55 protein-coding genes and 1 other RNA gene (2 of these 56 cut by a window edge) are annotated in these 54,963 nt (G+C 62.0%); 28 read left to right on the top strand and 28 right to left on the bottom strand.

What is annotated here, in order from left to right; genetic code table 11:
- Positions 1 to 53, top strand: partial view of an AlgP family protein gene (locus PSH86_RS29410; protein ID WP_305486728.1) — the 3' end only. Its footprint begins 1,114 nt before the window's first position; only the last 53 of its 1,167 coding nucleotides appear in the window; its start codon lies beyond the left edge, outside the window; its stop codon occupies positions 51 to 53.
- Here the strand turns inward: PSH86_RS29410 and PSH86_RS29405 are convergent.
- Positions 50 to 514, bottom strand: coding sequence for a TIGR02444 family protein (locus PSH86_RS29405; protein WP_109752624.1), 465 nt, complete (start codon positions 512 to 514; stop codon positions 50 to 52). The two genes, PSH86_RS29410 and PSH86_RS29405, sit on opposite strands and share 4 nt — an antisense overlap.
- Positions 515 to 564: 50 nt before the next feature.
- Between PSH86_RS29405 and PSH86_RS29400 the strand changes: the two genes are divergently transcribed.
- The 3 genes from PSH86_RS29400 to rhtB all read left to right on the top strand — a co-directional run bounded on the left by PSH86_RS29400 (position 565) and on the right by rhtB (position 3,792).
- Positions 565 to 2,475 carry an ATP-binding cassette domain-containing protein gene (locus tag PSH86_RS29400; protein ID WP_109752623.1) on the top strand — a complete coding sequence of 637 codons (1,911 nt, stop codon included), beginning with the start codon at positions 565 to 567 and terminating at the stop codon, positions 2,473 to 2,475.
- Positions 2,475 to 3,056 (top strand): mechanosensitive ion channel family protein, encoded by a 582-nt coding sequence (locus tag PSH86_RS29395; RefSeq protein WP_109752622.1) that lies wholly within the window; start codon positions 2,475 to 2,477, stop codon positions 3,054 to 3,056. The genes PSH86_RS29400 and PSH86_RS29395 overlap by 1 nt, the downstream gene beginning before the upstream one ends.
- Before the next feature lie 103 nt (positions 3,057 to 3,159).
- Positions 3,160 to 3,792 carry a homoserine/homoserine lactone efflux protein gene (gene rhtB / locus PSH86_RS29390; protein ID WP_109752621.1) on the top strand — a complete coding sequence of 211 codons (633 nt, stop codon included), beginning with the start codon at positions 3,160 to 3,162 and terminating at the stop codon, positions 3,790 to 3,792.
- Positions 3,793 to 3,851: 59 nt separating this feature from the next.
- Here the strand turns inward: rhtB and PSH86_RS29385 are convergent, their stop codons facing one another.
- From PSH86_RS29385 to PSH86_RS29370, 4 genes are all read right to left on the bottom strand, one after another.
- Complete coding sequence (locus PSH86_RS29385; protein WP_305486722.1) at positions 3,852 to 4,595, bottom strand: penicillin-binding protein activator LpoB; 744 nt, start codon at positions 4,593 to 4,595, stop codon at positions 3,852 to 3,854.
- A gap of 3 nt (positions 4,596 to 4,598) precedes the next feature.
- Positions 4,599 to 5,186 (bottom strand): penicillin-binding protein activator LpoB, encoded by a 588-nt coding sequence (gene lpoB, locus PSH86_RS29380; protein ID WP_109752619.1) that lies wholly within the window; start codon positions 5,184 to 5,186, stop codon positions 4,599 to 4,601.
- Between the two features lie 141 nt (positions 5,187 to 5,327).
- Positions 5,328 to 5,699: a YcfL family protein gene (locus PSH86_RS29375; RefSeq protein WP_109752617.1), complete on the bottom strand. Its 372-nt coding sequence runs from the start codon at positions 5,697 to 5,699 to the stop codon at positions 5,328 to 5,330.
- A gap of 18 nt (positions 5,700 to 5,717) precedes the next feature.
- Positions 5,718 to 7,112, bottom strand: coding sequence for a COG3014 family protein (locus PSH86_RS29370; RefSeq protein WP_109752955.1), 1,395 nt, complete (start codon positions 7,110 to 7,112; stop codon positions 5,718 to 5,720).
- 314 nt (positions 7,113 to 7,426) lie between these two features.
- On the opposite strand from PSH86_RS29370, the gene PSH86_RS29365 reads away from it, so the two are divergent.
- The gene (locus PSH86_RS29365; protein ID WP_176688940.1) at positions 7,427 to 9,325 is read left to right on the top strand and encodes a cytochrome c/FTR1 family iron permease; all 1,899 of its coding nucleotides are present in this window, start codon (positions 7,427 to 7,429) and stop codon (positions 9,323 to 9,325) included.
- A 132-nt stretch (positions 9,326 to 9,457) separates the two neighbouring features.
- On the top strand, positions 9,458 to 9,913 hold the full coding sequence (locus PSH86_RS29360) for a YaiI/YqxD family protein (protein ID WP_109752613.1): 456 nt from the start codon (positions 9,458 to 9,460) through the stop codon (positions 9,911 to 9,913).
- 125 nt (positions 9,914 to 10,038) lie between these two features.
- Here PSH86_RS29360 and elbB read toward each other — a convergent pair whose 3' ends face one another.
- Positions 10,039 to 10,707 carry an isoprenoid biosynthesis glyoxalase ElbB gene (gene elbB / locus PSH86_RS29355; RefSeq protein WP_109752611.1) on the bottom strand — a complete coding sequence of 223 codons (669 nt, stop codon included), beginning with the start codon at positions 10,705 to 10,707 and terminating at the stop codon, positions 10,039 to 10,041.
- 123 nt (positions 10,708 to 10,830) lie between these two features.
- Here elbB and PSH86_RS29350 point away from each other — a divergent pair, with 123 nt between their 5' ends.
- On the top strand, positions 10,831 to 12,066 hold the full coding sequence (locus PSH86_RS29350) for a sterol desaturase family protein (RefSeq protein ID WP_163856214.1): 1,236 nt from the start codon (positions 10,831 to 10,833) through the stop codon (positions 12,064 to 12,066).
- On the opposite strand, the gene PSH86_RS29345 is transcribed toward PSH86_RS29350, so the two are convergent.
- Positions 12,047 to 12,670: a DedA family protein gene (locus PSH86_RS29345; RefSeq protein WP_003206742.1), complete on the bottom strand. Its 624-nt coding sequence runs from the start codon at positions 12,668 to 12,670 to the stop codon at positions 12,047 to 12,049. The genes PSH86_RS29350 and PSH86_RS29345 overlap by 20 nt on opposite strands.
- Positions 12,671 to 12,875: 205 nt before the next feature.
- Between PSH86_RS29345 and hemB the strand changes: the two genes are divergently transcribed.
- Positions 12,876 to 13,889: a porphobilinogen synthase gene (gene hemB / locus PSH86_RS29340; RefSeq protein ID WP_116833721.1), complete on the top strand. Its 1,014-nt coding sequence runs from the start codon at positions 12,876 to 12,878 to the stop codon at positions 13,887 to 13,889.
- Between the two features lie 17 nt (positions 13,890 to 13,906).
- Positions 13,907 to 16,123: a polyphosphate kinase 1 gene (gene ppk1, locus PSH86_RS29335; protein WP_109752606.1), complete on the top strand. Its 2,217-nt coding sequence runs from the start codon at positions 13,907 to 13,909 to the stop codon at positions 16,121 to 16,123.
- 146 nt (positions 16,124 to 16,269) lie between these two features.
- Here the strand turns inward: ppk1 and ppx are convergent, their stop codons facing one another.
- The 5 genes from ppx to PSH86_RS29310 all read right to left on the bottom strand — a co-directional run bounded on the left by ppx (position 16,270) and on the right by PSH86_RS29310 (position 20,892).
- A complete protein-coding gene (ppx, locus tag PSH86_RS29330) occupies positions 16,270 to 17,772 on the bottom strand; it encodes an exopolyphosphatase (RefSeq protein ID WP_109752604.1) in 1,503 nt (500 codons plus the stop codon).
- A 264-nt stretch (positions 17,773 to 18,036) separates the two neighbouring features.
- Positions 18,037 to 18,771: an amino acid ABC transporter ATP-binding protein gene (locus PSH86_RS29325; protein ID WP_109752602.1), complete on the bottom strand. Its 735-nt coding sequence runs from the start codon at positions 18,769 to 18,771 to the stop codon at positions 18,037 to 18,039.
- Positions 18,758 to 19,408 (bottom strand): amino acid ABC transporter permease, encoded by a 651-nt coding sequence (locus tag PSH86_RS29320; protein WP_109752601.1) that lies wholly within the window; start codon positions 19,406 to 19,408, stop codon positions 18,758 to 18,760. The genes PSH86_RS29325 and PSH86_RS29320 overlap by 14 nt, the downstream gene beginning before the upstream one ends.
- Complete coding sequence (locus tag PSH86_RS29315) at positions 19,405 to 20,085, bottom strand: amino acid ABC transporter permease (protein ID WP_305486706.1); 681 nt, start codon at positions 20,083 to 20,085, stop codon at positions 19,405 to 19,407. The genes PSH86_RS29320 and PSH86_RS29315 overlap by 4 nt, the downstream gene beginning before the upstream one ends.
- A gap of 21 nt (positions 20,086 to 20,106) precedes the next feature.
- On the bottom strand, positions 20,107 to 20,892 hold the full coding sequence (locus PSH86_RS29310) for a transporter substrate-binding domain-containing protein (RefSeq protein WP_109752597.1): 786 nt from the start codon (positions 20,890 to 20,892) through the stop codon (positions 20,107 to 20,109).
- Between the two features lie 254 nt (positions 20,893 to 21,146).
- On the opposite strand from PSH86_RS29310, the gene PSH86_RS29305 reads away from it, so the two are divergent.
- The 6 genes from PSH86_RS29305 (at position 21,147) to PSH86_RS29280 (ending at position 27,335) form a co-directional block, all read left to right on the top strand.
- Complete coding sequence (locus PSH86_RS29305) at positions 21,147 to 21,854, top strand: FadR/GntR family transcriptional regulator (protein WP_109752596.1); 708 nt, start codon at positions 21,147 to 21,149, stop codon at positions 21,852 to 21,854.
- Between the two features lie 121 nt (positions 21,855 to 21,975).
- Entirely contained in the window at positions 21,976 to 22,305 is a 330-nt protein-coding gene (gene trxA, locus PSH86_RS29300; RefSeq protein WP_003206727.1) for a thioredoxin TrxA, read from the top strand.
- A 241-nt stretch (positions 22,306 to 22,546) separates the two neighbouring features.
- The gene (gene rho / locus PSH86_RS29295; protein ID WP_003206716.1) at positions 22,547 to 23,806 is read left to right on the top strand and encodes a transcription termination factor Rho; all 1,260 of its coding nucleotides are present in this window, start codon (positions 22,547 to 22,549) and stop codon (positions 23,804 to 23,806) included.
- Between the two features lie 124 nt (positions 23,807 to 23,930).
- Positions 23,931 to 25,397, top strand: coding sequence for a 4-hydroxy-3-polyprenylbenzoate decarboxylase (gene ubiD / locus PSH86_RS29290; RefSeq protein ID WP_014340789.1), 1,467 nt, complete (start codon positions 23,931 to 23,933; stop codon positions 25,395 to 25,397).
- Complete coding sequence (locus tag PSH86_RS29285; protein ID WP_109752594.1) at positions 25,397 to 26,365, top strand: CDP-6-deoxy-delta-3,4-glucoseen reductase; 969 nt, start codon at positions 25,397 to 25,399, stop codon at positions 26,363 to 26,365. Before ubiD ends, PSH86_RS29285 begins: the two co-directional genes overlap by 1 nt.
- A gap of 301 nt (positions 26,366 to 26,666) precedes the next feature.
- Complete coding sequence (locus tag PSH86_RS29280; RefSeq protein ID WP_109752592.1) at positions 26,667 to 27,335, top strand: gamma-glutamylcyclotransferase; 669 nt, start codon at positions 26,667 to 26,669, stop codon at positions 27,333 to 27,335.
- Here PSH86_RS29280 and glpT read toward each other — a convergent pair.
- Together glpT and PSH86_RS29270 are read right to left on the bottom strand one after the other, a co-directional pair.
- Complete coding sequence (gene glpT / locus PSH86_RS29275) at positions 27,311 to 28,660, bottom strand: glycerol-3-phosphate transporter (protein ID WP_060740127.1); 1,350 nt, start codon at positions 28,658 to 28,660, stop codon at positions 27,311 to 27,313. The two genes, PSH86_RS29280 and glpT, sit on opposite strands and share 25 nt — an antisense overlap.
- Before the next feature lie 323 nt (positions 28,661 to 28,983).
- Entirely contained in the window at positions 28,984 to 29,961 is a 978-nt protein-coding gene (locus tag PSH86_RS29270; protein WP_305486698.1) for an NADPH:quinone oxidoreductase family protein, read from the bottom strand.
- Between the two features lie 150 nt (positions 29,962 to 30,111).
- Between PSH86_RS29270 and PSH86_RS29265 the strand changes: the two genes are divergently transcribed.
- Positions 30,112 to 30,528 carry a flagellar basal body-associated protein FliL gene (locus PSH86_RS29265; RefSeq protein WP_134926307.1) on the top strand — a complete coding sequence of 139 codons (417 nt, stop codon included), beginning with the start codon at positions 30,112 to 30,114 and terminating at the stop codon, positions 30,526 to 30,528.
- A gap of 67 nt (positions 30,529 to 30,595) precedes the next feature.
- Here the strand turns inward: PSH86_RS29265 and PSH86_RS29260 are convergent, their stop codons facing one another.
- From PSH86_RS29260 to PSH86_RS29245, 4 genes are all read right to left on the bottom strand, one after another.
- Positions 30,596 to 31,714 carry an ABC transporter permease gene (locus PSH86_RS29260; protein WP_305486691.1) on the bottom strand — a complete coding sequence of 373 codons (1,119 nt, stop codon included), beginning with the start codon at positions 31,712 to 31,714 and terminating at the stop codon, positions 30,596 to 30,598.
- Complete coding sequence (gene rbbA, locus PSH86_RS29255; protein WP_305486689.1) at positions 31,714 to 34,437, bottom strand: ribosome-associated ATPase/putative transporter RbbA; 2,724 nt, start codon at positions 34,435 to 34,437, stop codon at positions 31,714 to 31,716. Before rbbA ends, PSH86_RS29260 begins: the two co-directional genes overlap by 1 nt.
- The gene (locus PSH86_RS29250; protein WP_163856224.1) at positions 34,434 to 35,399 is read right to left on the bottom strand and encodes an HlyD family secretion protein; all 966 of its coding nucleotides are present in this window, start codon (positions 35,397 to 35,399) and stop codon (positions 34,434 to 34,436) included. The genes rbbA and PSH86_RS29250 overlap by 4 nt, the downstream gene beginning before the upstream one ends.
- An 81-nt stretch (positions 35,400 to 35,480) precedes the next feature.
- On the bottom strand, positions 35,481 to 35,930 hold the full coding sequence (locus tag PSH86_RS29245; RefSeq protein ID WP_163856226.1) for an EVE domain-containing protein: 450 nt from the start codon (positions 35,928 to 35,930) through the stop codon (positions 35,481 to 35,483).
- 195 nt (positions 35,931 to 36,125) lie between these two features.
- On the opposite strand from PSH86_RS29245, the gene PSH86_RS29240 reads away from it, so the two are divergent.
- A complete protein-coding gene (locus tag PSH86_RS29240) occupies positions 36,126 to 36,272 on the top strand; it encodes a hypothetical protein (RefSeq protein WP_162893876.1) in 147 nt (48 codons plus the stop codon).
- 35 nt (positions 36,273 to 36,307) lie between these two features.
- Here the strand turns inward: PSH86_RS29240 and PSH86_RS29235 are convergent, their stop codons facing one another.
- From PSH86_RS29235 to PSH86_RS29220, 4 genes are all read right to left on the bottom strand, one after another.
- Entirely contained in the window at positions 36,308 to 36,913 is a 606-nt protein-coding gene (locus PSH86_RS29235; RefSeq protein ID WP_109752579.1) for a 5-formyltetrahydrofolate cyclo-ligase, read from the bottom strand.
- 117 nt (positions 36,914 to 37,030) lie between these two features.
- A non-coding RNA gene (ssrS, locus tag PSH86_RS29230) (6S RNA) lies at positions 37,031 to 37,210 on the bottom strand.
- A 30-nt stretch (positions 37,211 to 37,240) separates the two neighbouring features.
- Complete coding sequence (locus PSH86_RS29225) at positions 37,241 to 37,558, bottom strand: cell division protein ZapA (RefSeq protein ID WP_039590276.1); 318 nt, start codon at positions 37,556 to 37,558, stop codon at positions 37,241 to 37,243.
- Positions 37,555 to 37,764, bottom strand: a complete 210-nt coding sequence (locus tag PSH86_RS29220) for a TIGR02449 family protein (protein WP_003177365.1) — start codon at positions 37,762 to 37,764, stop codon at positions 37,555 to 37,557. Before PSH86_RS29220 ends, PSH86_RS29225 begins: the two co-directional genes overlap by 4 nt.
- Positions 37,765 to 37,894: 130 nt before the next feature.
- Between PSH86_RS29220 and PSH86_RS29215 the strand changes: the two genes are divergently transcribed.
- From PSH86_RS29215 to gcvH, 8 genes are all read left to right on the top strand, one after another.
- A complete protein-coding gene (locus PSH86_RS29215; protein ID WP_163856228.1) occupies positions 37,895 to 38,449 on the top strand; it encodes a YecA family protein in 555 nt (184 codons plus the stop codon).
- A 25-nt stretch (positions 38,450 to 38,474) separates the two neighbouring features.
- Positions 38,475 to 39,809, top strand: coding sequence for a Xaa-Pro aminopeptidase (gene pepP, locus PSH86_RS29210; protein WP_109752578.1), 1,335 nt, complete (start codon positions 38,475 to 38,477; stop codon positions 39,807 to 39,809).
- Positions 39,806 to 40,993, top strand: a complete 1,188-nt coding sequence (gene ubiH / locus PSH86_RS29205; protein WP_109752576.1) for a 2-octaprenyl-6-methoxyphenyl hydroxylase — start codon at positions 39,806 to 39,808, stop codon at positions 40,991 to 40,993. Before pepP ends, ubiH begins: the two co-directional genes overlap by 4 nt.
- Positions 40,994 to 41,060: 67 nt before the next feature.
- Positions 41,061 to 42,278: a 2-octaprenyl-3-methyl-6-methoxy-1,4-benzoquinol hydroxylase gene (locus PSH86_RS29200; protein WP_178082470.1), complete on the top strand. Its 1,218-nt coding sequence runs from the start codon at positions 41,061 to 41,063 to the stop codon at positions 42,276 to 42,278.
- A 225-nt stretch (positions 42,279 to 42,503) separates the two neighbouring features.
- Positions 42,504 to 43,508, top strand: coding sequence for an extracellular solute-binding protein (locus tag PSH86_RS29195; RefSeq protein ID WP_163856235.1), 1,005 nt, complete (start codon positions 42,504 to 42,506; stop codon positions 43,506 to 43,508).
- 174 nt (positions 43,509 to 43,682) lie between these two features.
- Positions 43,683 to 45,299, top strand: a complete 1,617-nt coding sequence (locus tag PSH86_RS29190) for an iron ABC transporter permease (RefSeq protein ID WP_305486678.1) — start codon at positions 43,683 to 43,685, stop codon at positions 45,297 to 45,299.
- A 155-nt stretch (positions 45,300 to 45,454) separates the two neighbouring features.
- Positions 45,455 to 46,537 carry a glycine cleavage system aminomethyltransferase GcvT gene (gcvT, locus tag PSH86_RS29185; protein ID WP_249015695.1) on the top strand — a complete coding sequence of 361 codons (1,083 nt, stop codon included), beginning with the start codon at positions 45,455 to 45,457 and terminating at the stop codon, positions 46,535 to 46,537.
- A 51-nt stretch (positions 46,538 to 46,588) separates the two neighbouring features.
- Positions 46,589 to 46,972 carry a glycine cleavage system protein GcvH gene (gene gcvH, locus PSH86_RS29180; RefSeq protein ID WP_305486672.1) on the top strand — a complete coding sequence of 128 codons (384 nt, stop codon included), beginning with the start codon at positions 46,589 to 46,591 and terminating at the stop codon, positions 46,970 to 46,972.
- Between the two features lie 180 nt (positions 46,973 to 47,152).
- Here the strand turns inward: gcvH and PSH86_RS29175 are convergent, their stop codons facing one another.
- The 5 genes from PSH86_RS29175 to PSH86_RS29155 form a co-directional block, all read right to left on the bottom strand.
- Positions 47,153 to 47,473, bottom strand: coding sequence for a DUF2388 domain-containing protein (locus PSH86_RS29175; protein ID WP_170846005.1), 321 nt, complete (start codon positions 47,471 to 47,473; stop codon positions 47,153 to 47,155).
- Between the two features lie 65 nt (positions 47,474 to 47,538).
- Entirely contained in the window at positions 47,539 to 47,988 is a 450-nt protein-coding gene (locus tag PSH86_RS29170) for an NfeD family protein (RefSeq protein WP_109752565.1), read from the bottom strand.
- A 9-nt stretch (positions 47,989 to 47,997) separates the two neighbouring features.
- Positions 47,998 to 48,918 (bottom strand): SPFH domain-containing protein, encoded by a 921-nt coding sequence (locus PSH86_RS29165; RefSeq protein WP_014340768.1) that lies wholly within the window; start codon positions 48,916 to 48,918, stop codon positions 47,998 to 48,000.
- A 197-nt stretch (positions 48,919 to 49,115) separates the two neighbouring features.
- On the bottom strand, positions 49,116 to 50,900 hold the full coding sequence (locus PSH86_RS29160; RefSeq protein ID WP_109752563.1) for a GspE/PulE family protein: 1,785 nt from the start codon (positions 50,898 to 50,900) through the stop codon (positions 49,116 to 49,118).
- A gap of 144 nt (positions 50,901 to 51,044) precedes the next feature.
- Positions 51,045 to 51,383 (bottom strand): hypothetical protein, encoded by a 339-nt coding sequence (locus PSH86_RS29155; protein ID WP_109752561.1) that lies wholly within the window; start codon positions 51,381 to 51,383, stop codon positions 51,045 to 51,047.
- Between the two features lie 126 nt (positions 51,384 to 51,509).
- Between PSH86_RS29155 and PSH86_RS29150 the strand changes: the two genes are divergently transcribed.
- Entirely contained in the window at positions 51,510 to 51,980 is a 471-nt protein-coding gene (locus PSH86_RS29150; RefSeq protein ID WP_038856038.1) for an Lrp/AsnC family transcriptional regulator, read from the top strand.
- A 110-nt stretch (positions 51,981 to 52,090) separates the two neighbouring features.
- Here the strand turns inward: PSH86_RS29150 and PSH86_RS29145 are convergent, their stop codons facing one another.
- Positions 52,091 to 53,458 carry an inorganic triphosphatase gene (locus PSH86_RS29145; protein WP_109752558.1) on the bottom strand — a complete coding sequence of 456 codons (1,368 nt, stop codon included), beginning with the start codon at positions 53,456 to 53,458 and terminating at the stop codon, positions 52,091 to 52,093.
- Positions 53,459 to 53,616: 158 nt separating this feature from the next.
- On the opposite strand from PSH86_RS29145, the gene argE reads away from it, so the two are divergent.
- Positions 53,617 to 54,774 (top strand): acetylornithine deacetylase, encoded by a 1,158-nt coding sequence (argE, locus tag PSH86_RS29140; RefSeq protein ID WP_305486669.1) that lies wholly within the window; start codon positions 53,617 to 53,619, stop codon positions 54,772 to 54,774.
- A gap of 137 nt (positions 54,775 to 54,911) precedes the next feature.
- Positions 54,912 to 54,963 carry the beginning of an amino-acid N-acetyltransferase gene (gene argA, locus PSH86_RS29135; protein WP_109752554.1) on the top strand. It continues 1,247 nt past the right edge of the window, so only the first 52 of its 1,299 coding nucleotides appear in the window; it begins with the start codon at positions 54,912 to 54,914; its stop codon lies beyond the right edge, outside the window.

Here is a 54,963-nt window from a genome sequence, read left to right as displayed (position 1 = left end):
CATCCGCCGCCGTTGCGCCGAGCACCAGCAGCACCCCAACCAGCGCTTCCTAAGTGCCGGACACCGCGACGCGCAGCTGATGCAGCGCGTCGCGGCTCGCTGGTCCGGCATTCGCCGCCAGCCCTTGCAGCCATTGCGCTGAATCGTTCTGTTGTGCTCCAGGCCAATCCTTGGCCAGCGCTTCCAATCGTTCCAGCAATTGCCGTTCGGCTGCCAACTCCAGTTGCTTGACCTGTTCGCGCAGGTCATTGAGTGCCGTGTCCTGGAGGGCGCCGGTTTTCCATTGGCTGCGAAGCGTGCGCAGGGGCCGCACCACCTCGGCATCCCACGGTTCGGCCAATTGTCGAAGCTGGCGCAGCCTTTGCTCATTGCAGGCCACGCCGCGCTGCGCCAGCCACAGGCCGCAAAGCAGCAGGCAGACGTTGGCGCCGGCGTCCTGCGACGCCAGGCAGGCAGGCTCTACGCCAGGCTTGGCATAGAGGTCGAGGGAAAAACTCCACAGGTCAGGGGACATCGTGCTACTCGCGCCAGTTGCGAGCGAAGCTGGTAGACTCCGCCGCCATTATGATCCGACTTCAGAACCTGACTTTACAGCGTGGCCCGCAACGTCTGCTAGAAGACGCCGAGCTGACCCTGCACGCCGGCCACAAAGCCGGCCTCATCGGCGCCAACGGCGCCGGCAAATCGAGCCTGTTCGCCTTGCTGCGCGGCGAGTTGCACCCAGACTCGGGAGATTGCCTGCTGCCGGCCGATTGGCGTATCGCCCACATGCGCCAGGAGGTCGACACCCTCGAGCGCCTGGCAGTGGACTACGTGCTCGATGGCGACTTGCGCCTGCGCCAGGTGCAACGTGACCTGGCTGCCGCCGAAACGGCCCACGACGGTGCCGCACAGGCCCGCCTGCACGCGGAACTCGACAGTGCCGACGGCTACACCGCCGATGCCCGCGCGCGCAAATTGCTCGCCGGCCTGGGCTTTACCAATGAGCAGATGGATCGCCAGGTCGGGGATTTCTCCGGTGGCTGGCGGATGCGCCTGAACCTGGCGCAGGCCTTGATGTGCCCTTCGGATCTGCTGTTGCTCGATGAGCCGACCAACCACTTGGACCTCGACGCCATCATCTGGCTCGAAGACTGGCTCAAGAGCTACCCTGGCACGCTGCTGCTGATTTCCCACGACCGTGACTTCCTCGACGCCGTGGTCGATCACGTCGCCCATGTCGATCAGCGCAAGCTGACCTTGTACCGCGGTGGCTACAGCGCCTTCGAGCGCGCTCGTGCCGAACGCCTGGCCCAGCAACAGCAGGCCTACGAGAAGCAACAGGCACAGCGTGCGCACATGGAAAGCTACATCGCCCGCTTCAAGGCCCAGGCCACCAAGGCCCGCCAGGCCCAGAGCCGGATCAAGGCGCTGGAGCGGATGGAAGAGCTGTCTGCGGCCCATGTCGATTCGCCGTTCGATTTTGTCTTTCGCGAATCGACCAAGATCTCCAGCCCGTTGATCGACCTGTCCGACGCGCGCCTGGGCTATGGCGACAAGACCGTGCTGGAGAAGGTCAAGCTGCAACTGACCCCGGGTGCGCGGATCGGTCTGCTGGGCCCCAACGGTGCCGGTAAGTCGACCCTGATCAAAAACCTTTCCGGCGAACTCGAGCCGCTGGCCGGGCGCCTGACCCGTGGCGAGAACACTGTGGTCGGCTACTTCGCCCAGCATCAGCTTGACTCCCTGGATTCCAAGGCCAGCCCACTGCTGCACTTACAACGCCTGGCGCCCACCGAGCGTGAGCAGACCCTGCGTGACTTCCTCGGCGGTTTCGACTTCCGCGGCGCACGTATCGACGAGCCGGTGCTGAATTTCTCTGGCGGCGAAAAGGCGCGCCTGGCGCTGGCGTTGATCGCCTGGGGTCGGCCGAACCTGTTGCTGCTCGACGAACCGACCAACCACCTGGACCTGGAGATGCGCCTGGCCCTGACCATGGCCTTGCAGGAGTTCAGTGGGGCGGTGCTGGTGGTGTCCCACGATCGGCATTTGCTCAAGAGCACCACGGATAATTTCTTCCTGGTGGCCGACGGCAAGGTCGAGGAGTTCGACGGCGATCTGGAGGACTACGCCCGTTGGCTGGTGGAGTACCGCCAGCGCAACGCGCCGGTCAGCAGCACACCGGTCAACCCGGACAAGACCGACAAGAAAGCCCAGCGCCAGGCCGCCGCCGCATTGCGCCAGCAACTGGCGCCGCACAAGCGCGAGGCCGACAAGCTCGAAACCGAGTTGGGCAAGCTGCATGAAAAACTGCAAAAGATCGAAACCAGCCTCGGCGATAGCGGTCTTTACGAGGCGGCGCGCAAGGATGAATTGCGTGACCTGCTGGCGGAGCAAGCCAAGCTGAAGGTTCGGGAAGCGGAGCTCGAGGAGGCGTGGATGCAAGCGCTGGAACTGCTGGAAAACCTGCAAGCGGAGCTGGAGGCGTTGTCCTGATGGAAGCGTTGGCGTTGCCTGTACCTGTCATGTGGATCGAGCCGATCTGGCTCGGTGTGCAAATCCTGCTGATTCTGCTGGCCGGTTATGTCGCGCAGCGTGTCGTGGCGCGGGCCCTTACAGGCCTGGGTGAGCGTTACCCATTTCCGCCGCAGTTGGTGATCATCCTGCGAGGTGTGCTGCGCTGGTTGATCATGGGTAGCGCAGTGCTGGTGGTGCTCGAACGCCTGGGCGTCTCGGCGACGGTACTGTGGACTGCATTGTCGGGTTTTGTCGCGGTGGCAGCGGTGGCGTTCTTCGCCATCTGGAGCGTGTTGTCGAACCTGTTCTGCGCCGTGTTGATCTACACCGTCGGACCGTTTCGCCTGGGCGATGTGGTCGAGCTGGTGGACACCACCGACAAACCCGGCATCAAGGGACGCGTGGTGGCGATCAACCTGCTCTACACCACGCTGATCGAAGCCGAGGAGCTCGGCACCGGCAGCGCCATGGTGCAAGTACCCAACAGCTTGTTCTTCCAGCGCTCGGTGCGCCGCTGGCGTGGCAGCGAGGCGTTTCCGGTCGGCGGCTTCGTCGAGTAATCCGGCCTTGGCCCGATGGGTTGTCCTTGCAAAAAAGCGGTAGTCAAGCGCGCGGCGGCGCATTAGCTTAGTCGTTTTCGACGAGTCTGAGCCGAGGTGTGCGATGGTGCTGGAAACATGGCTGGCGTTTTTCGCCGCATGCTGGGTGATCAGTCTTTCCCCGGGCGCCGGTGCCATTGCATCGATGTCCAGTGGCTTGCGCTACGGTTTTTGGCGTGGCTACTGGAATGCCCTGGGCCTGCAACTGGGCCTGGCATTGCAAATCGTGATCGTCGCCGCCGGTGTTGGCGCGATCCTCACTGCGTCCGCCACCGCGTTCTATGCGATCAAGTGGTTCGGCGTGGCCTATCTGGTTTACCTGGGTATCAAGCAGTGGCGCGCCATCCCCGGCGATATCAGCGATGAGGCCGTTGTGCGGCCGATCGGCAATCCTCTGGCGCTGGTGTTTCGAGGCTTCCTGGTCAACATCAGCAACCCCAAGGCCCTGGTGTTCATGCTGGCGGTGCTGCCGCAGTTCATCGATCCCCATGCCCCCTTGCTCAAGCAATACCTGATCCTGGGCGTGACCATGATTTGCGTCGACCTCATCGTCATGGCCGGATACACCGGGCTGGCGTCCAAAGTCCTGCGTCTGTTGCGCACACCCAAGCAGCAACGGCGGATGAACCGCGTCTTCGCTGGCCTGTTCATCGGTGCGGCGGGTTTTTTGGCGACGATTCGCAGGGCTGCGGTTTAACACCGAACGAAACCTGTGGCGAGGGGATAAATCCCCTCACCACAAATCCGCTGAATCCTTCAGCGCAAAATCACCGGCGCGCTATCGCGTGGCAGGTTGTTGCGTTGTGCAGGCTCGCGGGGTTGTTCGTAGCTCGGCCCAGCCAACTGTTCGCTCAACTGCCGTGCCACGTCTTCACCCAAGGCCTTGGACACATCGCGCACCACCCGTGGCCGGTTGAGGCTGATGTGCACGTCCCGGTGGTTCAACAGTTTGGTGTCCTGGCCTTCGCCCATGGCCGTGAAGGCCGAGGTGATTTCGTAGGTCTTGGTGTTGATCAGGCTGAAGTCCGCCACCAGGGTCAGCGCAAGTACGGCCGAGTAGCTGTCGGTATTGGCCAGTTCGTTGATGTCGCGGGTGAAGTCGATGTCCGACACCGTGCCGAACAGCACGTAGTCGGCACCCTTGAAGTTCCCGGCCTTGATGCGCTTGATCACGTCATAGACGTCGCCGTTGGACGCCGCCGTGTGGGGCGTGCCCTGGGTCAGCTGGAACATCCCGCTGCGCAGGATCTCGCCCTTGATGTCGCCAGTGAACTTGCGCAGCTCGCCCTGCTCGATGTAGCTGCTGGTGGCTTCCATCTCGTCGTAGCTCGAGGAAGCGCTGGCGCTGTAAGGGTTCGCCTGGAAGTTGCTCTGCGCTGAAACGGTGTGGATGTATTCCTCCACTCGCTCCTGGTACGCAAGGTCGGTCACCGCGACTTTGGGGGCCGCCTGCGCGCTGAATGCGCAGGCCAGGGCCATGATGCCTATCCATGTGCGCATGGCTTAGCGCTCCGTGGTCTTGCGGATTTCTTTTTCGTCCATCCACTCGGCCAGACCGCTCTCGACGTCGATCAATTGCAGGCTGAATTTGTAGAAGACGTCCTTGTAGTCGCTGCTGCGCTTGACGATCGAGCTGATAGAACCCTCGAGACGGTACTTGGCCGCGATCATGTTGCCGGTCTTGGCCACGGTGCTTTTCTTGTACAGGCCGCTCTGGTTCTGCAGTTTGAGCTGGTCGACCTGGCTGTCCATGGCGGTGTTGTCGCTGGCGAAACGGGCAGCGCCGGTTTTCATCAGCTGGGTCTTGATGCTGGTGGTGATTTCGCGGGTGTCGATGTATTCGCTGGTCTTGTTCTTCACGTCATAGACCTGGACCACCGGACGCCCCTGCAGGATGCCGGACTGGGCCAGGGAGCGGGTCATGGACTCGGCGATCATTTGCAGGTCGGTGGAGCCGAACTCGTTGGTCACGGTTTCCACGGCCTTGGTATCGCCGTAGCTGATGTTCTTGTTGCCCAGGACCGGCGAGTTGTTGGCGCAGCCGCTGACCAGCAGGACGGCGAGGGCGATGGACGAAATGCGTACGAACATGTGGGGTCTCTCGAAAACTGGATAAAAGGTCTGTGGCGAGGGGATTTATCCCCGTTCGAGTGCGCAGCGCTCGCTGAAAATTGGGGCTGCTACGCAGCCCAGCGGGGATGAATCCCCTCGCCACAGGAATGTGCATCTGTCTTATGGGGTATTGATTTCCAAACGGAAATCCACCGCCTTGGGCGTCGGTGCGATGGCCGGCAGGAAGCTGGTCTGTTCGCCGTACAGCGTCAGGCTTTTCCAGGTTTCTTCCTCGGCGATCGGGAAGCCTTCCGGCCCCAGCCAGGCAAAGCGGTAGTACATCGTCTTGTTGTTGTAGCTGGTGTTGCTCAACTGGACATTGACGGTCAGGTAGCCGTTTTCCCGGGCTACGCGCATGGCGCCAACCACGATGTTCTTGGTCTTGCCCATCGCCACGACCTTGCTGGCGGCGCTGCCCGGCTCCGGTGGCGGCGGGGTGGCGCAACCGGCCAGCAAGACCAGGGCGCCGACGGCGATCAGTTTTAAACGCATGTGAACAAGACTCCGTTCTTAAGGTTGCTTGAGGGCAATGGCGGTCGGGTTGGCGCTGGGCATTACCTGGGCAGCCAGGCCACCGGCGAACACCTGGTTCCCCACTGCTCGCAGGCTGATGACCTGGTAGCGCTGGTCGACGGTGACCTTGACCACCGAGCCGCCCACCGAACTTGGCAAGGTGACCTGGTGTTCGCCTTTCTTCAGGCGCAGGCGCACCACCTGGGTGTAGTCGGGCAGGGTGCGCCAGGTCCGGGTGTCAGCGCCTTCGAGTACCGCCGAAGTGAGGCCGACGGCCAGGCCGGCCAGTGGGTTGGTATCGTTGATCTGCTTCTGCGCCACGCCACGGGTGATGGCGCGCACGGTGGTGCGCAGGATGATGCCCGGCATGTCGTCGCGCAGCGCGCGGCGGGACATGGCGGTGGTGCTGTTGAGTTGGGTCAGGTCCAGCTGACGACCGTCGACACCGATCTGGCCGACGGGGGCAGTGGAGGTATCAGGCTTGATCACAGGGAACGACAAAGGCGTGATGACCAGGTTGCCGCTGATCGGCAAGGGCAGGGGAATGCGGATCGAATCCCGGGACGGTGCCAGGCCACTCTGCACCACGATCAGGATGTCGCTGTCATCGTTCTTGGCGGCAGGCTTGTCGAGGTTGAGCAGGGCTTGCTCCAGCAGCGGCGTGTTGGGGCGCAGTTCGGCGGCCTTGCGATAACCCGGCGCGGCCAGGTCTTTTTCACCGAGGGCTTCATAGACGAAGCCGGCCAGGTAATGGCTGAACGCGCTCTGGTAACTGTTTTTCAGGCTGACCACTTCCGGGGCGTCGAGGCTGGCCACCGGATAACCCTTGAGGTCCTTGTATTCGGTCTTGACCCCTTGCTTCTCGGCGTCTTCCTCGCGCTTGAGGTATTCCTTGTCCCGCAGGTCGGCGATCACCGCTTCGCGTTCGTGGGTCTTCTTGATCTGGGTCCGCGCGCCGTCGAAGTCATTCACGGCCAACAGGTTCAGCGCCATCTGCGTGGTCAGCATGACCTTTTCGTAGTCGTAGCCTTCGTAGCGGCGGACTTTATCGTTGACCAGGAAGCTGCCGAACTGGGCCAGGTACTTGGCCGTGTCGAGTTTGACCGCATCCTCCCACTGGCCAACCTGCTGATCGGCGCTGGTCCAGGCCACCTGGCTGCCGGACAAGTCGCCCTTGGCACGCAGCAGCTCGCCCTTCTCGAAGTAATACAGCAGGTCCTTGTCCTGGCTGCTGTTGTTCTTTTCCAGCAGGGTCAATGCCGCGTCGACGTTGCCGGACGCCAGTTGCTGGTTGGTCTGGGCCAATTCGCTGTCGTAGTTGCGAAAGGCCGAGCAGCCGGACAACAAGGTGATCGCACCGAGGGCGACCGAAAAAACGGCACGGGATGCCATGAACATTTCTTCCCTGAGTAACAGCCGTGGTGTGCGGGTCGGGCTGGAGCGATCCCACGGACAAGCGTCGGGACGCTGTCAGTTCCTCATAAAAGGAGGAGCTTTTATGCCGTCGAATAATAAGAAGGCGGGCGATTATAAACATGGCGCTTGGCTATGTAATGGCTTTTCAATCTCTAAATGCTGTTTTTGTGACATCACTTACAAAGCATGAATATCCGATGAAAATGTGCCGCCAAAACACATCAGCTCTTGAGCCAAAGCCATTGGAAGTGAACAATGTGTTACTTCTTATTTCCAACTGAGAGTCATTCATGACTGCGCCGTTCCGTTTCCTGGCCTGGCTTGCACTGCCATTGCTTGCGCTGTGCAGCACTCCGCTGCTGGCCGACACCGTCGAGGGTGCTCCCCAGGCCCTGCATTTACTGGATTACATCGGGGCGGATTACCCGGCGACAGTCGAAGCGGGCAAGGTCATCGAAAACGGGGAATACCGCGAGCAGCTGGAATTCATCCAGGTGCTGGAAGGGTTGATCGCCGGGCTGCCGGCCAAGCCGGAGAAGACTGAGCTGGTCCAAGGCATCGGCGCCTTGCGCGGTGCGATCACCCAGCGCCAGGACGGCGGTGATGTCGCCCGCCTGGCGCGGCAACTGGGTGCCAGGCTGGCGGTGGCGTATGAAGTCAGCCAGGCGCCGGTCATCACCCCGGATCCTTCCCGCGGCGCGCCGCTATACGCGCAGAATTGCTCGGTATGCCACGGTGCCAACGGTGCCGGCGACGGTCCCGCCGGTGTCGGCCTGGAGCCGCCGCCCGCCAACTTGCGCGACGTCCAGCGTCTGGATCGCCTGAGTCTCTATGCGATCTACAACACCCTCGGCATGGGCATCGAAGGCACCGACATGCCGGCCTTCGCCGATCAGCTCGACGACCGTCAGCGCTGGGACCTGGCGACCTACATCGCCAGCTTCAGCGCCGACCCGGCGGCCGCGAAGAGTGAACAGACCTACAATCTTGCTGACCTTGCACGTCAGACCCCGCTGGAAGTCCTGGCTGCGCAAGGTCCGGCGGCAGCGGCCACCTTCCGTGCCCAGCGTGCCCAGCCACCACAGGTGCAGCGCGGCCCGGCGCAGTTGCTCGACTACACCGCCGCCACCCTGGACAAAAGCATCGCGGCGTATCGTGCCGGTGATCACGACCAGGCCTATGACCTGTCGGTAGCGGCTTACCTGGAAGGTTTCGAGCTGGTGGAAAGTTCGCTGGATAACGTCGATGCCAACGTGCGCAAGGACACCGAAAAGTCCCTGATGGCCTACCGACAATCCTTGCAGGACGGTTTGCCGGTGGAAGAGGCCGTACAGCGTCTGGACGCGGCCAAGGCCAAGTTGAAGGCGTCCGCCGACCTGCTGGGCGGCGATGGCTTGAGCTGGTCGCTGAGCTACATCTCCGGGTTGCTGATTCTGTTGCGCGAAGGGCTGGAAGCGATCCTGGTATTGGCGGCGATCCTGGCGTTCCTGCGCAACACCGGCCAGCAGTCGGCCGTGCGCAGCGTCAACATCGGTTGGGGCTTGGCGCTGTTGGCCGGCCTGGCGACCTGGGGGCTGGCGGCGTATGTGATCGACGTCAGCGGTGCCCAGCGTGAATTGCTCGAAGGCGCGACGGCGTTGTTCGCCAGTGTGATGGTGCTGTGGCTAGGGGTGTGGATGCACGACCGGCGCCACGCAGCGGCCTGGCAGGATTACATCAAAAGCAGCCTGGTAGGCGGTGGTGGTCGCTTTGGCTTTGCGATCCTGGCGTTCTTCTCGGTCTATCGTGAACTGTTCGAAGTGATCCTGTTCTACGAAACCCTGTGGTTGCAGGCAGGCCCCGCCGGGCACAACGCGGTGTTGGCCGGTGGCGCGACAGCGCTGGTGTTGCTGGTGGGGCTGGCCTGGGTGATCCTGCGCGGCTCGGCGAAACTGCCACTGGCGCTGTTCTTCAGCATCAACGCGGCACTGTTGTGTGCACTGTCGGTGGTATTCGCCGGGCATGGCGTGAAGGCGTTGCAGGAAGCCGGGATCTTCGGCACCCATCCGGTGGCGTTCTTCGACTTCGACTGGCTGGGCATTCATGCCGATGCCTATTCGCTGACCGCTCAAGTGGTGGCGATCCTGGCGATCGTGGTGCTGTATGGGCGCAGTTGGGTGGCGGAGAAGCGTCGGGTCCAGGTCTCCTGAAAAGCATTCGCTGCGCTCATAATCGCGGGCAAGCCTTGCTCCCACACAAGCTTTTCTCCCGCAGGCTATGGGAGCAAGGCTTGTGGGAGCAAGGCTTGCCCGCGATGCTTTTAATCTAGAGGAAACCATTCAATGCGCGTATGGATCGACGCCGACGCCTGCCCCAAGGCCGCGAAGGAATTGGTGGTCAAGTTTGCCCTCAAGCGCCGGTTCGACGTGGTGCTGGTGGCCGGTCAACCGCAGATCAAGCCGGCCCTGGCCTGCGTGAAACTGATCGTGGTTCCCAGCGGCCCTGATGCGGCGGACGATTACCTGGTGGAGCATGCCGAGCCGGGTGAACTGGTGATCTGCAGTGATGTGCCCTTGGCCGATCGGTTGGTGAAGAAGGGCGTCGCGGCCCTGGATCCGCGAGGCAAGGAGTTCGATGCCCAGAACATGGGCGAGCGGCTGGCGGTGCGCAACCTGTTCACCGATTTACGTGAACAGGGCCACGTGGGCGGCGGCCCGGCAGCGTACAGCGAGCGGGACAAGCAGGGGTTTGCCAATGCGCTGGATCGGATCCTGACGCGTTTGGCCCGAATGCCATAAACCCTGCGCATAACCCCCTGTGGGAGCGAGCCTGCTCGCGATGGCGGTGGATCAGCCAATCAACATGTTGCCTGTGCCGGCGCTATCGCGAACAGGCTCGCTCCCACAGGAAAGAGTCGGCGGTGTCAGGCGTCGTTCTCGTGCGTCAGTTCCAGCACCCGGTCCACCAGCTTGTTGATGCCCGAGGCCGCTTCGCTGATGTTCTGCGCCAGCATGTAGGCCGGGGTGCTGACCAGTTTGCGCGCGCGGTCTTCGACGATGTCGGTCACCGCGCAGTCTTCATGAGTGCCGCCCATTTTGCCCACGGCTGCCGCCGTGTCCGGGTCGTTGCCGATGGTGCAGGTCACCCCCGGGCCGTAGATCTTTGCCGCCAGGGCCGGGGAGATGCAGATCAGCCCGACCGGTTTGCCCGCCTCGGCAAAGGCCTCGGTCAAGGCCAGGACCTCTGGTTGGACGGTGCAGCCTGGGCCTTCGACGGCAAAGTTGGAGAGGTTTTTCGCCGAGCCAAAACCACCGGGTACGATCAGGGCGTCGAAGTCCTCGACCCGGGCTTCACGCAAATCCTTGACGTTGCCACGGGCGATCCGTGCCGATTCCACCAGCACGTTGCGGCTCTCGGGCATTTCCTCGCCGGTCAGGTGATTGATCACATGCAATTGGGCAATGTTTGGAGCGAAGCACTGGACCTGTGCCCCGCGCTGATCGAGGCGCAGCAAGGTGATCACGCTTTCGTGGATCTCGGCGCCGTCATACACGCCACAGCCGGAAAGGATCACTGCAATTTTTTTGCTCATGGGCTTTTCTCCAGATTCATGGCGTTAAATGTCTACTAATTTGTCACTCGTTGCCATAGGGGGATCGGCCAGCTACACCTAATCTGCCGATTGTCTCCCTGTCTTGCATGCCCGGGTTGCGTCATGAACTTCATCCTGTATGCCGTGCCGTTCTTCTTCGTGCTGATCGCCGTCGAGTTGCTGGCAGATCGCTGGCGGGGCGTGAGCCACTACCGCGTGGCAGACGCGATCAACAGCTTGAGCACCGGCGTGCTGTCGACCACCACCGGTTTGCTGACCAAGGGTGTGGGGTTGGTGACCTACGCCTTCGCGCTCGAACACTTGGCGGTGATTGAATTGCCCGCCGACCAGGCCTGGGTCTGGGTGATGGCTTTCGTCTCCTACGACTTCTGCTATTACTGGCTGCACCGCATGGGTCACGAACGCAACATCCTCTGGGCCGCCCATTCGGTGCACCACCAGAGCGAGGACTACAACCTTTCCACCGCGCTGCGCCAGACCAGCACCGGCTTCCTGCTGAGCTGGATCTTCTACGTCCCGCTTGCCGTACTGGGCGTGCCGCTGATGGTCTTCGTCAGCGTCGCGGCGTTGAATCTGCTGTACCAGTTCTGGGTCCACACCCAGCACATTCCCAAGCTCGGCTGGTTGGAGTGGTGCTTCGTTACGCCGTCCAATCATCGCGCCCACCATGCACAGAACCCTCTCTACATGGATCGCAATTACGGCGGGGTGTTCATTATTTGGGACCGTCTGTTTGGCACCTTCCAGGAAGAAGACGACAACGAGCCGGTGGTTTTTGGCGTGACCACGCCGCTGGCCAGTTGGAATCCGTTGTGGGCCAACCTGCAGTTCTATGCGCAACTGTGGGCCGATGCGCGGCGGGCCGGGCGTTGGTGGGACAAGCTGCGGATCTGGTTCATGCCCACCGGTTGGCGTCCGGCGGACGTCGCGGCCAAGTACCCGCTGAACAAGCCGGACCTGAGCCAGTTCCGCAAATTCGAAGTGCCATTGGACGCACGCCAGCAGTGGTACGTGGCGCTGCAGTTCTGCGCCTACATTGCCCTGGGCAGTTATTTGATGAATCTTGAAACCAGCCTGCCGGTTGCCGCTCTGGTGTTGGGTTGGGGCGCGGTGGCGTTCGGTCTGTTCGTGTTGGGCGTGGCCCTGGAGAATCGCCCGTGGGCGCTGAGGCTGGAGCTATTGCGGCTGGCCTCGAACCTGCCGCTGGTGTGCCTGGCGCCACTGGCCGGGTTGTGGCCGGCCAGCCCCGTGGCGTGGGTCGGGCTGCTCAGCTACAGCCTGCTCAGCGGTATCGGGCTGTATTGCTGCCGCGCCCGGTTTACTCGGTGGGCGTCGTAGGTTCGCCGGACCGGGCTTGTTCCAGGCGTTCGGCTTCGAGGACTTTCCTGGCCAGCCGGGCATTCTTGATGCGTCGGCGCAGCCACAGGACCAGGCCCAGCACCAGCAGCGCGCCGAGTACCCACAACTCATACTTCTTGATGCTGCCCAGCATGCCTTCGAGCACCGCGCCGAAATGGTACGCGGCAGCGGCCAACGCCGTGGCCCAGATCGCCGCACCGATGCCGTTGAGCAACAGGTAGCGGCCCGGCGGATAGCCTGACAGGCCGATCGCCACCGGCATCACCGTGCGCAGGCCATAGACGAAGCGAAAGCTCAGGACCCAGATGTCCGGATGTCGGCGGATATGCTCCAGCGCACGATCGCCCATCAACTGCCAGCGCGGCTTGCGCGCCAAGAGTTTGCGGCCGTGCTTGCGGCCCAGGAAATACCACAGCTGATCGCCCGCGTAGCTGCCGCAGAACGCCACGACCACCACCAGGTTGATGTCCATATAGCCACGGAACGCCAGAAAACCTGCGAGCACGAGGATGGTTTCGCCTTCGAAGAACGTGCCGATAAACAGGGCCAAGTAGCCGAAGTCGTGCAGAAATTGTTGGAGCATTGTCTGGGTGCTGGCGAAATGAACGCGCAGCCTAACCCTTCAGGCACATTCAGGAAAGTATCGAAATGTGTCTCGACGTGAACAATTCCTACAAAGACAATAACTGCGACGACAGGACGCAGGTGCACATAACTGTAATGTCTTCGTCATAATGGGCGCTTATAACTGTCACGCTCGCCCGTCAGCACGGGCTCAGGAGTCTGCCGTGAGCTTTACCCCCGCCAATCGTCTGTTCCCTGCCACCCGCCTGCGTCGCAACCGCCGTGATGAGTTCTCTCGTCGGCTGGTACGTGAAAGCGTGCTGACGACCAATGACTTGATCCTGCCGGTGTTCGTGCTGGACGGTGAGAACCGTCGCGAAGCGGTGGCGTCGATGCCGGGGGTGGAGCGCCTGACCATCGATCTGCTGCTCGAAGAAGCCGCCCACTGGGTCGAGCTGGGCATTCCGGCGCTGGCGCTGTTCCCGGTCACGCCCCCGACGCTCAAGTCTCTGGACGCCGCCGAGGCCTGGAACCCCGAGGGCATCGCCCAACGCGCGACCCGTGCCCTGCGCGCGCGCTTCCCCGAGCTGGGGGTGATTACCGATGTGGCGCTGGACCCGTTCACCACCCACGGGCAGGACGGCATCCTCGATGAAGAAGGCTATGTGCAGAACGACATTACCGTCGATGCATTGGTCAGGCAGGCCCTGTCCCACGCCGAGGCCGGTGCCCAGGTGGTAGCGCCGTCGGACATGATGGACGGACGCATCCAGGCGATCCGCGAAGCCCTCGAGGTGGCCGGTCACGTCAATGTGCGGATCATGGCCTACTCGGCCAAGTACGCCAGCGCCTATTACGGCCCGTTCCGCGACGCGGTCGGCTCGGCCCTGAACCTGGGCAAGGCCAACAAGGCCTCTTATCAGATGGACCCGGCCAACAGTCAGGAAGCCTTGCACGAAGTGGCGGCTGACTTGTCAGAAGGGGCAGACATGGTCATGGTCAAGCCGGGCATGCCTTATCTCGACATTCTTTGCCGGGTCAAAGACGAATTCAAAGTACCGACCTTTGTTTATCAGGTCAGCGGCGAGTACGCGATGCACATGGCCGCGATCCAGAACGGCTGGTTGGGCGAAGGGGTGATCCTGGAGTCCTTGACCGCTTTCAAACGCGCAGGCGCTGATGGCATCCTGACTTACTTTGCCGTGCGCGCCGCCCAATTGTTACGAGAGCAGAAATAGCCTCCCAGGAACTTGCGATGAATACCGAAGGACTCTCCGAAGTTGCCGTAAAAGACGCTCAACCCGTGGTCGAGCAAATAGCCGAGACGCCGCCGGAGATGGAGCCTGCTCCACCGGCCGTCATCGAGCCTGCCCCGGCCCCGGCGATTGTCATTCCCAACCTGGATGACAGCAGCCTGTACATCCATCGCGAGCTGTCGCAACTGCAGTTCAACATCCGCGTGCTGGAACAGGCGCTGGACGAGTCCTACCCGCTGCTGGAACGGCTGAAATTCCTGCTGATCTTTTCCAGCAACCTGGATGAGTTTTTCGAGATTCGTGTCGCCGGCCTGAAGAAGCAGATCACCTTCGCCCGTGAACAGGCTGGCGCCGACGGCTTGCAGCCGCACCAGGCCCTGGCGCGCATCAGCGAACTGGTCCACGGCCATGTGGACCGTCAGTACGCGATCCTCAACGACATCCTGCTGCCGGAGCTGGAAAAGCACCAGGTGCGCTTCATCCGCCGCCGCAACTGGAACACCAAGATCAAGACCTGGGTGCGCCGCTATTTCCGCGACGAGATCGCGCCGATCATCACGCCGATCGGCCTCGACCCGACGCACCCGTTCCCGCTGCTGGTGAACAAGAGCCTGAACTTCATCGTCGAGCTGGAAGGCATCGACGCCTTCGGTCGCGATTCCGGTTTGGCGATCATCCCGGCGCCACGCCTGCTGCCGCGCATCATCCGCGTGCCGGAAGACGTCGGCGGTCCTGGCGACAATTATGTGTTCCTGTCGTCGATGATCCACGCCCACGCCGATGACCTGTTCCAGGGCATGAAGGTCAAGGGTTGCTACCAGTTCCGCCTGACCCGTAACGCCGACCTGTCGGTGGACACCGAGGACGTCGAAGACCTGGCCCGTGCCCTGCGTGGCGAGCTGTTCTCCCGTCGCTACGGTGACGCGGTGCGCCTGGAGGTGGCCGACACCTGCCCGAAACACCTGTCCGACTACCTGCTCAAGCAGTTCAACCTGCATGAGACCGAGCTGTATCAGGTCAATGGCCCGGTCAACCTGACCCGGTTGTTCAGCATCACCGGCCTGGACAGCCATCCTGAACTGCAATACCTGCCGTTCACGCCGCAGATCCCGAAACTGTTGCAAAACAGCGAGAACATTTTCAGCGTGATCAGCAAGCAGGACATCCTGCTGCTGCACCCGTTCGAGTCGTTCACGCCGGTGGTCGACCTGCTGCGCCAGGCCGCCAAGGATCCACACGTCCTGGCGGTGCGCCAGACCCTGTACCGCAGCGGTGCCAACTCGGAAATCGTCGACGCCCTGGTGGACGCGGCACGAAACGGCAAGGAAGTCACCGCGGTGATCGAATTGCGCGCGCGCTTCGATGAAGAGTCCAACCTGCAACTGGCCAGCCGCCTGCAAGCGGCCGGCGCGGTGGTGATCTACGGTGTGGTCGGCTTCAAGACCCACGCCAAGATGATGCTCATCCTGCGCCGTGAAGCCGGTGAAATCGTGCGTTACGCCCACTTGGGCACCGGTAACTACCACGCCGCCAACGCCCGCCTGTATACCGACTACAGCCTGCTGACTTCCGACGATGCCTTGTGCGAAGACGTCGGCAAGCTGTTCAGCCAGTTGATCGGCATGGGCAAGACCCTGCGCATGAAGAAACTCCTGCATGCGCCATTCACCCTGAAAAAGGGCATGCTCGACATGATCGCCCGGGAGACGCAGTTCGCCCTGGACGGCAAGCCGGCCCACATCATTGCCAAGTTCAACTCGCTGACCGATCCGAAGATCATCCGTGCGTTGTACAAGGCCAGCCAGTCGGGCGTACGCATCGACCTGGTGGTGCGTGGCATGTGCTGCCTGCGGCCGGGCATCCCGGGGGTTTCCCATAACATCCATGTGCGCTCGATCATCGGCCGCTTCCTGGAACATACCCGGGTGTTCTACTTCCTCAATGGCGGCGAGGAACAGATGTTCCTGTCCAGCGCCGACTGGATGGAACGCAACCTCGACAAGCGGGTCGAGACCTGCTTCCCGGTGGAAGGCAAGAAGCTGATCCTGCGGGTCAAGAAAGAGCTGGAAAGCTACCTCACTGACAACACCCACAGCTGGAGTTTGCAGTCGGATGGTCGTTACATCCGCAACACGCCGACCGGCAACCAGAACCCGCGCAGTGCCCAGGCGACCTTGCTGGAGCGCTTGAGCAGCCCGGTGTTGGCGGTTCGTTAAAAACGGTGGAAGGGGGGCAGGGCTCAGCTTTTGTGGCGAGGGAGCTTGCTCCCGCTGGGTTGCGAAGCAGCCCCAAGTCTTGGGAGGGCTTCGCCCTCCAGCGGGAGCAAGCTCCCTCGCCACAGGGGCAGGTGTTGTTGCTGGATTCAGTGGATGTTCAGCACAATCCCAACCCGGGTCAGCCAGTCGGCTTCCTGGGCGAAGTCGGCCTGGGTCAGTTGGTTTTCTTCCAGCCAGCCTTCAGGAAACAGCACATCCAACTCATCGCCATCGGCCCGCAAGACAACCTGCGGCATTTCCTGGGTGCCACGAATGTGGTGGAACAGGATCGCGAAGCGCAGCAGCACGCACAGGCGAATCAGCTTGATGCCGTCATCGCCGAACTCGGCAAATTTATCCTTGGGAATGTTGCGTCGATGGCCGCGTACCAGCAGCGCGAGCATTTGCTGGTCTTCCCGGGAGAAACCGGCCAGGTCCGAGTGCTCGATCAGGTAGGCGCCGTGCTTGTGGTAGTGATAGTGAGCGATGTCCAGGCCCACTTCATGCACTTTGGCGGCCCAGCCCAGCAGTTCGCGCCAGACTCCGTCGTTCAGATCCCAGTCATCGGCCACCTGGTCGAAGGCATGCAACGCCTTGCGCTCGACCCGTACCGCCTGTTCCTGATCGACGTGATAGCGTTCCATGAGCGAACCCAGGGTGCGCTCACGGACGTCTTCGTGGTGATGACGCCCCAGTAGGTCATACAGCACGCCTTCGCGCAGGGCACCCTCACAGTGGTCCATGCGTTGCAGTTCGAGGGCGTCGAAAATCGCTTCCAGAATCGCCAGGCCCGCCGGGAAAATCGCCCGGCGGTCGGGCTTGATGCCTTCGAAATCGATCTTGTCCACATCGCCGAGCTTGAACAGTCGGCGCTTGAGCCAGGCCAGGCCCTCGGCATTGACTTCGCCGCTGCCATGTCCGCCGGCCTTGAGTGCCAGGCCAATGGCGCGAATGGTCCCCGAGGAGCCGATGGCCTCATCCCAGGTCAGGCGGTGCAGGGCGTGTTCGATGCTCATGATTTCCAGGCGCGCCGCCGTATAGGCCTGGGCATAGCGAGCCGGAGTGATCTTGCCGTCGCGGAAATAGCGCTGGGTGTAGCTGACGCAGCCCATCTGCAAGCTTTCGCGCAGCAGCGGCTCGAAGCGCTGGCCGATGATGAATTCGGTACTGCCGCCGCCGATGTCCGCCACCAGGCGCTTGCCGGGGGTGTCGGCCAGGGTGTGGGAAACGCCGAGGTAGATCAGGCGGGCTTCTTCACGACCGGAGATGACTTCCACCGGATGGCCAAGGATTTCTTCGGCGCGACGGATGAACTCGCCACGGTTGCGCGCCTCGCGCAGAGCGTTGGTGCCCACGATCCGCACCGCGCCCAGGGGCATACCGTTGATCAGTTGGGCGAACCGCTTGAGACAATCGAGCCCGCGCTGGATGGATTCTTCGCTCAGCTTGCGCTCTTCGTCGATACCAGCGGCCAGTTGGACCTTCTCGCCGAGTCGCTCAAGAATGCGGATTTCCCCGTTCTGGGCCTTGGCGACGACCATGTGGAAGCTGTTGGAGCCCAGGTCTATGGCAGCGATCAGGGACAGATTCTTGGCTTGGGATGGCGGCATGGGCAAAAAGTCTCGGTCGATAACCTCGCCATCCTGCCACGATCGACCGCTTACGCCAACGCGCCTGATCCAAACCCTTGAGCCAGAGCAGCTTGCAGGGGGGGCTTAGTGGCGAGGGAGCTTGCTCCCGCTGGGCTGCGCAGCAGCCCCAAAACCAATCAACCCGGTACACCAGAAATACATGGGCGGGCAGATCCTGCGATTGCTGCGCAATCGAGCGGGAGCAAGCTCCCTCGCCACAGGAGCCTCTTTAGGCAGCGAAGATCAGGCGTGTTCCACCGTCCCGATAAAGTTTGCCAGCTCCGCCGTCTGCGGATTGGCGAACAGCACCTTGGGATCGCCCACCTCATGCACCTTGCCCTGGTGCATGAACACCAGTTTGTCGCCCACTTCCCGGGCGAAACGCATTTCATGGGTGACCATGATCAGGGTCATGCCTTCCTTGGCCAGTTGCCGCACCACGCTGAGCACCTCATTGACCAGTTCCGGGTCCAGGGCCGAGGTGATTTCGTCGCACAGCAGCACTTTCGGCGACATGGCCAGCGCGCGGGCAATCGCGACCCGTTGCTGCTGGCCGCCGGACAAGCGCTCCGGGAAAGCATCGAACTTTTCGCCGAGGCCGACCCGTTCCAGCATCTGCCGAGCCAGCTCGGCGGCCTTGGCCTTGGGCACTTTTTGTACAACCTGCGGCGCGAGCATCACGTTCTCGCCGACGGTCAGGTGCGGGAACAGGTTGAACTGCTGGAACACCATCCCGACTTTCTGTCGCAGGCTGCGCAGGTCGGCGCGGGCGGCATCGAGGTATTCGCCGTCGACTTCGATCACGCCGTCGTTGATCGATTCCAGGCCATTGAGGGTGCGCAGCAAGGTGGATTTGCCCGAGCCGCTGCGGCCGATGATCGCCACCACCTGGCCTTCCTCGACACTCAGGTCGATGCCTTTGAGCACGTGGTGATCACCATAGTATTTATGCAGGGCGGTAATTCTAAGCAGAGGCATGCAGTCTCCTTTCCAGGTAGCGCGCACTGAGGGACAAGGGGTAGCAGAGCAGGAAGTAACCCAGGGCGACCAGGCCATACACCATGAACGGCTCGAACGTGGCGTTGGCGAGCATGCCGCCGGTCTTGGTCAGTTCGGTAAAGCCAATGATCGAGGTCACCGCGGTGCCCTTGACCACTTGCACCGAAAAGCCCACGGTCGGCGCCACGGCGATGCGCAGGGCCTGGGGCAGGATCACGTAGCGCAACTGTTCCAGCGGATTGAGGGCCAGGCTCGCCGAAGCTTCCCACTGGCCGTTGGAAATCGAGTCGACACAACCGCGCCAGATCTCCGCCAGGTAGGCGCTGGTAAACAGCGTCAAGGCAATCGCCGCCGCCATCCACGGGGAAATCTCCACCCCGGCCAGGGCCACGCCGAAGAACACCAGGAACAGTTGCATCAACAACGGCGTGCCTTGGAACAGCTCGATGTAGGTACGGGCGATGTTGCGGGGCAGGGCGCGCTTGGAAATGCGCAACACCATGATCAGCAGGCCGATCACACCGCCGCCGATAAACGCCACCAGCGACAGTGCCAGGGTCCATTGCAGGCCGGTGAGCAGGTTGCGCACCACGTCCCAGAAAGTGAAATCGCTCATGGGCGGCTCCCGGTGCTGCTCCTGTACAGGCAGCGACGACCCACCCAGTTCAGGAACTGGCGGATCAACAGTGCCATGCACAAGTAGATAAGCGTGGTCAGCGCATAGGTTTCAAAGGCGCGGAAGTTGCGCGACTGAATGAAGTTGGCGGCGAAGCTCAACTCTTCGGTGGCGATCTGCGAGCAGACCGCCGAGCCGAGCATCACGATGATGATCTGGCTGCTCAGGGCCGGCCAGACTTTGCCCAGCGCGGGCAGCAGCACCACGTGGCGGAAGGCTTCGAAGCGGCTCATCGCCAGGGCCGCGGCGGCTTCCAGTTGCCCTCGCGGAATGGCCTGGATACCGGCGCGGATGATCTCGGTGGAGTAGGCGCCGAGGTTGATCACCATCGCCAGCACTGCGGCCTGCCATTCGGAAATCTGCAGGCCCAGGGACGGCAAGCCGAAGAAGATGAAAAACAGCTGCACCAGGAACGGCGTGTTGCGGATCAATTCCACGTAGACGCCGAAGATCGCCGCGAACGGGCGAATATTCCACGCCCGCACCACGGCCCCGACGATGCCCAGGCCGACCCCGAGCAACGCGCCGATGGCCGTCAGTTCCAGGGTGAACAGCGCGCCGCGCAACAGCAGCTCGGTGTTTTGCACCACCGGCAGAAAATCGAACTGATAAGCCATGCTCAGCCTCTCAAGCGACGGTCAGAGATCGGCCGGCAGCGGCTGCTTGAGCCAGGTCTGGGAATTTTTCTCCAGGCTGCCGTCGGACTTGGCGGTGGCCAGGATCTGGTTGACCTTGTCCAGCAGCGCCGGCTCGTTCTTGTTCACGCCCACATACACGGGCGAGTCCTTGAGTTTCACCTTCAGTGCCGGGACACGCTTGGGGTTGCGTTCGCTGATGGCGACCATCACCACGTTGCCGCTGGCGATCAGGTCGACCTGGCCGGCCAGGTAGGCGGCGATGGTCGAGTTGTTGTCTTCGAAGCGCTTGATGGTGACGCCTTCGGGGGCGACCTTGGTCAGCTCGATGTCTTCGATGGCGCCACGGGTGACGCTGATGGTCTTGCCCTTGAGGTCATCCAGGCCATTGATCGCCGCGTCGGGCGGACCGAACACGGCCAGGTAGAACGGCGCATAGGCGCTGGAAAAGTCGATGACCTTCTCACGCTCCGGGTTCTTGCCCAGGCTGGAAATCACCAGGTCGACCTTGCCGGTGGTCAGGAACGGGATGCGGTTGGTGCTGTTGACCGGCGTCAGTTCGAGCTTGACCTTGAGCTGGTCGGCCAGCAGCTTCGCAGTGTCGATGTCCAGGCCGCGGGGTTTCATGTCCGGGCCCACCGAGCCGAATGGCGGAAAGTCCTGGGGCACGGCGACCTTGAGGGTGCCACGCTTGACCACGTCTTCCAGGCCATCGGCGTGGGCGGGTAGCTGGCAGAGCATCAGGCTGGCAAACAGGGCAGTGAGCAGGGCGCTGCAACGCTGAATCATGGCGAATCTCCGCAATCGGTGATGTGATTTCTGCGTTCGGACAGAGCACAGGCCATGCCAAGCAAGCTTTTATTCAGCCAAAGCCACGGAATTGCTGGTTTTTAGCGGTCTTACTGGTCTGAACAGTTCCGGCCCATTTCGCACCTTTATCGGGCGTCGCTATTTGTCGCCGAACCCTGCTGGGGCACGACTTGCCGGGCGCGACGAATAGCTTTACAACTAGTCGCTCACTGGCCCGGTTCGTCTGAAAAATCATGAATTCCATCGCTCGTGCCGTTCCTGAAGTGGCTCTGCAAGCCATCCGCAAACTGATCGTCGATGAAGGCTTCGGCCCGGGCGATGCGCTGCCGTCGCAACGGGATCTGGCGTTGCAATTGGGCGTGAGTCGAGCGTCGTTGCGCGAAGCGCTTTCGTCCCTGAGTGCCCTGGGCATGATCAGCGTGCAACCGGGCAAGGGGGTGTTCGTGCAGGCACCGGTGGAGGCTCCACGCAACGAATCGGCGCCGGGCTGGCCCTTCGCGGCCCAGGCCTCGCCGGTGGATATCTTCCAGTTGCGCTACGCCCTGGAGGGCTTCGCGGCGGGGTTGGCGGCGGTAACGCTGAGCGCCGACGAGCTCGACGCGCTGCAAGACAATATCGAGGCCATGCGCCGGGAATTGAAGATCGGGGATTTCGACGCCGCTGCACGACTGGATTTCGAATTTCATCGACGGATCCTGTTGGCCAGCGGCAACCAGGCGATGCTGAGCATCCTCACCGCCAGCGCCGACATCTTCCTGGAAAGCCAGAAACTACCGTTCATCAGGGCGGAGCGGGCGATGGAGACCTGGCAGGAGCATCGCAAGATCCTTCGCGCCCTGGCCCGTCGCGCTTCGGGCGCCGCGCAAAAAGCCATGCAGGAACATGTACGTAACGCTGCGCTGCGTACCGGGATTTCCTTCGTCGCCCCCACTGCTTCGTGACGGCGGCGATACCCAACGCCATTGACCGCCATAGCGAGACTCAATCAACTGCGGCTTCCTGAACCTGGGAAGGGCCGCTATGATGGGCCACGTTTTTTTGCTGACAACCCCGGAGATTTCCATGAGCAGCGATCTGATCAAACACGTTAGCGACGCTAGCTTCGAGGCTGACGTACTCAAGGCCGAAGGCGCGGTACTGGTCGACTATTGGGCTGAGTGGTGCGGTCCCTGCAAAATGATCGCCCCGGTCCTGGACGAGATTGCCGAGACCTACAAAGGCAAGTTGACCGTTGCCAAGCTGAACATCGATGAAAACCAGGAGACTCCGGCCAAGCACGGCGTGCGTGGTATCCCGACCCTGATGCTGTTCAAGAACGGCAACGTCGAAGCCACCAAAGTGGGTGCGCTGTCGAAGTCGCAACTGGCTGCTTTCCTCGACGCCAACATCTAAGCGCCGAATGCCACTGAAAAAGCCCCGCAAATCGCGGGGCTTTTTCGTTATTCGGGGCTAGACGCTTGCAAACCCAGGTGGTACATTCGGCCCCGCACTGGTTTCTCCATTGCCCCCTGCAAGCCGTCGCCGACGCTCTCCTTTCGAATAAGTACGCGATCCTGTCGCCTTCTCTGCGGCGCGGCCTCATTAAGCCAAAAGCTTAATTTCCCCCCTCCATAAATGATTACGTCATTCCTATATGAATCTGACTGAACTCAAGCAAAAGCCGATTACCGAACTGCTCGAATTGGCCGAACAGATGGGCATAGAAAATATGGCCCGTTCGCGCAAGCAGGACGTGATTTTCTCCCTGCTCAAGAAGCACGCGAAAAGCGGCGAGGAAATCTCCGGTGATGGCGTGCTGGAGATTCTCCAGGACGGCTTCGGCTTCCTTCGCTCCGCAGACGCTTCCTATCTTGCCGGCCCAGACGATATCTACGTCTCGCCGAGCCAGATCCGTCGCTTCAACTTGCGCACCGGTGACACCATCGTTGGCAAGATCCGCCCTCCGAAGGAAGGCGAGCGCTACTTCGCGCTGCTCAAGGTCGACACCATCAACTTCGACCGTCCGGAAAACGCGAAGAACAAGATTCTCTTCGAGAACCTGACCCCGCTGTTCCCGACCGTGCGCATGAAGATGGAAGCCGGCAACGGTTCCACCGAAGACCTCACCGGTCGTGTCATCGACCTGTGCGCACCCATCGGCAAAGGCCAGCGCGGCCTGATCGTGGCGCCGCCGAAGGCGGGCAAGACGATCATGCTGCAGAACATCGCGGCCAACATCGCCCGTAACAACCCTGAAGTTCACCTGATCGTGCTGCTGATCGACGAGCGTCCGGAAGAAGTGACCGAGATGCAGCGCACCGTGCGCGGCGAAGTGGTCGCCTCGACGTTCGACGAGCCGCCGACCCGCCACGTGCAGGTTGCCGAAATGGTGATCGAGAAGGCCAAGCGCCTGGTCGAGCACAAGAAAGACGTGGTGATCCTGCTGGACTCCATCACCCGTCTGGCCCGTGCCTACAACACCGTGATCCCGAGCTCCGGCAAGGTGCTGACCGGTGGTGTCGATGCCCATGCGCTGGAAAAACCGAAGCGTTTCTTCGGTGCCGCACGGAACATCGAGGAAGGCGGTTCGCTGACCATCATCGCCACCGCGCTGGTTGAAACCGGTTCGAAGATGGACGAAGTGATCTACGAGGAATTCAAGGGCACCGGCAACATGGAGCTGCCTCTGGATCGCCGTATTGCCGAGAAGCGTGTGTTCCCGGCCATCAACATCAACCGTTCCGGTACGCGCCGCGAAGAGTTGCTGACCGCCGACGACGAGTTGCAGCGCATGTGGATCCTGCGCAAGCTGCTGCATCCGATGGATGAAGTCGCGGCCATCGAGTTCCTGGTCGACAAGCTGAAGACGACCAAGACCAACGATGAGTTCTTCCTGTCGATGAAACGCAAGTAAATCGCCAAGACAGGCCAGCAAGAGCCGGGGAAACCCGGCTTTTTGCTATCTGTGCATTCACTATTCTGGACGGGCGGCGTTAAACTCGGGCCCCCGAACGCCACGGCCACCATGAGGCTTTTGCATGCAGTATCGCGACTTGCGCGACTTTATCAGCGGTCTGGAACAGCGCGGCGAACTCAAGCGCATCCAGGTGCCGGTGTCCCCCGTCCTGGAAATGACCGAGGTCTGCGACCGCACCCTGCGCGCGAAAGGCCCGGCGCTGTTGTTCGAAAACCCGACGGGTTATGACATTCCAGTGCTGGGCAACCTGTTCGGCACGCCGGAGCGCGTGGCCTTGGGCATGGGGGCCGAAGCCGTCAGCGAGCTGCGCGAAATCGGCAAGCTGCTGGCGTTCCTCAAGGAGCCCGAGCCGCCGAAAGGCCTGAAGGACGCTTGGTCCAAGCTGCCGATTTTCCGCAAGATCATTGCCATGGCGCCCAAAGTCGTCAAGGACGCGATCTGCCAGGAAGTGGTGATCGAGGGCGACGATGTCGACCTGGCCATGCTCCCGGTGCAGACCTGCTGGCCGGGCGACGTGGGGCCGCTGATCACCTGGGGCCTGACTGTCACCAAAGGCCCGAACAAGGACCGCCAGAACCTGGGCATCTATCGTCAGCAGGTGATTGGCCGCAACAAAGTCATCATGCGCTGGCTGAGCCATCGCGGCGGTGCATTGGACTACCGCGAGTGGTGTGAAAAACACCCCGGCCAGCCATTCCCGGTGTCGGTAGCCCTGGGCGCGGACCCGGCGACCATCCTCGGCGCCGTCACGCCTGTGCCGGACAGCCTCTCCGAATATGCGTTCGCCGGCCTGTTGCGCGGCAACCGTACTGAGCTGGTGAAGTGCCGTGGCAATGACCTGCAAGTACCGGCCACCGCCGAGATTATCCTCGAAGGGGTGATCCATCCCGGCGAAATGGCCGATGAAGGCCCGTACGGCGACCACACCGGCTACTACAACGAAGTCGACAGCTTCCCGGTGTTCACCGTCGAGCGCATCACCCATCGGATCAAGCCGATTTACCACAGCACTTACACCGGCCGTCCGCCCGATGAACCGGCCATTCTCGGCGTGGCGCTGAACGAAGTGTTCGTGCCGATCCTGCAGAAGCAGTTTCCGGAAATCACCGATTTCTACCTGCCGCCGGAAGGCTGTTCGTACCGGATGGCCGTGGTGACCATGAAGAAGTCGTATCCGGGGCACGCCAAGCGGGTCATGCTTGGGGTCTGGTCGTTTTTGCGACAGTTCATGTACACCAAGTTCGTTATCGTCACCGACGACGATATCAACGCACGGGACTGGAACGACGTGATCTGGGCCATCACCACGCGCATGGACCCCAAGCGCGATACGGTGATGATCGAGAATACGCCGATCGACTACCTCGACTTCGCCTCGCCGGTGTCTGGCCTGGGTTCGAAGATGGGGCTCGATGCCACGCATAAATGGCCCGGTGAAACCACTCGTGAGTGGGGCCGGGTTATCGTCAAGGATGAAGCCGTTACCCAACGGATCGATGCCATCTGGAATCAGTTAGGAATAGATTGATGCGTGTAACCTTGCAGCCTTCCGGGGCGGTGCTGGAGATACGGCCCGCCGAGCGGATTCTCGATGGCGCGCGGCGCCTGGGCTACGAATGCCCGCAAAGCTGCCGCAACGGCAACTGCCACGTCTGTGGTGCGTTGCTGGTGGAGGGCCGTGTGGAACAGGCTGGCGAGGTGCGCGATCACGGTGAGATCTTCACCTGCATCGCCGAACCGCTGGAGGACTGCGTGGTGTTGTGGGATGGCGTGCTGGCGCCGGGTGAACTGCCGGTACGCAACCTGGCGTGCCAGGTGATCGAGTGTGCCGACGTGGGGGGCGATGTCTGGCGAGTGCGCCTGCGTGCGCCGGCGGGCAAGCCACCGCGTTATCACGCCGGGCAGTACCTGATGATCGAACGGGAAAACGGCGAAAAATCGGCGTTCTCCCTGGCCTCGGCGCCGCATTCCGGGCGCGAACTGCAGTTGCATGTATTGGTGCGCGAAAGCAGTGCACAGGCGCTGCTGGAGCAACTGCGACGCAACCCCAGCGTGCGCGTCGAAATGCCTTTTGGTGATACGCATTTATCCGAACTGCCGGACGGCCCGTTGGTATTGATCGCCGCCGGCACCGGCATGGCGCAGATGCACAGCCTGATCGAGCATTGCCGGGCCGCCGGTTTCAAGCATCCGGTGCATCTGTATTGGGGCGTGCGGCGGCCGGAAGATTTCTATGAAATCGAGCATTGGGATGAATGGAAAAAACTGCCGAACCTGTTCCTGCACAAAGTCGTCAGCGATTTGTGCGGTTGGGAAGGGCGCTGCGGAATGCTCCATGAAGCCGTGTGCGAGGACATCAGCGATCTTTCCGGCGTCCACGTCTATGCCAGTGGCTCGCCGGCCATGATCTACGCCACGCTCGATGCGCTGGTGGAAGCCGGGATGGACGCCCACCAGATGCGTGCCGATGTGTTTGCGTATGCGCCGCGGGCATAAACCGCACCCCCTCCCTCTTGAGAAGTGCTTTTGTGGCGAGGGAGCTTGCTCCCGCTGGGCTGCGTAGCGGCCCCGACACTTTGCGGTCGCTGCGCAACCGAACGGGAGCAAGCTCCCTCGCCACTGTCCACTCATCGATATAACTTCATATATTTCGTTTCGATATTTAGTCCTTGGGCCAGATACCGATAACGTATATAGGGAGTGGATGGCATTTAACTTGCCTTGATCCCCGTGAACGTCAACCCCATGACGTCCCCCATTTACTTTTCAACCTGCGAGGAGCCAACCGCTACCGGCCATGACCGCTATCGAATCCGCCATTACCTGTGCCTTGTACCCACCAAGGCTCGACCTGGGGCCTCAACTGACCCGTGAGCAATTGCTCGCCTCGATGCAATCGACCATGAGTCTCCACCAGGGCGGTCCGGTCTGGCTGTTCGCGTACGGTTCATTGATCTGGCGGCCGGAATGCACGGCGGTGGAGCGGATGCGTGGCCGGGTCCATGGTTATCATCGCGGTTTGTACCTGTGGTCTCACGAACACCGTGGTACGCCGGAGTTGCCGGGGTTGGTGTTCGGGCTGGATCGCGGCGGTTCGTGCAGCGGTTTCGCCTACCGGTTGCCGCAGGAGAATCTCGAGGATTCGCTGTTTGCCCTCTGGCAGCGCGAGATGCCGGTCCCGTCCTATCGCCCGCACTGGCTCAGTTGCCGTCTCGAGGATGGCAGCCGGGTGCAAGCCTTGGGGTTTGTATTGGAGCGGCACCTGCCCAGCTATGCCGGCAACTTGCCGGACCATGTGCTGAGCCAGGTGTTCGAAAGCGCTTGCGGGCGTTACGGCACCACTCGCGATTACGTCGAGCAGACCATCCACGCCCTGCGTAGCCACGCCATGCCAGATCGGAATCTGGAGGCGCGGCTCAAGCGCTGCAAATCAGCGCTGGATCAGGCCACCGCTTCGCGGCTCTGACTGGCGATTTGCTTGTGCCACAAGGTTGGCGCGAGGAATGCCATCGCCAGCAGGCAGGCACCGATCAGCAGCACAAAACCACCGTCCCAGCCGAAATGATCCACGGTGTAGCCCATGGCGGCACTGGCCGCGACCGAACCACCCAGGTAACCAAACAAGCCAGTGAAGCCTGCGGCGGTACCGGCGGCTTTCTTCGGCGCCAGTTCCAGTGCCTGCAAACCGATCAGCATCACCGGGCCGTAGATCAGGAAACCGATGGAAACCAGGGCGATCATGTCGACGGTCGGGTTGCCGGCCGGGTTCAGCCAGTACACCAGCGTTGCCACGGTCACCAGGGCCATGAACACCATGCCCGTCAGGCCACGGTTGCCGCGGAAGATCTTGTCCGACATCCAGCCACACAGCAGTGTGCCGGGAATACCCGCCCACTCGTAGAAGAAATAGGCCCAGGAACTCTTGTCCACGGTGAAGCCCTTGGCTTCCTTGAGGTAGGTCGGCGCCCAGTCCAGCACGCCGTAGCGCAGCAGGTAGACAAATACGTTGGCCATGGCGATGTACCAGAGCATTTTGTTGCGCAGCACGTATTTGACGAAGATTTCCTTGGCGCTGAATTCGTTCTCGTGACTGGCGTCGTAGCCTTCCGGATAGTCGTTCTTGTATTTCTCGATCGGCGGCAGGCCCACCGATTGCGGGGTGTCGCGCATGGTCACGAAGGCGAACACGGCAACGGCGAGCGCTACAGCGGCGGGCACATAGAAGGCCGCGTGCCAATCATTGAACCAGCCCATTCCCAGCAGGAACAACGGGCCGATCAGGCCGCCGCCGACGTTGTGTGCCACGTTCCACACCGACACCACGCCGCCGCGTTCTTTCTGCGACCACCAATGCACCATGGTCCGTCCGCTTGGCGGCCAGCCCATGCCCTGGGCCCAGCCGTTGATGAACAGCAGGATGAACATCATGGTCACGCTGGAGGTTGCCCAAGGCGCGAAACCGAACACGAACATCACCCCCGCCGAGACCAGCAAGCCGAAGGGCAGGAAGTAGCGTGGGTTGGAGCGGTCGGACACCAGGCCCATCAGGAACTTCGACAGCCCGTAGGCGATGGCGATGGCCGACATGGCCAGGCCCAGCTGGCCACGGGTGTAACCCTCGTCGATCAGGTACGGCATGGCCAGGGAGAAGTTCTTGCGCAGCAGGTAATAGCCGGCGTAGCCAATGAAGATCCCGGCGAAGATCTGCCAGCGAAGGCGTCGGTAGGTGCTGTCTATTTTTTCTTCAGGCAGGGGCGCCTGATGGGCGGCAGGACGAAAGAAAGCAAACATTCAAGGGCTCCAGATTATTCTTATGGCTGCGAATGCGAATGTTACAGTTTCGTTACCGAAAATAGCATTGCTTTTAATCGCTCGGACAGCAGAACGTTGGAGAAAAGACGTTCATTTGTGAACATGTCGCTCAGACATAAGAACATGCCGTTGTAAGAATCGTTACTTCAGCGCCGCCATGGAGGTTTTCGGCCTTCGTAGGGGCAACGGCTTTGGGGCGGGCAGTGGACGTTGAGAGCTCCACGTTTGGCAAAAGGAGGTGTGCCTGCGACGTTTTTACATCGCGACGTGAGCCTGAATTGACTCGCGTCGCAACAGAAGGGCTAGCGCACCTGCACAACCACCTTCCCCACCGCCTTGCGCTGCCCCAGGTCATTGATCGCCTGGGCGGTCTTGCTCAGCGGGTACACCTGTGACACCAGCGGCTTGAGCTTGCCCTCGGCAAACCAGGCAAACAATTGCTGGAAGTTGGCGGCGTTGTCCTGGGGCTGGCGTTGGGCGAAGGAGCCCCAGAACACGCCCACCACGGCGGCGCCCTTGAGCAGGGCCAGGTTCACCGGCAGTTCGGGGATGCGCCCGCTGGCGAAGCCGACCACCAGCAGCCGACCGTTCCAGGCGATGGCACGGATGGCCTGGTCGAACAGGTCGCCACCCACCGGATCGTAGATCACGTCGGCGCCCTGGCCGTCGGTGAGGCGCTTGATTTCATCCTTCAGGCTGGTTTCGTTGTAGTTGATCAGTTCATCGGCGCCGGCCGCTTTTGCCACAGCGAGTTTCTCCGCGCTGCTGGCGGCGGCGATCACCCGGGCGCCCATGGCCTTGCCGATTTCCACGGCCGCCAGGCCAACGCCGCCAGAGGCGCCGAGCACCAACAGGGTTTCGCCGGGTTGCAGGTTGGCCCGTTGCTTGAGGGCGTGCATCGAGGTGCCGTACGTCATGCTGAAGGCGGCCGCGGTGTTGAAGTCCATGGACGCGGGGATCGGCAGCACGTTATAGCCAGGCACCGCCACCTGTTCGGCAAAGCTGCCCCAGCCGGTCAGCGCCATCACCCGGTCGCCAACGTTCAAGTGGCTGACTTTCTCTCCCACCTCGCTGACGACACCCGCCGCTTCGCCGCCGGGGGAAAACGGGAAGGGGGGCTTGAATTGATATTTACCCTCGATGATCAGCGTGTCAGGGAAATTCACCCCCGCGGCATGCACGTCCAGCAGCACTTCGTTCTTCTTGGTGACGGGGCTGGCGACGTCTTCCAGCACCAGCGATTCGGCGGGGCCGAATTCTTTGCACAGCACGGCTTTCATCAGGGCTATTCCTTTGGGAGTGATGGCCGATAAGTGTAGGTGTGAGAGACAACGGGTCAACGAGCATGCTCCGCCCTGATAGCCGGCCATAAGCTTGTGCTTGAACGGCGGGGCGGTATGCTGGGCCGCAAACCGGATGAGGAATCAATTGTGAAAGCGTGGATCATGTTGATGCTGGCCCTGTCGTTGCCTGTGGCGGCGATGGCCGAAGAGGGCAAGGAAGCGAAGGAAGGCGAGGCGCCGAAGGTCAGTTACATCACCCTCAGCCCACCGTTCGTGGGCAACTATGGCTTGGACGGTACGGCGAAGCTGAAGGTCTACAAGGCCGATGTGGCCCTGCGCGTGACCGGTGACGCCGCGGCTGCGGCGGTCAAGGCCAACGAGCCGCTGATTCGTAACCAGCTGGTGGCGTTGTTCGCCCAGCAGACCACCGAGACGATGAACAACCTCGAAGCCAAGGAAAAGTTGCGCCAGGAAGCGTTGAAGCAGACCCAGCAGGTCATGAACGACGAAACCGGCAAGCCGATGGTCGACGATCTGTTGTTCAACAACCTGATCATTCAATAAACCGCCTTTATCGCAGCCTTTGGCAGTGCCCGGATCTCCAGGCGCTGCCCAAGGCTGCTTTTTTTCGTCAAGACGCCAGGCTTTTCCGAAACCGGCCCAGGGCGATTGCAAAGAACAACAGCCCGATGGCCGCCAGTGCCAGCAGGTCTGGCCAGATCACGCCAAGGCCGGCATCACGGAACAGGATCGCCGCGCTGAGGCTGACGAAATGCGTCGAGGGCGAGCCTTGCATCACCCATTGCAACCATTGCGGCATGCTGTCCAGCGGTGTGCTGCCGCCCGACAACAGCAGCATCGGGATGATGACCGGGATCGCCAGCAAACCGAATTGCGGCGTCGAACGGGCGAGGGTGGCGAGGAAGATGCCCAGTGCGGTACTGGCGAACAGGTAGAGTGCGGTCACCAGCAGGAAGAGCACCATGGAGCCGGCAAGTGGTACGCCCAGGGCGAACTTGACGATGATTTCCAGCGACGCCCAGGTGCACAGCACCACCACCAGCAGGTTGCTCCAGATTTTCGCCAGCATGATTTCCAATGCTGTCAGCGGCAGCACCAGCAAGTGGTCGAGGGTGCCGTGCTCGCGCTCGCGCAGCAGCGCGGTACCCGTCAGGATGATGGCCAGGATCGTGATGTTGTTGACGATCTGGATCACCGCCAGGAACCAGCCACCTTCCAGATTGGTATTGAACAGCGAACGCGTGGTCAGCCTCACGGGCGTTGCTTCGCTCGTTTGTGCCTGGCCGGCGTAGGTTGTCAGTTCCTGTTGGAAAATCCGTCCGATGTAGCCGGCACCCATGAACGCCTGGCTCATGGCCGTGGCGTCGACGTTGAGTTGCAGCGTCGGTTCGCGTCCTGCGAGCAGGTCGGCCTGGAAGTTGGCGGGCACGTTGATGACAAAGGTGTAGCGGCCACTGTCCATGACCTTGTCCAGTTCGGCGTAGGGCAATGCCACAGGGCTCTGGAACTCCGGCGGTTGCAGGACCTGGGCCAGTTGGCGCGAGAGATGGCTCTGGTCTTCGTCCACTATGGCGACACTGGCGTTGTGCACGCCGATCACTGAGCCGGCGGCCGGCATGTAGATCGCCACCGTGAAGGCGTAGCCCAGGAACAGCAGCAGAACAGAGTCGTACCTCAGGCTGGTCAGTTCCTTGAGCCCAAGACGCCAGATATGTGAAAGCGTGTGCATCAGGCCTCCTGCTTTTTCAGCATGATCAGGCTGAGCCCGGTGAAGCCCAGGAAAAACCCGCCCAGCGTCAGGCATTGCGGCCATAGCTGGCGCAGATCCAGGGCCTTGGTGAAGGTGCCGACAGCGATATCCAGGAAGTAACCAGCGGGAAACAACTGGCCCATCACCGAAGCGGCACCCTCCAGGGATGAGCGCGGCACGATCAGCCCCGAGAACTGGATGGTCGGCAGGCTGGTGATGATCATGGTGCCGAGGATCGCCGCGATCTGGGTGCGGGTGAACGCCGAGATCAGCAGCCCCATGCTGGTGGTCGCCAGTACATAGAGCAGGCCGCCCACCGCCAGCGTCAGGCCGCTGCCCTTGAACGGCACGCCGAACAGCCAGCGGTTCATCGCTGTCAGCAGGGCGAGGTTGATCAGGCTGACCGCCAGGTAGGGCGCTTGTTTGCCCAGCAGGAATTCCAGGCGGGTCAGCGGCGTGGCGTAGAAATTGGTGATCGAGCCCAGCTCCTTCTCCCGCACGATGCCCAGCGCCGTCAACATGGCCGGAATGAATGCCAGGATCAGTGCCATGACCCCCGGGCCGATGGCGTTTACGCTGACCACGTCCTGGTTATAGCGAAAGCGCGTCTCCAGCTTCGCACTGGGTTGCCGGATGGGCGCGCGGCTGTTGGATTCAACCAGTTGCTCAAGGTTGGCCTGGTGCACCGCCTGGACGTAGTTGCGACTGGTCTCGGCTCGAAACGGTATGCCGCCGTCCAGCCAGGCGCCCACCGTCGGCTGGCGGCCGGCGTAAAGGTCACGACCGAAACCGGGGGGGATTTCCAGGGCCAGCTTGATCTCCGAGCGCTGCAAACGTCGATGCAGCTCCTTCGCGTCGCGGATGATCGGCTGCTCCTCGAAGTAGCGTGAGCTGCGGAACGCTTCCAGGTAGGCACGGCTTTGCGGGCTCTGGTCCTGGTCATACACGGCGAAGGCCAGTTTCTCCACATCGAGGGAAATACCGAAGCCGAAGACCACCATCATGAACAAGGCGCCCAGCAAGGCGAATGCCATCCGCACCTTGTCGCGCAGCAGCTCCTTGCCTTCCCGGCTGGCGACGGCCCACAGGCGACCGAGGCTCAGGCCGCGCCGGTCCCGGGGGGCGTTGGCGCTGTCGAGGGTCACGGGGGCGGCGTCTTGCTGCGTCTGGCCCTGGGCGTTTTCCAGGCAGGTGACGAACGCGGCTTCCAGCGTCTGGCCGTTGAACTGCGCCTGCAAGGCCGCCGGCGTGTCACAAGCCAGGACCTTGCCGGCGTGCATCAGCGAAATGCGATCGCAGCGCTGGGCCTCGTTCATGAAGTGCGTGGAAAGGAAAATCGTCACGCCTTGCTCGCGAGACAACTCGATCAACAGCCGCCAGAAATCATCCCGCGCCGCCGGATCGACACCTGAGGTCGGCTCATCGAGGATCAGGACTTCCGGGCGATGCAACACCGCCACCGCCAAGGACAGACGCTGGCGCAGGCCCAGAGGTAGCGCGCCGGACGTTTGGTCCGCCAGTTCCTGGAGGTTGAAGCGCTGGATCAGTTCGTCGATGCGCTGGCGGCTGTCCGCTGTGGGCAGATCGAACAGCTTGGCGTGCAGTTCCAGGTTCTGGCGCACGCTCAGTTCGCCATAGAGCGAAAAGCTCTGGGACATGAACCCCACTCGCTTGCGGGTGGCGAGGTCCTTGGCGTTGACCGGGTTGCCCAGCAGCCGGGCACTGCCTTCGCTGGCGGGGATCAGCCCGGTCAGCACCTTCATGGTGGTGGTCTTGCCGCAACCGTTGGAACCCAGGAAGCCAAAGATTTCACCGCGACCAATCGCGAAGCTGACGTTATCGACAGCGGTGAAATCGCCGAAGCGCAAGGTGAGGTCGTGGGCCTGGATGGCAATGTCGGTAGTGTCGGCGGTCCTGGGGGGGATCACCAGCGGTTCGGCGTCATGGCCGCTGCCGCCCTGGAAATGGGTGAAGGCCGAATCGAGCTTGCCGTCCGGTGAAACCTTGGCCAGATCCGCACTCAAGCCCTTGGCGATCAAGCGACCGTTATCGAGCATCAAGCAGTGCTCGAATTGCTCGGCCTCTTCCATGTACGCCGTGGCGACCAGCAAGGTCAGTTGCGGCCGTTGTCGGCGCACGTCCTCGATCAGTTCCCAGAAGCGTCGGCGGGACAGCGGGTCCACACCCGTGGTGGGTTCGTCGAGAATCAGCAGATCCGGTTCATGGATCAGCGCGCAACACAGGCCGAGCTTTTGTTTCATGCCGCCGGACAGCTTGCCCGCCGGACGGTCGGCAAAACGCTGCAGATCGGTGGCCAGCAACAAGGTGCCCATGCGTTGTTCGCATTCTGCCCGCGATAGCCCGAACAGCGTGCCGAAGAACTGAATGTTCTCGCGTATCGACAGGTCCGGATAAAGGTTGCCCCCAAGCCCTTGAGGCATGAAGGCAATGCGTCGGTAGAGGGTGCTGCGATGGCGTCGATCATCGATCGAGGCGCCGAGCACGTCCAGTTGGCCGTGCTGGAGCTTCTTCACCCCGGCAATCAGACCCAGCAGGCTCGATTTGCCGGCACCGTCCGGGCCGATCAGGCCGCAGCGAGTGCCGGCGGGCAGGCTGAAGGTAATATCGCTCAGCGCCACATGCTGGCCGTAGCGGTGTTCGAGACCCGAGGCGCGCAATGCCTCGTCGGCGGGGGCGCTCATTGCAAGTTGGCCGGCCAGTCGATGGGGGCGGTGCGTACATAGCCGGCGCCGGGCATGCCGGGTTTGGCCTGGGGCACTTCGCCGGGGCGGGTCAGGCGGACTTTGACGCGGAACACCAGTTTCTGCCGCTCATCACGGGTCTCGACTTCTTTCGGGGTGAACTGGGATTTGGCCGCGACGAAGCTGATCTTGGCTGGTAACGGTCGCTCGGGCAGGGCGTCGAGCAACAGCCGCGCTTCGTCGCCCACTGCCAATTTCCCCGCTACCGACGCCGGCAGATAGAGGTTCATGTATTGGTCGTTCGGATCGATCATCAGCAATACTCGACCGCCTGCCCCCAGCACTTCACCGGGCTCGGCCAGGCGCAACTGGATCACACCGTCGAGGGGCGCGCGCAACGTACTGTCATCTATTTCGCTGGTGAGCTGGGCCACCTGGGCCAGGGTCGCGCCGATGGCCGCATTCGCCGCCGATACTTGGGCCCGGGCGGCGTTGACCGCAGCGTTGGCGGTGTCGACGCTGGCTTGTTGCTGGTCGAGGACCTGGCCGCTGGCGTAACCGCGCTTGAACAGTTCCTGGGTTCGCTTGAGTTCTTGATGGGCGAGCAATTGTTCGCTCTGGCGCAGTTGCACGTTGGCTTCGGTGGCGGCGAGGTTCTGCCGGGCCCGCACGACTTCGGCCTCGGCCTGGTTGCGCTGGGCCTCCAGGGTGCGGGTGTCCATGCGCGCCAGCACTTGGCCCTTGATGACGTTGTCGCCTTCGTCGACCTGAACTTCGGCCAGGCGCCCGGGAGTCTTGCTGGCGATCTGGACCTCGGTGGCCTCAAGGCGGCCGTTGCCCATGCTCAGGCCTTCCGGCAGGCGATCGTGGCGCGATTTCCAATAGCCGAAACCGCCGGCGGCCAGCAACACGGTCATCAAGGCGAGGGCAAAAAAGCGAGAGGTACGATGGTTCGTCGACATGTCCGGCATCCTGCGGCTGTAGCATCGAAGTCTGCAGGATCAACGACCGACCGCGCTTGATATCCATCAACTCATCGGCGATCAGCGTAGCGCAATGACCGCTGCCCATTGTTCGGCCGTGACAGGCATCACCGACAGCCGCGAGCCTTTCTGCACCAGCGGCATTTCAGCCAGGGCAGTCTGTTGCTTGAGGTAGTCGAGCTTCAGCACGCGGGGGAAGGTCTCGACATGGGCCACGTCGATCGCGGTCCAGGGGTTTTTATCCGGGCTGGCCTTGGGGTCGAAGTAATGGCTGTCGGGTTCCAGCGCCGTTGGGTCAGGGTAGGCCGCGCGGACGATCCGGCCGATTCCGGCAATGCCTGGCTCGGGGCAGCTGGAGTGGTAGAAAAAGAACGCATCGTCCACCGCCATGGCCCGCAGGAAATTACGCGCCTGGTAGTTGCGAACCCCGTCCCAGCGGGCCTGGCCGAGTTTTTCCAAACCTTGGATGGATAATTCGTCGGGCTCGGATTTCATCAGCCAATAGGCCATGATTGCTACTCCTTGGCGGTGTTGAAAAAAATAGTTCAGCGATTTTATGACAAACCGACAGTCGGTTGACGCCAGAGTTTGCGTGTCGCCGCAGGTTGCCGCAAAATGCCGGCCTTCCAAGCTTGACGCTGCTGCACGGCCAATAAGAAAACCGCTGCTGTCATCGTGTGTGATATGCCTTGAGGGGGGCAATCGATGAAACGCAAACCGGATTTGTTGTGGATCTTGGTCATTCTGTTCGGTCTGGGTGTCGTGACCACGGGTTACGCCCAAAGCCTGTGGGCCAACAAGACCGAGGCGCCGGTGGATATCACCCAACCCGCGCCATCGCTCAAACGCTGAGCCTGCTTTCCTGGCGCCGCTGATTACCGCGGCGCCTACCCCGCGATATACCAATGCCTGTCGCTGACCGTTCCCTGCAGCGGCACGTCCCAGCTTGCCTGCGCCAATCGTTCGACTTTCTGGCATTCATGGGCCAGCCCCAATAGCGTCGGCTTGCGCCACTGCTTGCGTCGCGCCAGATACGCCAGGCTACGGTCATAAAAGCCACCGCCCATGCCCAGCCGGCCTCCCGCATCGTCGAACCCCACCAGTGGCAACAACACCAGATCCAATGTCCAGACCTTGCGCTGTCGGGCGATGTTCTTGCGCGGTTCAGGAATACGAAAGCGGTTGGGCTGCATTTTTTCGCCGGCGTGGATGCGCTGGAACACCATCTTGGTCTGTGGCCACGGGCTGAGCACCGGCAGATAAGTGGCCTTGCCCCGGCGCTGGGCCGCGCGCAGCAGCAGGCGCGGGTCGATCTCACCGTCGTTGGGCAGGTACAGGGCGATGTGTTTCGCACGGCGAAACAGCGGATGCTGGGCCAGTTGTCTGTACAGCCCGCGGGCGGCTTGCCGTTGCTGGGCGGGTGTCAGGGCACGACGGGCCTGGCGCAGCAGGCGTCGAAGTTGCGGGCGGGGCAGCAGCGCGGGTTCGGTCATATCGATGCTTCACGGAGTCGGCGACGGAGCACAGCGTAACCGCAAAACAGGACGCTCAGAAATGCCTGCGCCAGAAACGACAATGCCAGTCCGCATGGACTGGCATTGTCTGGAGTCAGGCTCCCCGGATGAACCGCTGTCGGCTTAGCCCTTGAACCCGAAAGTTCAAGGTGGAAGTTGCAGGGGGCGTTAAGGCTTTCCGTCAAGCGGACATGCACACCGGCCCCAACGTGCAACCCCCGTGGTTGTGCGTATCGGCTCAGGGACATCACCAACTGGCAAGCACCCCAGGGAGTGAGGCGAGTATACCCCAGGCAGCCTCGCGAATCAGCCCTTGCTGACGTCTGGATCGGTGGCGAGCACCAGATCCACCCGATCGAGCAGGTCGCGCACCTGTTCACGGGTCGAGCCACTGACCTGTACGTCTGGCGTATCCTGGCGATGCAACAGGTCGTGGGTGATGTTCAAGGCGGCCATCACGGCGATGCGGTCGGCGCCGATGACTTTGCCGCTGCTGCGGATCTCGCGCATCTTGCCGTCCAGGTAACGGGCGGCGCTCACCAGGTTGCTGCGCTCTTCCTGGGGGCAGATGATCGAATATTCTTTGTCGAGGATCTGCACGGTAACGCTATTGCTTGAACTCATGAGTCTTGCTCCAGGGCCTTGAGGCGCGAAATCATCGATTCGACCTTACGCCGGGCGATTTCGTTTTTTTCAATGAGGTGCGCGCGTTCCTCGCGCCAGGTCTTTTCCTGAGCTAATAGGAGTCCGTTTTGGCTCTTAAGTTGCTCGACCCGGTCAATTAGCAACTCGAGTCTGGCCATCAGCGCTTGCAGGTCGGTGTCTTCCATTGTGTCCACTGAAGATTGTGTCTGATGGAGGGATGTAGGTCGTACAGCCTCTGATAGTCTTGGCGAGTCTGTCGATGTAGGATACAAGGCCTCCATTCTAGACATAGCGCCGTCTGGCGCCTAGCTGCCCATGCCCATTCAGAATTCCCCGTATCAAGCATTCGCCACCCTGCTGAGCACCAGCGGTCATCCTGTCTCGCCTGCCGAACTGCATGGCCTGCTGCTCGGTCGCAGCTGCGCCGGCGCCGGTTTCGATGCCAACGGCTGGTTGGCCGACGCCGCCGAGCTGCTGGAAGGCGAGCCGGCGGACAACGTCCGTAACGCGCTCATCGGCCTGCAGGAAATGGTCAAGGGCGAACTGACCAGCGACGACATGACCGTCGTCCTGCTGCTGCCCACTGACGACGCCCCCCTGGCCGAACGCGCCGCTGCGCTGGGCCAGTGGTGCCAGGGCTTCCTCGCCGGCTTTGGCTTGACCCGCCGCGAATACGCCTTGAGCGAAGAGGCCAAGGAAGTGTTGCAGGACTTGGCGGCGATCTCCCAGGTCCAGGATGCCCTGGAAGAGTCCGATGACGGCGAAAGCGACTACATGGAAGTGATGGAGTACCTGCGGGTCGCGCCATTGCTGCTGTTCACCGAGACCAAGAAAACCGATGCAGCGGCCCCCAAGCCATCCTTGCATTAATTTTTAGAGGGAACACCGTCTGCCCATGATTCATATCCCGAAATCGGAATACAGCCGTCGCCGCAAGGCCCTGATGGCGCAGATGGAACCCAACAGCATCGCAATCCTGCCCGCCGCCGCCGTTGCGATCCGCAACCGCGACGTCGAGCACGTCTACCGCCAGGACAGCGACTTCCAGTACCTCAGCGGCTTTCCCGAACCGCAAGCGGTGCTGGTGCTGATGCCCGGCCGGGCCCATGGCGAATACATCCTCTTTTGTCGCGAGCGCAACGCCGAACGTGAGTTGTGGGATGGCCTGCGCGCCGGCCAGGAAGGCGCGATCCGTGACTACGGTGCCGACGACGCATTTCCCATCACCGACATCGACGACATCCTGCCGGGCCTGATCGAAGGCCGCGACCGGGTGTATTCGGCCATGGGCAGCAACCCTGAATTCGACCGACACCTGATGGAGTGGATCAACGTGATTCGCTCCAAGGCTCACCTCGGTGCCCAGCCGCCGAACGAATTCGTTGCCCTGGATCATCTGCTGCATGACATGCGCCTGTATAAATCGGCGGCAGAAGTGAAAGTGATGCGCGAAGCGGCGCGGATTTCCGCCCAGGCGCATGTCCGGGCGATGCAGGCGGCTCGCCCGGGGCTGCATGAATTCAGCCTCGAAGCCGAGCTCGATTATGAGTTCCGCAAGGGCGGGGCGAAGATGCCGGCCTATGGCTCGATCGTCGCGTCGGGGCGCAACAGCTGCATCCTGCATTACCAGCAGAACGACGCGCCGCTCAAGGATGGCGATCTGGTGCTGATCGACGCCGGCTGTGAAATCGACTGCTATGCCAGCGATATCACCCGTACCTGGCCGGTCAGTGGCAAGTTTTCACCCGAGCAGAAGGCGATCTACGAAGTGGTGCTGGCCGCCCAGGAAGCCGCGTTTGCCCAGATCGCGCCGGACAAGCATTGGAACCAGGCCCATGAAGCGACAGTCCGGGTCATTACCGAAGGCCTGGTGCGCCTGGGGTTGCTGCAAGGCGAAGTGGACGAGCTGATCGCCAGCGAAGCCTACCGGGCGTTCTACATGCACCGCGCCGGCCACTGGCTGGGCATGGACGTGCATGACGTGGGCGAGTACCGGGTCGGCGGCGAGTGGCGGGTACTGGAGATCGGCATGACCCTGACGGTGGAGCCGGGCATCTACATCAGCCCGAACAACCGCAGCGTAGCGAAAAAATGGCGCGGCATTGGCGTGCGCATCGAGGATGACGTGGTAGTGACCAAAACCGGTTGTGAAATCCTGAGCCAGGGCGTGCCGAAAACGGTCGCCGACATCGAGGCCCTGATGGCCGCCGCCCGGACTCAAGCGGCATGAGCCGGGTCAACCTGGCGATCATTGGCGGCGGCCTGGTCGGTGCGAGCCTGGCCCTGGCGCTGCAGGCCGGTGCCAAGGCCCGGGGCTGGAAGATCATGCTGATCGAGCCCTTCGCCCCCGGCCATGCCTGGCAGCCGAGCTACGACGCCCGTTCTTCGGCGTTGTCCTACGGGGCCCGGCAGATCTATCAACGCTTGGGCGTCTGGCAGGAAATTTCCCGTCGCGCCGAGCCGATCAAACAGATCCACGTGTCCGATCGCGGGCGATTCTCCACGGCGCGCCTGTCGGCCATGGAAGAAGGCGTGCCGGCCCTGGGTTACGTGGTGGAGAACGCCTGGCTCGGACAGTGCCTGTGGCAAGCTCTGGACAACGAAGTGGTCAGTTGGCGCTGCCCGGCGCAGGTCACTCGGATGGAACCGCTGGTCGGCGGTTATCGCCTGACCCTCGACGACGAAACCACCCTGGAGTGCGACCTTGCCGTACTGGCTGATGGCGGCCGCTCCGGGCTGCGCGAGCAACTGGGCGTCGGCGTGCGTAATCGGCCTTATGACCAGAGTGCGTTGATTGCCAACATCACCCCCAGCGAAGCCCACAATGGCATGGCCTTCGAACGCTTCACCGATGACGGCCCGATGGCCTTGTTGCCACTGCCGGAGAATCGTTGCGCGCTGGTCTGGACCCGTCAGGGCATGGACGCGCAACGGCTGGCGGCCCTCGACGAGCGCAGCTTCCTCAGCGAATTGCAGGGTGTGTTCGGTTATCGCCTGGGTACGCTGAAGCAGGTGGGCGTGCGACATCTGTATCCGCTGGCACTGGTGGAGGCCGAAGAGCAGGTACGTCCGCACTTGGCGATCCTCGGCAACGCCGCCCACAGCCTGCACCCGATTGCCGGGCAGGGGTTCAACCTGTCCCTGCGCGACGCCCAGGCCCTGGCCGATGCCTTGCTCGACAGCGAAAGCGAGCCTGGGGATTTTGCCGTGCTGCAAGCCTACCGCGAGCGCCAGCGAATGGATCAGGCCCTGACCGTCGGGTTTTCCGACCAGGTCACGCGCTTGTTCGCCAGCAGCCTGCCGTTGGTGTCCCTGGGGCGTAACCTCGGCCTGCTGGGCCTCGACCTGCTGCCTCCGGCCAAGCGTTGGTTCGCCCGCCAGGCCATGGGGCTGGGGACACGTCCCGATGTTTGAGGACGGGGCTGTCATTTCTTTTCATGGGCGGCTGATGTCGCCAGCAAAACAGGCTTAGAGCATGGAATTGCGTGCAGATCTGCTGATTGTCGGCGCCGGTATGGTCGGCAGCGCCCTGGCGCTGGCGTTGCAGGGCAGTGGCCTGCAAGTGCTGCTGCTCGACGGCAGCCCGATGAGCGTCAAACCCTTCGATGCCCAGGCCGCGTTCGAGCCCCGGGTCAGTGCCTTGTCGACGGCCAGCCAGCGGATTCTCGATCGCCTGGGCGTCTGGGACGGTATCACCGCCCGGCGGGCCAGCCCCTACACCGATATGCACGTCTGGGACGGCAGCGGCACTGGGCAGATCCATTTTTCGGCCGCCAGCCTGCATGCCGAGGCGCTTGGGCACATCGTTGAAAACCGCGTCGTGCAGGACGCCCTGCTGGATCGATTGCATGACTGCGACCTGGGCCTGCTGGCCAATGCCCGGTTGGAACAGATGCGCCGTTCCGGTGACGACTGGCTGCTGACCCTGGCCGATGGCCGCACCTTGCGAGCACCGCTGGTCATTGCCGCCGACGGTGCGAATTCCGCTGTGCGGCGCCTGACCGGTGTGGCGACGAGGGAATGGGATTACCTGCACCACGCCATCGTCACCAGCGTGCGTAGCGCCCGGCCCCATCGAATGACGGCATGGCAGCGCTTCACCGACAACGGTCCGCTGGCGTTCCTGCCACTTGAGCGTGATGGCCAGCACGACTGGTGCTCGATCGTCTGGTCCACCACCCCTGGTGAAGCGCAACGCTTGATGGCGCTCGACGACACAGCGTTCTGCAACGAACTGGAACGGGCCTTCGAAGGCCAGCTCGGTACGGTCGTGAGTGCCGACCCGCGACTTTGCGTGCCCCTGCGCCAACGGCATGCCAAGCGTTACGTGGCCGAAGGGCTGGCGCTGATCGGCGACGCCGCCCATACCATTCACCCTTTGGCCGGGCAGGGCGTGAACCTGGGTTTCCTCGACGCCGCCGTACTGGCCGAAGTGCTGTTGCAAGCGGCTGGACGTGGCGAACGGCTGGCGGATGTGAAGGTGTTGAGCCGCTACGAGCGGCGACGCATGCCCCATAACCTGGCACTGATGGCGGCCATGGAGGGGTTCGAGCGGTTGTTCCAGGCCGATCCGTTGCCGGTGCGCTGGTTGCGTAATACCGGGCTGAAGCTGGTAGACCGCATGCCTGAGGCCAAGGCGCTGTTCGTGCGCGAAGCGCTGGGGTTGATTGGGGATTTGCCGGATTTGGCCAAGGCTTAGATTTTTGTTGGGGCCAAAGGCCTCATCGCGGGCAAGCCTTGCTCCCACTGGTGTGCATTGTGGGACGAGCTTTTGTGGGAGCAAGGCTTGCCCGCGATTGCGGATGCAAAAACACAGCACATCTCATAGCTGCAACATTTGGAAATGTGTCCACCCACTGTTCGATTGAGAAGCCAAATGTGAGTCCTTATCATTTGCGCACTTCATCCTCGAGAGACCGCCCCCATGTCGGCACCCAAGCGCCTGCTGTCCGCCCTCGCCTTGACCCTGATCGGTACGACTGCTGCCCAGGCCGCCGATGAGGTGGTGGTCTACTCCTCGCGTATCGACGAGCTGATCAAGCCAGTCTTCGATGCCTATACCAAGAAGACCGGCGTGTCGGTGAAGTTCATCACCGACAAGGAAGCGCCGCTGATGCAGCGGATCAAGGCCGAAGGCGAGAGCGCCACCGCCGACCTGCTGCTCACCGTCGACGCCGGCAACCTCTGGCAGGCCGAGCAGATGGGCATTCTCCAGCCGTTCACCTCCCCGGTGATCGACGCCAACATCCCCTCTCAATACCGTGCTTCTTCCCACGCCTGGACCGGTTTGAGCCTGCGGGCCCGGACCATTGTCTACTCCACCGACCGGGTTAAACCGAACGAATTGACCACCTATGAAGCGTTGGCTGGCAAAGAGTGGGAAGGCCGCTTGTGCCTGAGGACTTCGAAAAAGGTCTATAACCAGTCCCTGACCGCCACGCTGATCGAAACCCACGGGGCGGAAAAAACCGAGGAAATCCTCAAGGGCTGGGTCAGGAACCTGTCCACCGACGTGTTCTCCGACGACACTGCACTGCTTGAAGCGATCAATGCTGGCCAGTGCGATGTTGGCATCGTCAACACCTACTACTACGGCCGCTTGCACCAGCAGAAGCCGGACCTGAAGGTGAAGCTGTTCTGGCCGAACCAGGCCGACCGTGGCGTGCACATCAACCTTTCGGGTATTGGCTTGACCAAGCATGCACCGCATCCGGAGGCCGCGAAGAAGCTGGTGGAATGGATGACCACGCCAGAGGCGCAGAGCATCTTCGCCGACGTGAACCAGGAGTTCCCGGCCAATCCGAAGGTGGAGCCTTCCAAGGAAGTGGCAGCCTGGGGCAAGTTCAAGGCCGATACCCTGCCGGTGGAAGTCGCGGGTAAACGCCAGGCTGAAGCCATTCGCATGATGGATCGCGCTGGCTGGAACTGAGACCAGTCCTGTTCAGTTCATTGATAACATGTGGCGAGGGAGCTTGCTCCCGCTGGAGGGCGAAGCCCTCCCAGAGTATCTGCAGGCCATGGTCCGGAACTTTGGGGGCTACTTCGTAGCCCAGCGGGAGCAAGCTCCCTCGCCACGTGACTATTTGTTTAATGAGAGTTTTCCTTGGCCCACCCCGCCCAACGCCGCTGGTACCCCCTGGTCTTCGCCATCGCCGCGCTGGTCCTGTTGCCCCTGAGCGTCCTGCTGCTGTCCTGGCAGAGCATCGACCAACAGATTTGGTCCCACCTGTGGGACACCCAGATGCTACGTCTGTTGGGCAATACCCTCACATTGATCCTCGGGGTGGGTTTCGGGGTGACGTTACTGGGTGTCAGTCTCGCCTGGCTCACCAGCCTGTGTGAGTTCCCGGGGCGACGTTGGCTCGACTGGGCCTTGATGCTGCCGTTCGCGATTCCGGCCTACGTGTTGGCGTTTGTCTTCGTTGGCCTGCTGGATTTTGCCGGCCCCGTGCAGACGCTGATGCGTGAATGGTTCGGCAGCGGCCTGCGCCTGCCCCGGGTGCGCTCCACCGGCGGGGTGATCCTGGTGCTGGTCCTGGTGTTTTACCCTTACGTCTATCTGCTGGCGCGCAGTGCCTTCCTGGCCCAGGGCAAGGGGTTGATGGAAGCTGCCCGGGTGCTTGGGCAGTCGCCGTGGCAGGCGTTCTGGCGCGTGGCGTTGCCGATGGCCCGGCCGGCTATCGGTGCGGGCGTGGCGCTGGCGCTGATGGAAACCCTGGCGGATTTCGGCGCGGTATCGGTCTTCAACTTCGACACCTTTACCACCGCCATCTACAAGACCTGGTACGGCTTCTTCAGCCTCTCCAGCGCCGCCCAACTGGCCAGCCTGTTGTTGCTGGCAGTGATGCTGGTGCTCTACGGTGAACGCCGGGCCCGCGGTGCCCACCGAGCCAGTAACGAGCGGCCCCGGGTCAAGGCTCTGTACACGTTGCGCGGCCTCAAGGCCGTGGCAGCCAGCAGTTGGTGCTTCCTGGTCTTTGCCTGTGCATTTGTCATTCCGGTGGTGCAGTTGGTGGTGTGGTTCTGGCAGCGCGGTCGCTTTGACCTGGAGGAGCGTTATGCCGGGCTGATCCTTCACACCCTCTACCTGGGAGGCCTGGCCGCCCTGATCACCGTTTGCGTCGCCTTGTTGCTGGCGTTCGCCCGGCGGCTCGCGCCGACCCGCCCCATTCGTGCTGGCGTCGGCCTGGCGAACCTGGGCTATGCCTTGCCCGGTTCGGTGCTGGCGGTGTCGATCATGCTTGCATTCAGCTTTCTGGACCGTGAGCTGGTCATCCCGCTGTCGACCTGGTTCGGCGGTGCAGGCAAGCCGTTGTTGCTGGGCAGCCTGTCGGCACTGTTGCTGGCGTATCTGGTGCGCTTCCTGGCCGTGGCCTACGGACCGTTGGAGAGCAGCCTGGCGCGAATTCGCCCGTCCTTGCCCGAAGCGGCACGCAGCCTTGGGGTCAGTGGGCCACGACTGTTTTTCAAAGTGTATCTGCCGTTGCTGTTGCCCGGCACCTTGAGCGCGGCGTTGCTGGTGTTCGTCGACGTGCTCAAGGAAATGCCCGCGACCCTGCTGATGCGCCCGTTCGGCTGGGACACGCTGGCGGTGCGGATCTTCGAAATGACCAGCGAAGGGGAGTGGGCCCGGGCCGCGCTGCCGGCGCTGACCCTGGTGTTGGTTGGGTTATTGCCGGTCATCGGATTGATACGACGTTCGGCCCATCGAAACAGCTAGGTGCCAGTCCTACCTCATGCGGCTACAATGCGCGGCATTCGGTGCGGTCCGTCTGTCGGACCGGGCAACTGAGAGCGTCAGAAAACTCCTTTTTTCAGGCGTTCGCGCTACGCAGTGCCCGTCCGCACCTTCGCCAAGCCCGGAAGGAGAAACCCATGGGACAGCGTACGCCTCTGTATGACCTTCATCTCGCCCTCGGCGCGAAGATGGTCGATTTTGGCGGTTGGGATATGCCTTTGCACTACGGCTCGCAAGTCGAAGAACACCATCAGGTGCGTCGCGACTGCGGTGTGTTCGATGTCTCCCACATGACCGTGATCGATGTCGCAGGCGCCCAGGCCAAGGCCTGGCTCCAGCGTTTGCTGGCCAATGACGTCGATCGTTTGCAGGACGCAGGAAGTGCCCTGTACAGCGCAATGCTCAATGAGCGCGGCGGCATCGTCGACGACATGATCGTCTACCGTGTCGAAGACGGTTATCGGCTGGTCTTCAACGCCTCGACCCGCGACCAGGACCTGGCCTGGATGCAGGCACAGCTCGGTGACTACGATGTGCAGCTGCATGAGCGCCCCGAACTGGCGATGCTGGCGATCCAGGGCCCCCAGGCCCGGCAGAAGATCGCTGAACTGGTGACGCAACAGCGTGGGCAAATCATCCAGCAACTCAAGCCTTTCGAAGGTCGCGCCGACGGCGAATGGTTCATCGCCCGGACCGGCTACACCGGCGAAGATGGCCTGGAAATCGTCCTGCCTGCCCAGGAGGCGCCGAGTTTCTTCAACGACCTGGTAGGTGCCGGCATTTCGCCCATCGGCCTTGGCGCTCGCGATACCTTGCGCCTGGAGGCCGGCATGAACCTCTACGGCCAGGACATCCACCAAGACGTTTCCCCGCTGGCCTCGAACATGGCCTGGAGTATCGCCTGGGAACCGGCGAACCGTCAGTTCATCGGGCGCAGTGCGCTGGAAACCGAGCTTGCCAGTGGCGTGCAGCACAAACTGGTCGGGCTGGTGCTGGAAGAACGCGGCGTTTTACGCGCCCATCAGGTGGTTCGCATCGCCAATGTTGGCGAAGGGGAGATCACCAGTGGTAGTTTTTCTCCTACGCTTAGCAAGTCGATCGCCCTGGCACGTGTTCCGATGGCTACCGCCGACCGTGCCGAGGTAGAAATTCGCGGCAAGTGGTATCCGGTACGGGTGGTCAAGCCGACCTTCGTCCGCCATGGCAAAACCCTGATCTAACCTTTTGCGGCGGGCCGCTGGCCGCTGACACTTCTCTTGAGGACACAGAGTATGAGTTTTATCCCTACCGATTTGCATTTTGCCGAAAGCCATGAGTGGGCACGCCTGGAAGCTGACGGTAGCGTCACCGTGGGCATCAGCGATCATGCGCAGGAAGCCTTGGGCGATGTAGTATTTGTCGAGTTGCCCGAGGTTGGTAAGGTGTTTTCCGCAAATGACCAGGCCGGTGTGGTTGAGTCGGTCAAGGCCGCTTCCGATATCTATTCCCCGATTGCAGGTGAAGTGATCGCGGTCAACGAGGAGTTGGGCGGTTCTCCGGAACTGCTGAACTCCGATCCGTACAGCGCCTGGATCTTCAAGCTCAAGCCAGAGAACAAGGCCGACTTGGACAAGTTGCTCGACGCGGCCGGCTATAAGTCCGCTATCGGCGAATAACCCGGATCTAATGTGGGAGCGGGCTTACTCGCGAAAGCGGTGTGTCAGGTTCAGTATTGTTGACTGATACGCCGCTTTCGCGAGCAAGCCCGCTCCCACAGGATATTGGGGGCAGCCTTGGGATGTTCACCGGGCAAAAAAATGCCGCTCAATCGAGCGGCATTTTTTATTGGGCGGGAATCAGTCCTGGGCGACGGCGTTTTTCGCCAGGATCGCGTTGGCCAGCTCCATGTCGGTGGCTTGCAGGCCTGGGTTGTCGGCACGAACTTTTTGCATCGCCGCTTCCAGGTAGGGGCCACGAATACCGCCATCACTGGCAACGAAGCTACCGGCATCGTCCTGGGCAGCGACGATCAGCTTGTGATCCTTGAAGGTCAGGTAGGTGGATCCGGTGGTCGCGCCGGATGAGATGACGTTACGCCAAAACGTGTCGGCCATTGCCGAGCCAACAGGAAGAGACAGCAAGGCTAGGGTAGCGACAGCAAGTTTGAGACGCATGATAGGTGACTCCACTGGGTTAACTATGACTTTGGATTACCTGCGCCTCTATTCAGTTCCATGACTTGTCAGTCAGCCCGTTCCACCTGCAGCACCGCACCTTCCTGTGCCACTACCCTGACCCGCGTGCCAACGGCCGACTCGGGCCCCTTGGCCAGCCAGACACTGTCGGCCACCTTGATCTTGCCACGGCCATCGACAATCGCTTCATGAACCGGGAAAACCTTGCCGATCAGCTCCTGGCCGCGCAGGTTCAGGTGCGGCTGGTCGCTTTGGCGCACAGCGCTGCGCTGGCGCTGCCACCAGTACAGTGCCGTTGCGATGGCGAACAGGCCGAACAACAGGAACTGCATCTCCCACGACATCTGCGGCAGGATGAACGTGAGCACGCCGACCGCGGCGGCGGCCATGCCGATCCACAGCAAGTAGCCGCCGGCGCCGAACACTTCAAGGATCAGCAGGATGACACCCAGCGCCAGCCAGTCCCAATACGACATGTGTTGCAGGAATTCCCACATAGGCGCGCCTCAGGCTTTCTTGCTGTCGAAGGTGGCCCTGACGATCTCGCCGATGCCGCCGACCGCACCGATGACCTGGCTGGCTTCCAGCGGCATCAGAATCACCTTGCTGTTGTTGGCCGAAGCCAGCTTGCCCAGCGCATCGATGTATTTCTGCGCGACGAAATAGTTCACGGCCTGGACATTACCGTCGGCAATCGCCTGGGACACCACCTGGGTGGCCAGTGCTTCGGCCTGTGCCTGGCGCTCGCGGGCCTCGGACTCCAGGAACGCGGCCTGGCGGCTGCCCTCGGCCTCGAGGATTTGCGCCTGCTTCTTGCCTTCGGCGGTGAGAATCGCCGACGCTCGCAGGCCCTCGGCTTCGAGGATCTGGGCACGCTTGATACGTTCGGCTTTCATTTGTCCCGACATGGCGGCCATCAGGTCGGCCGGTGGGCTGATGTCCTTGATCTCGATCCGGGTGATCTTGATGCCCCATGGCGCCGTGGCTTCATCGACGGTGCGCAGCAGTTTTTCGTTGATACCGTCACGCTGGCTCAGCATCGCGTCCAGCTCCATGGACCCCAGCACGGTGCGGATATTGGTTTGCAGCAGGTTGCGGATGGCGTGTTCGAGGTTGTTGACCTCGTAGGCTGCCTGGGCCGTATTGACCACCTGGAAGAAGCACACGGCGTCGATCTGCACTGTGGCGTTGTCGGCGGTAATGACTTCCTGGGGCGGGATGTCCAGTACGCTTTCCATGACATTGATCTTGCGCCCGATGCGATCCATCACCGGGATGATGATGTTCAAGCCGGGCTTGAGCGTGTTGGTGTAGCGACCGAACCGCTCGACAGTCCATTGGTAGCCCTGGGGCACGACCTTGAAACCCATGAACAGGATGGCGACCACGAGGCCGATGAAAAGTAGAAGTACGCTACCGATCTGCATGACGGTTCCCTGTGCGAATTGAGATGGACCTGCGAGCCCTGAGTGTAGGGCAAGCGGCCACTATCTTCCCTATGTGGGAGCAAAGCTTGCTCGCGATGCAGGCGCCTTGCTTCCCAGGGAGACCGCGTTATCTTCATCGCGGGCAAGCCTTGCTCCCACAGCGGGGATAAATCCCCTCGCCACAGGTGCTGCCACAACTACTTCTGCTCGCTCTGTGGCGTAACCCGCAGCACTTCCTCGACTGTGGTCAAGCCAGCCGCCACCTTTTGTGCCCCCGACAAGCGCAGGCTGCGCATGCCTTCCTTGAAGGCCTGGCGGCGCACCGCCAACAGGTCGGTGTCGGGGTGGATCAAGGCCTTGACGCTGTCGGTCAGTTGCATGATTTCGTAGACGCCGGCGCGGCCGCGGTAACCGGTGTCGCGGCATTCCAGGCAACCGACGGCTTGTTGGGCATTGCTCGGCAGCGGTGCCTGCCAGGGCCGGGTCAGGGTCTGCCAGTCATCTTCATCCAGGGTCAGGGGGGCCTTGCACTGCGGGCATAGGGTGCGCACCAGCCGCTGGGCCATGACCCCGAGCACGGTGGCCTTGATCAGGTAATGGGGCACACCCAGCTCCAGCAGGCGACTGATGGCGCTCGGCGCGTCATTGGTGTGCAGCGTCGACAGCACAAGGTGCCCGGTGAGCGCCGCCTGGATCGCCATTTCAGCGGTCTCCAGGTCGCGGATCTCGCCGATCATGATGATGTCCGGGTCTTGTCGCATCAGTGCCCGCACCCCGGCAGCGAAGCTCAGGTCGATGTTGTGCTGGACCTGCATCTGGTTGAAGGATGCCTCGACCATTTCAATCGGGTCTTCGATGGTGCAGAGGTTCACTTCCGGCGTCGCCAGTTTCTTGAGGGTGGTGTAGAGGGTGGTGGTCTTGCCGGAACCGGTAGGCCCGGTTACCAGGATGATGCCGTTGGGCTGGCGGGTCATGTCCTGCCAGCGGCGCAGGTCGTCGGCGGAGAAACCGAGCTGGTCGAAGTCCTTGAGCAACACTTCCGGGTCGAAGATCCGCATGACCATTTTTTCACCGAACGCCGTGGGCAAGGTCGACAGGCGCAATTCCACTTCGCCGCCGTCCGGGGTCTTGGTCTTGACCCGGCCGTCCTGGGGTTTGCGTTTTTCCGCGACGTTCATCCGCCCCAGGCTCTTGAGGCGGCTGACGATCGCCATCGTGACCTGCGGCGGGAACTGATAGACGGTGTGCAGCACCCCGTCGATGCGAAACCGTACGGTGCCCTGCTCGCGGCGCGGTTCGATGTGGATATCACTGGCGCGCTGCTGGAAGGCGTACTGGAACAGCCAGTCGACGATATTGACGATGTGGGCGTCATTGGCGTCCGGCTCCTGGTCGCTGGCACCCAGGTTGAGCAACTGTTCGAAATTGCTCAGGTTGCTCGGCTGCTGGTCGACCGTGGTGGCGCCGCTGACCGATTTGGCCAGGCGATAGAACTCCACGCTCAAGCGCTGGATGTCCACCGGGTTGGCGACCACCCGCTTGATCGGCAGCTTGAGCACGTGGGTCAGGTCGGCTTCCCAACTGCTGACGTAAGGTTGTGCGCTGGCGACGGTGACGGCGTCACGATCGACCGCCACCGCGAGGATCTTGTGACGCTGGGCAAAGGCATAGGACATCAAGGGCGTCACGGCCGCGACGTTGATTTTCAACGGGTCGATGCGCATGTAGGGCTGGCCGGCCTGCTGGGACAACCATAGGGTCAGGCTCTCCAGGTCCAGGCGCTTGCCGGGGCGGCTGAGGTCGTCCAGGTGCTGGTTGGCGATGAACTCCAGGGGATGCAACTGGGCATTGGCGCTGTGGCGTCGGCGGGCGTTAAGCGCGGTTTCGGCTGAATCCTGGCTGATGAAGCCCTGGGCGACCAGTTGGCGCAGCAGATCGTTGAGGTCCAGCCAGCGGTCCTGAGTGGCGTGTTTGGTGGACATGCGGGTTCCTATTGGACAATTGCAGCAAAGCCGCGATACAGACGCTTCGGCGTCCTCGCTCGGTGTGCAAAAGAATAGTCCCGACCCTATGGACCGTTGGGCCACTACCCGACCAATGCGTTGCGAAATCTTGCCCGTGGAGGTTCATCCCGCTGCTTGGGCCGGCCCAACCCGTGCAATATCAGCATCTTGCAGGTCCACCGAGCAGACGCTGATCAAGTTACGTAATTTTTCCGCGATGACTTGGGCACGGTGCCAGCTCAGCCCGTCCATGACGATGTCCAGCGACAGCAGATCGTCGAGGCGCTCGACATGAACCTGCTGCGGCGTCAGGCCCTGCAAGGCAAACAGGTTCAACGCCCGACACAGTAAATCCGGCTCGGCTTCGGCCAGCAGTTGGTACCGCGCCCGGCAATGGGTATTGGCGGCGTGCCAGGCATCGGCGCGGGTCGGGGCAAGGGCAACGGCTTCGAGTGGGGGCATGTTCGGTCTCCTTGGGGGCGGGAGAAATATTTACATGCGTCGTGGGGTATTTCTTATCTAAGATGCGTGAAATTGGCGGTGTTTCGAATTGCCTGATTCTCTAAATCAATCATTGTGGGTTTGATTATGCATAGTGAGTTGGACGGCTACGACCGCAGGATACTGGCACTGCTGCAAGAAGATGCCTCGCTGTCCAGTGCGCAGATCGCCGAGCAGGTGGGTTTGTCGCAATCGCCGTGCTGGCGGCGGATCCAGCGGATGAAGGAGGAGGGCATCATTCGCGGCCAGGTGACGCTGCTGGATCGCAAGAAAATCGGCCTCAATACGCAGATCTTCGCCGAAATCAAACTCAACGCCCATGGACGTTCGAATTTCACCGAGTTCACCGAGGCGATTCGCGGCTTTCCCGAGGTGCTGGAGTGTTACGTGCTGATGGGCTCGGTGGATTTCCTGCTGCGCATCGTCACGGCGGATATCGAGGCCTATGAGCGATTCTTTTTCGAGAAGCTGTCGATGGTGCCGGGGATCCAGGAGGTGAACTCGATCGTGGCGCTGTCGGAGATCAAGTCGACGACGAGTTTGCCGGTGGTGCGCTGAGCTGTCCTGCGGTGTCTGTGCTGGCCACATCGCGAGCAGGCTCGCTCCCACAATGGATCTTCGGCAAATAGAGATCCCATGTGGGAGCGAGCCTGCTCGCGATGGCGATGTTACAGACGCAGCAAAGTCTTCCAAGCCCGATTCTGGTAAACCGCAATCGCCTGTTGCTTGCGTGCATCCAGCGTTTCGTCGGTGATCGGCTGGTTGGCCAGTTGCGCCAGTTTGTTCAACTCGCCGTAGAGGCGGTCCATTTCCGGGATCTCCAGCACATGACGGGCGTGGTGGAGCCAGGCCTGGATGCGTTCGATGCGCGGCAGTTGCTCGGCGAGGTCTTCCGGCTGCTGCTGATAGCGTTGCAATTGCAGGGACGAGGACTCTTCGCCCAGCAGGCGCGACAGCCAACTGCCCAGTTGCGCCGCGCCCTGGCGATTGCCACGGGTGTTGCGCTCGGCGGCCCAACTGCGAGCCAGCAGCCAGCGTGAGGTGTTGAGGGAAAACAGGCCCCAGCGCGGGTCTTGCAGCTCTTCGAGGAACTGTTCCGGCGCGGCCTTGCGCACGTCTTCATCATCCAGGCCGGCCTGGACCAGCGGGCGCCAGTCTTCCAGCAACGCGTCCAGGGCCAGGCGCAAGTCGTGGGTCGATTGGCGCGGCGCGGCCTGGCCGAGGCTGCTGAGCAGGGCGCGCAGTTCGGCGAGGTTTTCCACCCAGTCCTGCAACAGGCGCCAGTGGCCGTTGAAGCGGTATTGCTCGGCCAGGCGCTGGCTGCTGCCGAGCAAATGCCAGCTCAGCGCGGCGAAGGCGTCGTCCAGCGGCGTTTCGGCGGTCAGTTGCGGGGCCGGCAGGCTCAGGGCATAGCTGCCTGCGTCATACAGGCGATAGCCACGCTCGGCCTTGCTGATGTCGCAAGGCATCAACGGCAGGGTCGCGGCCAGTTCGGCTGCCAGTTCCAGCAGGGCGGCGGGTTCGCCTTCGCGCAGCTCCAGCTCCAGCTCGCAGATCTCTTCCTTCTGCTTGCCGACCACGACATGGCCCAGGTCCAGGGCGGCTTCGATGACCACCTTGCTTTTGCCACGGCCCCAGGCGATTTCAGCGCGTTCGCGAACGAAATCGGTGGTGAAGATGGCCTTGAGGGTTTTCTTGTCCAGTTCGGTCAAGGCCTCGGGCCAGCATTCGCCGTCGAGCTTCTTCAGGTCGAGCTTGGCCTTGGGCAGGTGCCAGTCGTACTCATTGCGCTCGGACAGGCCGGCGACGCTCTGGCCGCGGGTCTTGAGGGTCTGGATCACGTCTTCGCCGTCGCGACGCAAGCGCAGGGCGACCTTGGCCCGGGCCAGGTCACGCTCTGGCGTGTCGAAATACTGGTTCATCAGTTCGTGGCGTTCCCAGCCACTCTTGTTGCGTTTTTTCAGCAGCGGATGCTCGCGCAAGGCTGCCAGGGTCTCGCGGCTGACGCGGAGTTTGATTTCGGTTTCTTTCTGCATGGCCGGAAAATCCAGGGATCGGGTGTGCAGCCGGGGGAAGGTGTGGCTGCCAAGGTCGTGCAGTGTACAGGACTCGTCCACCCTAGGTGCTGCGGCGGTTTATTCCTTGCGCCAGATGGTTCTATGATGGACATCAATCTGTAAGCCCGGAGTCAGCGATGCCTTTGCCGTCCATAAAAGATCAATTCGCTGCCCTGATCGCCGCGCCTTCGGTCAGTTGTACCCAGCCTGGGCTCGACCAGTCCAACAGCACCGTGATCGAGCTGTTGGCAGGCTGGCTCACGGAGCTTGGGTTCTCCTGCGATATCCAGCAGGTCAGCCCGGGCAAGTTCAACCTGCTGGCCAGTTTCGGCAGCGGTCCCGGCGGCCTGGTGCTGGCGGGTCACAGTGACACCGTGCCGTTCGACGCCGCGCTTTGGCAGACCGACCCGTTGAAGCTCACCGAGGTCGATGGCCGTTGGGTCGGCCTGGGCAGTTGTGACATGAAGGGTTTTTTCGCCCTGGTCATTGAAGCGGTCAAGCCGCTGCTGGACCAACCGTTCAAGCAGCCGCTGCTGATCCTCGCCACCTGCGACGAAGAAAGCTCCATGGCCGGCGCCCGGGCCCTGGCCGATGCCGGACGACCACTGGGGCGCGCGGCGGTGATTGGTGAACCGACCGGCCTGCGGCCGATTCGCCTGCACAAAGGCGTGATGATGGAGCGCATCGATATTCTTGGGCGCAGCGGTCATTCCTCCGACCCGAGCCTGGGCCACAGCGCGCTGGAAGCCATGCACGATGCCATGGGCGAACTGCGTGGCCTGCGCCTGCAATGGCAGCGTGAATTCCGTAACCCGCAGTTCACCGTACCGCAGCCGACCCTGAACTTCGGCTGCATCCACGGCGGCGACAATCCCAACCGGATTTGCGGGCAGTGCTCCATGGAATTCGACCTGCGGCCCTTGCCCGGCATGGACCCGCAAGTGTTGCGTGCGGCGATCCAGCAGAAGCTCGACCCCATCGCCGAGCGCCATAAGGTCAAGATCGACTACGCCCCGCTGTTCCCCGAAGTGCCGCCGTTCGAGCAGGTCGAGGACTGCGAACTGGTACGGGTGGCCGAGCGACTCACCGGCCATCGAGCCGAAGCAGTGGCGTTCGGCACCGAAGCGCCTTATCTTCAGCGCCTTGGCTGCGAAACCCTGGTACTCGGTCCCGGCGATATCGCCTGTGCCCACCAACCGGGCGAGTACCTTGAAATGTCACGTTTGCTACCTACCGTACAGCTGTTGCGGCAGTTGATCGGTCATTACTGTCTGACGCCGGCCACGGCCGGTTAAATTGCCCCCTTGCGGGCCCGTATTCATCACATGAGGAGAGCGCGCGTGTCGCCAAGCCTGTTCCGACGATAACCACCAGCCCGTTGTGCGTTCTGTTTCGTCTTTTTTTGGCTGTTATTTATTACAGGTCCAGGTTCATGCCCGAATACGTCAATTGGCTTCGTCACGCTTCGCCCTACATCAACGCCC

This window comes from Pseudomonas sp. FP2300, assembly GCF_030687595.1.
GTDB classification, from domain to species: Bacteria; Pseudomonadota; Gammaproteobacteria; order Pseudomonadales; family Pseudomonadaceae; genus Aquipseudomonas; species Aquipseudomonas bijieensis.
Note: the sequence above shows the minus strand (reverse complement) of the source record. Positions and strands in the feature narration are given on the sequence as shown.

What these genes read in the sequence shown, in the direction of transcription:
- PSH86_RS29385 (WP_305486722.1), bottom strand. Translation starts at nt 4,595, where the DNA reads ATGCGCACATGGATAGGCATCATGGCCCTGGCCTGCGCATTCAGCGCG.
- PSH86_RS29375 (WP_109752617.1), bottom strand. Translation starts at nt 5,699, where the DNA reads ATGCGTTTAAAACTGATCGCCGTCGGCGCCCTGGTCTTGCTGGCCGGT.
- PSH86_RS29325 (WP_109752602.1), bottom strand. Translation starts at nt 18,771, where the DNA reads ATGCCTCTGCTTAGAATTACCGCCCTGCATAAATACTATGGTGATCAC.
- rhtB (WP_109752621.1), top strand. Translation starts at nt 3,160, where the DNA reads ATGGTGCTGGAAACATGGCTGGCGTTTTTCGCCGCATGCTGGGTGATC.
- PSH86_RS29260 (WP_305486691.1), bottom strand. Translation starts at nt 31,714, where the DNA reads ATGCACACGCTTTCACATATCTGGCGTCTTGGGCTCAAGGAACTGACC.
- lpoB (WP_109752619.1), bottom strand. Translation starts at nt 5,186, where the DNA reads ATGTTCGTACGCATTTCGTCCATCGCCCTCGCCGTCCTGCTGGTCAGC.
- argE (WP_305486669.1), top strand. Translation starts at nt 53,617, where the DNA reads ATGCCTTTGCCGTCCATAAAAGATCAATTCGCTGCCCTGATCGCCGCG.
- PSH86_RS29195 (WP_163856235.1), top strand. Translation starts at nt 42,504, where the DNA reads ATGTCGGCACCCAAGCGCCTGCTGTCCGCCCTCGCCTTGACCCTGATC.
- rbbA (WP_305486689.1), bottom strand. Translation starts at nt 34,437, where the DNA reads ATGAGCGCCCCCGCCGACGAGGCATTGCGCGCCTCGGGTCTCGAACAC.
- PSH86_RS29370 (WP_109752955.1), bottom strand. Translation starts at nt 7,112, where the DNA reads ATGGCATCCCGTGCCGTTTTTTCGGTCGCCCTCGGTGCGATCACCTTG.
- PSH86_RS29250 (WP_163856224.1), bottom strand. Translation starts at nt 35,399, where the DNA reads ATGTCGACGAACCATCGTACCTCTCGCTTTTTTGCCCTCGCCTTGATG.
- PSH86_RS29400 (WP_109752623.1), top strand. Translation starts at nt 565, where the DNA reads ATGATCCGACTTCAGAACCTGACTTTACAGCGTGGCCCGCAACGTCTG.
- ubiH (WP_109752576.1), top strand. Translation starts at nt 39,806, where the DNA reads ATGAGCCGGGTCAACCTGGCGATCATTGGCGGCGGCCTGGTCGGTGCG.
- PSH86_RS29160 (WP_109752563.1), bottom strand. Translation starts at nt 50,900, where the DNA reads ATGTCCACCAAACACGCCACTCAGGACCGCTGGCTGGACCTCAACGAT.
- PSH86_RS29165 (WP_014340768.1), bottom strand. Translation starts at nt 48,918, where the DNA reads ATGCAGATCGGTAGCGTACTTCTACTTTTCATCGGCCTCGTGGTCGCC.
- PSH86_RS29315 (WP_305486706.1), bottom strand. Translation starts at nt 20,085, where the DNA reads ATGGCTTATCAGTTCGATTTTCTGCCGGTGGTGCAAAACACCGAGCTG.
- PSH86_RS29220 (WP_003177365.1), bottom strand. Translation starts at nt 37,764, where the DNA reads ATGGAAGACACCGACCTGCAAGCGCTGATGGCCAGACTCGAGTTGCTA.
- PSH86_RS29215 (WP_163856228.1), top strand. Translation starts at nt 37,895, where the DNA reads ATGCCCATTCAGAATTCCCCGTATCAAGCATTCGCCACCCTGCTGAGC.
- gcvH (WP_305486672.1), top strand. Translation starts at nt 46,589, where the DNA reads ATGAGTTTTATCCCTACCGATTTGCATTTTGCCGAAAGCCATGAGTGG.
- PSH86_RS29320 (WP_109752601.1), bottom strand. Translation starts at nt 19,408, where the DNA reads ATGAGCGATTTCACTTTCTGGGACGTGGTGCGCAACCTGCTCACCGGC.
- glpT (WP_060740127.1), bottom strand. Translation starts at nt 28,660, where the DNA reads ATGTTTGCTTTCTTTCGTCCTGCCGCCCATCAGGCGCCCCTGCCTGAA.
- PSH86_RS29405 (WP_109752624.1), bottom strand. Translation starts at nt 514, where the DNA reads ATGTCCCCTGACCTGTGGAGTTTTTCCCTCGACCTCTATGCCAAGCCT.
- PSH86_RS29365 (WP_176688940.1), top strand. Translation starts at nt 7,427, where the DNA reads ATGACTGCGCCGTTCCGTTTCCTGGCCTGGCTTGCACTGCCATTGCTT.
- PSH86_RS29345 (WP_003206742.1), bottom strand. Translation starts at nt 12,670, where the DNA reads ATGCTCCAACAATTTCTGCACGACTTCGGCTACTTGGCCCTGTTTATC.
- gcvT (WP_249015695.1), top strand. Translation starts at nt 45,455, where the DNA reads ATGGGACAGCGTACGCCTCTGTATGACCTTCATCTCGCCCTCGGCGCG.
- PSH86_RS29305 (WP_109752596.1), top strand. Translation starts at nt 21,147, where the DNA reads ATGAATTCCATCGCTCGTGCCGTTCCTGAAGTGGCTCTGCAAGCCATC.
- ppk1 (WP_109752606.1), top strand. Translation starts at nt 13,907, where the DNA reads ATGAATACCGAAGGACTCTCCGAAGTTGCCGTAAAAGACGCTCAACCC.
- PSH86_RS29350 (WP_163856214.1), top strand. Translation starts at nt 10,831, where the DNA reads ATGAACTTCATCCTGTATGCCGTGCCGTTCTTCTTCGTGCTGATCGCC.
- PSH86_RS29285 (WP_109752594.1), top strand. Translation starts at nt 25,397, where the DNA reads ATGCGTGTAACCTTGCAGCCTTCCGGGGCGGTGCTGGAGATACGGCCC.
- PSH86_RS29145 (WP_109752558.1), bottom strand. Translation starts at nt 53,458, where the DNA reads ATGCAGAAAGAAACCGAAATCAAACTCCGCGTCAGCCGCGAGACCCTG.
- PSH86_RS29150 (WP_038856038.1), top strand. Translation starts at nt 51,510, where the DNA reads ATGCATAGTGAGTTGGACGGCTACGACCGCAGGATACTGGCACTGCTG.
- PSH86_RS29395 (WP_109752622.1), top strand. Translation starts at nt 2,475, where the DNA reads ATGGAAGCGTTGGCGTTGCCTGTACCTGTCATGTGGATCGAGCCGATC.
- trxA (WP_003206727.1), top strand. Translation starts at nt 21,976, where the DNA reads ATGAGCAGCGATCTGATCAAACACGTTAGCGACGCTAGCTTCGAGGCT.
- PSH86_RS29360 (WP_109752613.1), top strand. Translation starts at nt 9,458, where the DNA reads ATGCGCGTATGGATCGACGCCGACGCCTGCCCCAAGGCCGCGAAGGAA.
- PSH86_RS29245 (WP_163856226.1), bottom strand. Translation starts at nt 35,930, where the DNA reads ATGGCCTATTGGCTGATGAAATCCGAGCCCGACGAATTATCCATCCAA.
- rho (WP_003206716.1), top strand. Translation starts at nt 22,547, where the DNA reads ATGAATCTGACTGAACTCAAGCAAAAGCCGATTACCGAACTGCTCGAA.
- PSH86_RS29280 (WP_109752592.1), top strand. Translation starts at nt 26,667, where the DNA reads ATGACCGCTATCGAATCCGCCATTACCTGTGCCTTGTACCCACCAAGG.
- pepP (WP_109752578.1), top strand. Translation starts at nt 38,475, where the DNA reads ATGATTCATATCCCGAAATCGGAATACAGCCGTCGCCGCAAGGCCCTG.
- elbB (WP_109752611.1), bottom strand. Translation starts at nt 10,707, where the DNA reads ATGAGCAAAAAAATTGCAGTGATCCTTTCCGGCTGTGGCGTGTATGAC.
- PSH86_RS29235 (WP_109752579.1), bottom strand. Translation starts at nt 36,913, where the DNA reads ATGACCGAACCCGCGCTGCTGCCCCGCCCGCAACTTCGACGCCTGCTG.
- ppx (WP_109752604.1), bottom strand. Translation starts at nt 17,772, where the DNA reads ATGCCGCCATCCCAAGCCAAGAATCTGTCCCTGATCGCTGCCATAGAC.
- PSH86_RS29240 (WP_162893876.1), top strand. Translation starts at nt 36,126, where the DNA reads ATGAAACGCAAACCGGATTTGTTGTGGATCTTGGTCATTCTGTTCGGT.
- PSH86_RS29310 (WP_109752597.1), bottom strand. Translation starts at nt 20,892, where the DNA reads ATGATTCAGCGTTGCAGCGCCCTGCTCACTGCCCTGTTTGCCAGCCTG.
- PSH86_RS29270 (WP_305486698.1), bottom strand. Translation starts at nt 29,961, where the DNA reads ATGAAAGCCGTGCTGTGCAAAGAATTCGGCCCCGCCGAATCGCTGGTG.
- ubiD (WP_014340789.1), top strand. Translation starts at nt 23,931, where the DNA reads ATGCAGTATCGCGACTTGCGCGACTTTATCAGCGGTCTGGAACAGCGC.
- PSH86_RS29170 (WP_109752565.1), bottom strand. Translation starts at nt 47,988, where the DNA reads ATGTGGGAATTCCTGCAACACATGTCGTATTGGGACTGGCTGGCGCTG.
- PSH86_RS29155 (WP_109752561.1), bottom strand. Translation starts at nt 51,383, where the DNA reads ATGCCCCCACTCGAAGCCGTTGCCCTTGCCCCGACCCGCGCCGATGCC.
- PSH86_RS29225 (WP_039590276.1), bottom strand. Translation starts at nt 37,558, where the DNA reads ATGAGTTCAAGCAATAGCGTTACCGTGCAGATCCTCGACAAAGAATAT.